This window comes from Flavobacterium sp. DSR3-2 (genome assembly GCF_049896525.1).
Classification (GTDB): domain Bacteria; phylum Bacteroidota; class Bacteroidia; order Flavobacteriales; family Flavobacteriaceae; genus Flavobacterium.
Window position 1 is genome coordinate 1 of record NZ_JAFCUM010000009.1, and the last position, 57671, is coordinate 57671.

General features: G+C 34.9%; 47 protein-coding genes and 1 other RNA gene (1 of these 48 running past the window's edge). 25 read left to right on the forward strand and 23 right to left on the reverse strand.

Annotated features, from left to right (window positions below; translation table 11 throughout):
- The 3 genes from ACP7AV_RS11285 to ACP7AV_RS11295 form a co-directional block, all read left to right on the forward strand.
- Positions 1–5361, forward strand: a 5361-nt coding sequence (locus ACP7AV_RS11285; protein WP_426092033.1) for an HYR domain-containing protein, incomplete at its 5' end; no start/stop codon positions are given.
- A 155-nt stretch (positions 5362–5516) separates the two neighbouring features.
- Positions 5517–6434: a PorP/SprF family type IX secretion system membrane protein gene (locus ACP7AV_RS11290; RefSeq protein WP_426092034.1), complete on the forward strand. Its 918-nt coding sequence runs from the start codon at positions 5517–5519 to the stop codon at positions 6432–6434.
- Positions 6435–6444: 10 nt separating this feature from the next.
- Positions 6445–8385 (forward strand): OmpA family protein, encoded by a 1941-nt coding sequence (locus tag ACP7AV_RS11295; protein WP_426092035.1) that lies wholly within the window; start codon positions 6445–6447, stop codon positions 8383–8385.
- Between the two features lie 345 nt (positions 8386–8730).
- On the opposite strand, the gene ACP7AV_RS11300 is transcribed toward ACP7AV_RS11295, so the two are convergent.
- The 6 genes from ACP7AV_RS11300 to pyrR all read right to left on the reverse strand — a co-directional run bounded on the left by ACP7AV_RS11300 (position 8731) and on the right by pyrR (position 13040).
- Entirely contained in the window at positions 8731–9234 is a 504-nt protein-coding gene (locus tag ACP7AV_RS11300) for a CAP domain-containing protein (protein ID WP_426092036.1), read from the reverse strand.
- A gap of 164 nt (positions 9235–9398) precedes the next feature.
- Positions 9399–10043, reverse strand: a complete 645-nt coding sequence (pdxH, locus tag ACP7AV_RS11305; RefSeq protein WP_426064877.1) for a pyridoxamine 5'-phosphate oxidase — start codon at positions 10041–10043, stop codon at positions 9399–9401.
- Positions 10044–10142: 99 nt separating this feature from the next.
- The gene (locus tag ACP7AV_RS11310; protein ID WP_426064875.1) at positions 10143–11048 is read right to left on the reverse strand and encodes a ribonuclease Z; all 906 of its coding nucleotides are present in this window, start codon (positions 11046–11048) and stop codon (positions 10143–10145) included.
- A 73-nt stretch (positions 11049–11121) separates the two neighbouring features.
- Positions 11122–11454, reverse strand: coding sequence for a ribonuclease Z (locus ACP7AV_RS11315; protein ID WP_426064874.1), 333 nt, complete (start codon positions 11452–11454; stop codon positions 11122–11124).
- A gap of 73 nt (positions 11455–11527) precedes the next feature.
- Positions 11528–12454 carry an aspartate carbamoyltransferase catalytic subunit gene (locus tag ACP7AV_RS11320; protein ID WP_426064872.1) on the reverse strand — a complete coding sequence of 309 codons (927 nt, stop codon included), beginning with the start codon at positions 12452–12454 and terminating at the stop codon, positions 11528–11530.
- Positions 12455–12500: 46 nt separating this feature from the next.
- On the reverse strand, positions 12501–13040 hold the full coding sequence (pyrR, locus tag ACP7AV_RS11325) for a bifunctional pyr operon transcriptional regulator/uracil phosphoribosyltransferase PyrR (RefSeq protein ID WP_091206609.1): 540 nt from the start codon (positions 13038–13040) through the stop codon (positions 12501–12503).
- 210 nt (positions 13041–13250) lie between these two features.
- Between pyrR and ACP7AV_RS11330 the strand changes: the two genes are divergently transcribed.
- Complete coding sequence (locus ACP7AV_RS11330) at positions 13251–13424, forward strand: hypothetical protein (protein WP_167547457.1); 174 nt, start codon at positions 13251–13253, stop codon at positions 13422–13424.
- A gap of 94 nt (positions 13425–13518) precedes the next feature.
- Here the strand turns inward: ACP7AV_RS11330 and ACP7AV_RS11335 are convergent, their stop codons facing one another.
- From ACP7AV_RS11335 to nagB, 3 genes are all read right to left on the reverse strand, one after another.
- Positions 13519–15138 (reverse strand): ABC-F family ATP-binding cassette domain-containing protein, encoded by a 1620-nt coding sequence (locus tag ACP7AV_RS11335; protein ID WP_426092037.1) that lies wholly within the window; start codon positions 15136–15138, stop codon positions 13519–13521.
- Positions 15139–15322: 184 nt separating this feature from the next.
- Positions 15323–17350, reverse strand: coding sequence for a beta-N-acetylhexosaminidase (locus tag ACP7AV_RS11340; RefSeq protein WP_426092038.1), 2028 nt, complete (start codon positions 17348–17350; stop codon positions 15323–15325).
- Positions 17351–17374: 24 nt separating this feature from the next.
- The gene (gene nagB, locus ACP7AV_RS11345; RefSeq protein WP_426092039.1) at positions 17375–19312 is read right to left on the reverse strand and encodes a glucosamine-6-phosphate deaminase; all 1938 of its coding nucleotides are present in this window, start codon (positions 19310–19312) and stop codon (positions 17375–17377) included.
- Positions 19313–19662: 350 nt separating this feature from the next.
- Between nagB and ACP7AV_RS11350 the strand changes: the two genes are divergently transcribed.
- A complete protein-coding gene (locus ACP7AV_RS11350) occupies positions 19663–21324 on the forward strand; it encodes an MFS transporter (RefSeq protein ID WP_426092040.1) in 1662 nt (553 codons plus the stop codon).
- 121 nt (positions 21325–21445) lie between these two features.
- Here ACP7AV_RS11350 and fsa read toward each other — a convergent pair whose 3' ends face one another.
- The 3 genes from fsa to ffs all read right to left on the reverse strand — a co-directional run bounded on the left by fsa (position 21446) and on the right by ffs (position 23224).
- Positions 21446–22102: a fructose-6-phosphate aldolase gene (gene fsa, locus ACP7AV_RS11355; RefSeq protein WP_091206595.1), complete on the reverse strand. Its 657-nt coding sequence runs from the start codon at positions 22100–22102 to the stop codon at positions 21446–21448.
- Between the two features lie 139 nt (positions 22103–22241).
- Positions 22242–23045: an SDR family oxidoreductase gene (locus ACP7AV_RS11360; protein ID WP_426092041.1), complete on the reverse strand. Its 804-nt coding sequence runs from the start codon at positions 23043–23045 to the stop codon at positions 22242–22244.
- An 81-nt stretch (positions 23046–23126) separates the two neighbouring features.
- Positions 23127–23224, reverse strand: an RNA gene (gene ffs / locus ACP7AV_RS11365) — signal recognition particle sRNA small type.
- Positions 23225–23311: 87 nt separating this feature from the next.
- Here ffs and ACP7AV_RS11370 point away from each other — a divergent pair.
- Together ACP7AV_RS11370 and hutI are read left to right on the forward strand one after the other, a co-directional pair.
- Positions 23312–24385 (forward strand): glutaminyl-peptide cyclotransferase, encoded by a 1074-nt coding sequence (locus tag ACP7AV_RS11370; RefSeq protein ID WP_426092042.1) that lies wholly within the window; start codon positions 23312–23314, stop codon positions 24383–24385.
- Positions 24386–24397: 12 nt separating this feature from the next.
- Entirely contained in the window at positions 24398–25636 is a 1239-nt protein-coding gene (hutI, locus tag ACP7AV_RS11375; protein ID WP_426092043.1) for an imidazolonepropionase, read from the forward strand.
- 193 nt (positions 25637–25829) lie between these two features.
- Here hutI and ACP7AV_RS11380 read toward each other — a convergent pair whose 3' ends face one another.
- Positions 25830–25979: a hypothetical protein gene (locus ACP7AV_RS11380; RefSeq protein ID WP_426092044.1), complete on the reverse strand. Its 150-nt coding sequence runs from the start codon at positions 25977–25979 to the stop codon at positions 25830–25832.
- Positions 25980–26444: 465 nt separating this feature from the next.
- On the opposite strand from ACP7AV_RS11380, the gene ACP7AV_RS11385 reads away from it, so the two are divergent.
- The 3 genes from ACP7AV_RS11385 to ACP7AV_RS11395 all read left to right on the forward strand — a co-directional run bounded on the left by ACP7AV_RS11385 (position 26445) and on the right by ACP7AV_RS11395 (position 32178).
- Positions 26445–26984: an IS1096 element passenger TnpR family protein gene (locus ACP7AV_RS11385; protein ID WP_426092045.1), complete on the forward strand. Its 540-nt coding sequence runs from the start codon at positions 26445–26447 to the stop codon at positions 26982–26984.
- A gap of 89 nt (positions 26985–27073) precedes the next feature.
- Positions 27074–28132 (forward strand): nucleoid-associated protein, encoded by a 1059-nt coding sequence (locus tag ACP7AV_RS11390; protein ID WP_426092046.1) that lies wholly within the window; start codon positions 27074–27076, stop codon positions 28130–28132.
- 311 nt (positions 28133–28443) lie between these two features.
- Complete coding sequence (locus ACP7AV_RS11395) at positions 28444–32178, forward strand: metallophosphoesterase (protein ID WP_426092047.1); 3735 nt, start codon at positions 28444–28446, stop codon at positions 32176–32178.
- On the opposite strand, the gene ACP7AV_RS11400 is transcribed toward ACP7AV_RS11395, so the two are convergent.
- Positions 32161–33036: a hypothetical protein gene (locus tag ACP7AV_RS11400; RefSeq protein ID WP_426092048.1), complete on the reverse strand. Its 876-nt coding sequence runs from the start codon at positions 33034–33036 to the stop codon at positions 32161–32163. The genes ACP7AV_RS11395 and ACP7AV_RS11400 overlap by 18 nt on opposite strands.
- 54 nt (positions 33037–33090) lie before the next feature.
- Positions 33091–34155, reverse strand: coding sequence for a hypothetical protein (locus ACP7AV_RS11405; protein WP_426064852.1), 1065 nt, complete (start codon positions 34153–34155; stop codon positions 33091–33093).
- Between the two features lie 456 nt (positions 34156–34611).
- Between ACP7AV_RS11405 and ACP7AV_RS11410 the strand changes: the two genes are divergently transcribed.
- The 8 genes from ACP7AV_RS11410 (at position 34612) to ACP7AV_RS11445 (ending at position 43644) form a co-directional block, all read left to right on the forward strand.
- Positions 34612–36441 (forward strand): PAS domain S-box protein, encoded by a 1830-nt coding sequence (locus tag ACP7AV_RS11410; RefSeq protein WP_426092049.1) that lies wholly within the window; start codon positions 34612–34614, stop codon positions 36439–36441.
- Positions 36431–36832, forward strand: coding sequence for a response regulator (locus ACP7AV_RS11415; RefSeq protein ID WP_426064850.1), 402 nt, complete (start codon positions 36431–36433; stop codon positions 36830–36832). Before ACP7AV_RS11410 ends, ACP7AV_RS11415 begins: the two co-directional genes overlap by 11 nt.
- 66 nt (positions 36833–36898) lie before the next feature.
- Positions 36899–37795 (forward strand): ABC transporter ATP-binding protein, encoded by an 897-nt coding sequence (locus tag ACP7AV_RS11420; RefSeq protein ID WP_426092137.1) that lies wholly within the window; start codon positions 36899–36901, stop codon positions 37793–37795.
- 49 nt (positions 37796–37844) lie between these two features.
- Positions 37845–38681 (forward strand): ABC transporter permease, encoded by an 837-nt coding sequence (locus tag ACP7AV_RS11425; protein ID WP_426092050.1) that lies wholly within the window; start codon positions 37845–37847, stop codon positions 38679–38681.
- 651 nt (positions 38682–39332) lie between these two features.
- The gene (locus ACP7AV_RS11430) at positions 39333–40640 is read left to right on the forward strand and encodes a CPBP family intramembrane glutamic endopeptidase (RefSeq protein ID WP_426092051.1); all 1308 of its coding nucleotides are present in this window, start codon (positions 39333–39335) and stop codon (positions 40638–40640) included.
- Between the two features lie 206 nt (positions 40641–40846).
- Positions 40847–42262, forward strand: coding sequence for a 23S rRNA (uracil(1939)-C(5))-methyltransferase RlmD (gene rlmD / locus ACP7AV_RS11435; protein WP_426092052.1), 1416 nt, complete (start codon positions 40847–40849; stop codon positions 42260–42262).
- Positions 42263–42329: 67 nt separating this feature from the next.
- Entirely contained in the window at positions 42330–42851 is a 522-nt protein-coding gene (locus ACP7AV_RS11440) for a DUF6452 family protein (protein ID WP_426092053.1), read from the forward strand.
- Positions 42823–43644 carry a DUF6048 family protein gene (locus ACP7AV_RS11445; RefSeq protein WP_426092054.1) on the forward strand — a complete coding sequence of 274 codons (822 nt, stop codon included), beginning with the start codon at positions 42823–42825 and terminating at the stop codon, positions 43642–43644. The genes ACP7AV_RS11440 and ACP7AV_RS11445 overlap by 29 nt, the downstream gene beginning before the upstream one ends.
- 87 nt (positions 43645–43731) lie before the next feature.
- Here the strand turns inward: ACP7AV_RS11445 and ACP7AV_RS11450 are convergent, their stop codons facing one another.
- The gene (locus ACP7AV_RS11450) at positions 43732–43968 is read right to left on the reverse strand and encodes a hypothetical protein (protein WP_426092055.1); all 237 of its coding nucleotides are present in this window, start codon (positions 43966–43968) and stop codon (positions 43732–43734) included.
- A 45-nt stretch (positions 43969–44013) separates the two neighbouring features.
- Positions 44014–45219, reverse strand: coding sequence for a THUMP domain-containing class I SAM-dependent RNA methyltransferase (locus ACP7AV_RS11455; protein WP_426092056.1), 1206 nt, complete (start codon positions 45217–45219; stop codon positions 44014–44016).
- A gap of 95 nt (positions 45220–45314) precedes the next feature.
- Here ACP7AV_RS11455 and ACP7AV_RS11460 point away from each other — a divergent pair, with 95 nt between their 5' ends.
- From ACP7AV_RS11460 to ACP7AV_RS11490, 7 genes are all read left to right on the forward strand, one after another.
- Complete coding sequence (locus ACP7AV_RS11460; protein ID WP_426092057.1) at positions 45315–46079, forward strand: class I SAM-dependent methyltransferase; 765 nt, start codon at positions 45315–45317, stop codon at positions 46077–46079.
- The gene (locus tag ACP7AV_RS11465; RefSeq protein WP_426092058.1) at positions 46080–46748 is read left to right on the forward strand and encodes a ZIP family metal transporter; all 669 of its coding nucleotides are present in this window, start codon (positions 46080–46082) and stop codon (positions 46746–46748) included. It abuts the gene before it with no gap.
- Between the two features lie 208 nt (positions 46749–46956).
- Entirely contained in the window at positions 46957–47772 is an 816-nt protein-coding gene (gene murQ / locus ACP7AV_RS11470; protein ID WP_426092059.1) for an N-acetylmuramic acid 6-phosphate etherase, read from the forward strand.
- Between the two features lie 59 nt (positions 47773–47831).
- Positions 47832–48053 carry a DUF6095 family protein gene (locus ACP7AV_RS11475; protein ID WP_426092060.1) on the forward strand — a complete coding sequence of 74 codons (222 nt, stop codon included), beginning with the start codon at positions 47832–47834 and terminating at the stop codon, positions 48051–48053.
- A complete protein-coding gene (locus ACP7AV_RS11480) occupies positions 48053–48625 on the forward strand; it encodes a pentapeptide repeat-containing protein (RefSeq protein WP_426092061.1) in 573 nt (190 codons plus the stop codon). The genes ACP7AV_RS11475 and ACP7AV_RS11480 overlap by 1 nt, the downstream gene beginning before the upstream one ends.
- A 169-nt stretch (positions 48626–48794) precedes the next feature.
- A complete protein-coding gene (locus ACP7AV_RS11485) occupies positions 48795–49169 on the forward strand; it encodes a DNA topoisomerase IV (RefSeq protein WP_426092062.1) in 375 nt (124 codons plus the stop codon).
- Positions 49170–49195: 26 nt separating this feature from the next.
- On the forward strand, positions 49196–49966 hold the full coding sequence (locus ACP7AV_RS11490; protein ID WP_426064830.1) for a TerC family protein: 771 nt from the start codon (positions 49196–49198) through the stop codon (positions 49964–49966).
- A gap of 46 nt (positions 49967–50012) precedes the next feature.
- Here the strand turns inward: ACP7AV_RS11490 and ACP7AV_RS11495 are convergent, their stop codons facing one another.
- The 6 genes from ACP7AV_RS11495 to ychF all read right to left on the reverse strand — a co-directional run.
- Entirely contained in the window at positions 50013–52706 is a 2694-nt protein-coding gene (locus tag ACP7AV_RS11495; RefSeq protein WP_426092063.1) for a DNA gyrase/topoisomerase IV subunit A, read from the reverse strand.
- The gene (locus ACP7AV_RS11500) at positions 52706–53833 is read right to left on the reverse strand and encodes a PDDEXK nuclease domain-containing protein (RefSeq protein WP_426092064.1); all 1128 of its coding nucleotides are present in this window, start codon (positions 53831–53833) and stop codon (positions 52706–52708) included. Before ACP7AV_RS11500 ends, ACP7AV_RS11495 begins: the two co-directional genes overlap by 1 nt.
- Before the next feature lie 49 nt (positions 53834–53882).
- Entirely contained in the window at positions 53883–54068 is a 186-nt protein-coding gene (locus ACP7AV_RS11505; RefSeq protein WP_426092065.1) for a hypothetical protein, read from the reverse strand.
- A gap of 11 nt (positions 54069–54079) precedes the next feature.
- The gene (locus ACP7AV_RS11510; protein WP_426092066.1) at positions 54080–55942 is read right to left on the reverse strand and encodes a DNA topoisomerase IV subunit B; all 1863 of its coding nucleotides are present in this window, start codon (positions 55940–55942) and stop codon (positions 54080–54082) included.
- A gap of 148 nt (positions 55943–56090) precedes the next feature.
- On the reverse strand, positions 56091–56618 hold the full coding sequence (locus ACP7AV_RS11515; RefSeq protein ID WP_426092067.1) for an NADPH-dependent FMN reductase: 528 nt from the start codon (positions 56616–56618) through the stop codon (positions 56091–56093).
- Positions 56619–56995: 377 nt separating this feature from the next.
- Positions 56996–57671, reverse strand: the 3' portion of a protein-coding gene (ychF, locus tag ACP7AV_RS11520) for a redox-regulated ATPase YchF (RefSeq protein WP_426064822.1). The gene runs 419 nt beyond the window's last position; only the last 676 of its 1095 coding nucleotides appear in the window; its start codon lies beyond the right edge, outside the window — the gene reads right to left on this strand; its stop codon occupies positions 56996–56998.

Sequence of the window (57671 nt, forward strand, 5' to 3'; positions counted from 1 at the left end):
ACAACCGTAACTTGGACTGTAACAGACCATGCAGGAAATACCGCTACTTGTACTCAAATTGTAACGGTGGTAGACAATATCAATCCAACTATAACCTGTGCAGCGCCGGTAACGGTGCCGGTGGATGTGGCTTCCTGTACTGCGGCTAAAGCCAATGTAACTCTTGGAAATCCGACTACTGCTGATAACTGTGAGGTAAAATCTGTAACCAACGATGCGCCTACCGTTTTCCCTATCGGAAACACAACCGTAACTTGGACTGTAACAGACCATGCAGGAAATACCGCTACTTGTACCCAAATTGTAACGGTGGTAGACAATATCAATCCAACCATCACCTGTGCACCGCCGGTAACGGTGCCTTTGGATGTGGCTTCCTGTACCGCGGCTAAAGCCAATGTAACTCTTGGAAATCCAACTACTGCTGATAACTGTGAGGTGAAATCTGTAACCAACGATGCGCCTACCGTTTTTCCTATCGGAAACACAACCGTAACTTGGACTGTAACAGACCATGCAGGAAATACTGCTACTTGTACTCAAATTGTAACGGTGATAGACAATATCAATCCAACTATAACCTGCGCAGCGCCGGTAACGGTGCCTGTGGACGTGGCTTCCTGTACTGCGGCTAAAGCCAATGTAACTCTCGGAAATCCAACTACTACTGATAACTGTGAGGTAAAATCTGTAACCAACGATGCGCCTACCGTTTTCCCTATCGGAAACACAACCGTAACTTGGACTGTAACAGACCATGCAGGAAATACCGCTACTTGTACTCAAATTGTAACGGTGGTAGACAATATCAATCCAACCATCACCTGTGCACCGCCGGTAACGGTGCCTGTGGACGTGGCTTCTTGTACTGCGGCTAAAGCCAATGTAACTCTTGGAAATCCAACTACTGCTGATAATTGTGAGGTGAAATCTGTAACCAACGATGCGCCTACCGTTTTTCCTATCGGAAACACAACCGTAACTTGGACTGTAACAGACCATTCAGGAAATACCGCTACTTGTACTCAAATTGTAACGGTGGTAGACAATATTAATCCAACTATCACTTGTGCAGCGCCGGTAACGGTGACTGTGGATGTGGCTTCCTGTACGGCGGCTAAAGCCAATGTAACTCTCGGAAATCCAACTACTGCTGATAACTGTGGGGTGAAATCTGTAACCAACGATGCGCCTACCGTTTTCCCTATCGGAAACACAACCGTAACTTGGACTGTAACAGACCATGCAGGAAATACCGCTACTTGTACTCAAATTGTAACGGTGGTAGACAATATCAATCCAACCATCACCTGTGCACCGCCGGTAACGGTGCCTTTGGATGTGGCTTCCTGTACCGCGGCTAAAGCCAATGTAACTCTCGGAAATCCAACTACTGCTGATAACTGTGAGGTGAAATCTGTAACCAACGATGCGCCTACCGTTTTCCCTATCGGAAACACAACCGTAACTTGGACTGTAACAGACCATGCAGGGAATACCGCTACTTGTACTCAAATTGTAACGGTGGTAGACAATATCAATCCAACCATCACCTGTGCAGCGCCGGTAACGGTGCCTGTGGATGTGGCTTCCTGTACTGCGGCTAAAGCCAATGTAACTCTTGGAAATCCAACTACTGCTGATAACTGTGAGGTAAAATCTGTAACCAACGATGCGCCTGCCGTTTTTCCTATCGGAAACACAACCGTAACTTGGACTGTAACAGACCATGCAGGAAATACCGCTACTTGTACTCAAATTGTAACGGTGATAGACAATATCAATCCAACTATCACTTGTGCAGCGCCGGTAACGGTGACTGTGGATGTGGCTTCCTGTACTGCGGCTAAAGCCAATGTAACTCTTGGAAATCCAACTACTGCTGATAACTGTGGGGTGAAATCTGTAACCAACGATGCGCCTACCGTTTTCCCTATCGGAAACACAACCGTAACTTGGACTGTAACAGACCATGCAGGAAATACCGCTACTTGTACTCAAATCGTAACGGTGGTAGACAATATCAATCCAACTATCACCTGTGCAGCGCCGGTAACGGTGCCTGTGGACGTGGCTTCCTGTACTGCGGCTAAAGCCAATGTAACTCTTGGAAATCCAACTACTGCTGATAATTGTGGGGTGAAATCTGTAACCAACGATGCGCCTACCGTTTTCCCTATCGGAAACACAACCGTAACTTGGACTGTAACAGACCATGCAGGAAATACTGCTACTTGTACTCAAATTGTAACGGTGGTCGGAGAAATTATAGCTAATGATGACACAGGAATACAAATAAATGGAGAAGCAGGTGGAATATCAGTAAGTAATGTTTTAATAAATGATTTACTAAATTGTAAAGAAGCTAAAACAGAGGATCTAATAACCACTTTTGTTTCTTCTTCGAATGCTGGAATCACGCTTTCTGGTACTAATGTTCTTGTTGCTCCGGGTACGCCTGCCGGTACCTATACATTAGTATATCAAATCTGTGAAATACTTAATCCAACCAATTGTGATACTGCTACGGTTACTGTTACAGTTTCAGCTCCTGCTATTGTCGCTAATGATGATATCGGAACTGCTGTAAATGGCTCAAACGGCGGAACGGCTTTCACCAATGTTTTGGTTAATGATACCTTAAACGGAGTTTCTGTTTTGGCTTCGCAAGTGAACACAACTTTTGTTTCTTCTTCGAATGCTGGAATCACGCTTTCTGGTACTAATGTTCTTGTTGCTCCGGGTACGCCTGCTGGTACCTATACATTAGTATATCAAATCTGTGAAATACTTAATCCAACCAATTGTGATACTGCTACGGTTAGTGTTACAGTTTCAGCTCCTGCTATTGTCGCTAATGATGATACCGGAACTGCTATAAATGGCTCAAACGGCGGAACGGCTTTCACAAATGTCTTGGTTAATGATACCCTAAACGGACTTCCTGTTTTGGCTTCGCAAGTGAACACAACTTTTGTTTCTTCTTCGAATGCTGGAATCACGCTTTCTGGTACTAATGTTCTTGTTGCTCCGGGTACGCCTGCCGGTAACTATACATTAGTATATCAAATCTGTGAAATACTTAATCCAACCAATTGTGATACTGCTACGGTTACTGTTACAGTTTCAGCTCCTGCTATTGTCGCTAATGATGATACCGGAACTGCTGTAAATGGCTCAAACGGCGGAACGGCTTTCACCAATGTTTTGGTTAATGATACCCTAAACGGAATTCCTGTTTTGGCTTCGCAAGTGAATACAACTTTTGTTTCTTCTTCGAATCCTGGAATCACGCTTTCTGGTACTAATGTTCTTGTTGCTCCGGGTACGCCTGCCGGTAACTATACATTAGTATATCAAATCTGTGAAATACTTAATCCAACCAACTGTGATACTGCTTCGGTTAGCGTAACCGTTTCAGCTCCTGCTATTGTCGCTAATGATGATATCGGAACTGCTGTAAATGGCTCAAACGGCGGAACGGCTTTCACCAATGTTTTGGTTAATGATACCCTAAACGGAATTCCTGTTTTGGCTTCGCAAGTGAATACAACTTTTGTTTCTTCTTCGAATCCTGGAATCACGCTTTCTGGTACTAATGTTCTTGTTGCTCCGGGTACGCCTGCTGGTACCTATACATTAGTATATCAAATCTGTGAAATACTTAATCCAACCAATTGTGATACTGCTACGGTTACTGTTACAGTTTCAGCTCCTGCTATTGTCGCTAATGATGATACCGGAACTGCTATAAATGGCTCAAACGGCGGAACGGCTTTCACAAATGTCTTGGTTAATGATACCCTAAACGGACTTCCTGTTTTGGCTTCGCAAGTGAACACAACTTTTGTTTCTTCTTCGAATGCTGGAATCACGCTTTCTGGTACTAATGTTCTTGTTGCTCCGGGTACGCCTGCCGGTAACTATACATTAGTATATCAAATCTGTGAAATACTTAATCCAACCAATTGTGATACTGCTACGGTTACTGTTACAGTTTCAGCTCCTGCTATTGTCGCTAATGATGATGTTTTTTCAATCGAAAATTGTACATCGTCTGGATTGTTAGGAAATGTATTAGTAAACGATTTAAGTAATGGAAACCTCGTAGTAGCTTCAGCGGTAAATATCACTTTGGTTTCTGGACAAAATCCAAACATTCAATTGGATAACCTTGGAGATATCAAAACATTAAACGGAACAATTCCCGGAACTTACGTTTTAATATACCAAATATGTGAAAAATTAAACCCTAAAAACTGTGATACTGCTACAATAACAATAATTATTAAAGATAGTACCGCACCCGTCTTTACATCATTACCAGTGCCATCAACGATAAGTTGTAGTGCTACTCCTAATTTTGCTCAAGCAACAGCAATTGATACCTGTAGTTCCGTGACATTTACATTCATTGACACAACTGTTCAAGGAAGTTGTGTTGGTTCTTACACTGTAACAAGAACTTGGACAGCTACAGATTCAGCAGGAAATTCGACTACTGCCTCTCAAATCATCAGAGTACAAGATACTAATGGTCCAACAACTGCAACAGAGTTTGCTGCTACTGTCAATGTGAATTGCGATGCTATCCCTTTAAAACCAGAACTTATTTTTGCAGATAATTGTTCAACAGCTTCTCCGGCAATATATACGGAGACAATCACTAATAGTTCTCAGAACTCTTATTCAATTGTAAGAAAATGGTCTGTTTCAGATTCTTGTGGAAACATTTCTACATTTACTCAAACGGTTAATGTCTCTGTGGCAAATAGCGGAATATCTATTGCAAGCTCTGCTTGTAGTGGAGACTCTTCAACAATCAATATCTTTAATTTATTACCTGCCGGAACACCAACAAACGGAACTTGGGTAGATGTTGATAATACAGGAGCATTACAAGGAAACATCCTATCCCCTTTTGGATTAAGTTTGGGCAACAAAGTTTTTGAATATCGAATCAACAACGAAGATTGTCCAAGAAAAATAGTACTGACTGTAAACATAAACGATGATTGTATTGTTTTAGGATGTGGTGACATAAAAGTACATAATGCTTTTTCACCTAATGGAGATGGTATAAATGAAATGTTTGTTATCGATAATATTGATGATACTGCTTGTTATCCGGAAAACACAGTTGAAATTTATAACCGTTGGGGTGTATTAGTTTTTGAAACTAAAAATTACAACAATCAAACTAATAATTTTGAAGGAATCTCTCGCGGAAGAACAACTGTTAATCAGTCTTCTGGTTTACCTACCGGAACCTATTTTTACATCCTAAATTACAGTTCTATTGATGGAAATGGTAAAGTGGAAATCAAAAAATTAGATGGGTATTTATACCTTACTAAATAATTTTGAATTAATTTAAATCCTGAGGACAGTTAAAAGTCCTCAGGTTAAAAAATAAATTAGCCCTATTCTTTAATATAAATAGTATTGACATTTTTCGAAACAGATCTTTTGAATCTAAAAAAAGAAGTAGTTCAATCACAATAAAAAAATCTACTATGAGAGCAAAAATATTTTTAATCTTGTTAATGTTTACAGCATTTACTGGTTTTGCACAACAAGATGCACAATATACGCAGTACATGTACAATACCATTAACATCAATCCCGCTTATGCAGGATCTAGAGGAGCAATGAGTATTTTCGCTATGCATCGTACCCAATGGGTAGGGTTGGATGGTGCCCCTGTTACAAATGTTGCCTCAATCAACACCCCACTAAATGATAATAATCTTGGTTTAGGAGTTTCTTTTATTAGTGATAAAATTGGACCTACAAATGAAAGTACAATTTCTGCTGATTTCTCCTATACCATTCCCACATCGGAAAATTATAAACTATCATTTGGTTTAAAGGCAACGGCAAATTTATTCAATTTAGATATTTCAAAATTAAATCCTGTTGATTCCTATCCACTTGATCCCATGATGCAAAATATCGAAAATAAATTTTCGCCTAACATTGGAGCAGGTTTATATCTTCATTCTGATAAAGCATACGTTGGTATTTCCATTCCAAATTTTATTGAATCAGACCGTTATGATGATAATGAAATTGCAATCTTTAGAGAAAAAATAAATTATTATTTAATAGGCGGTTATGTTTTCGATATCAATAGTTCATTAAAATTTAAACCTGCATTACTAACTAAAATGGTTTTAGGGGCGCCACTACAAGTTGATGTTTCTGGTAACTTTATGTTTAATGAAAAATTTGTAGTGGGAGTTGCTTACAGATGGAGTGCAGCGCTCAGTGCCATGGTTGGTTTTCAAGTTTCTGATGGAATGTACATAGGGTATGGATATGACAGGGAGACAACCCGATTAAGAAATTATAATTCTGGTTCTCATGAAATATTCTTGCGCTATGAAATATTTAAAAATAATGGTAAAATTACAACTCCAAGATTCTTCTAAAACAATTAATATGAAAAATAATATACTCTTTTGTATAACATTAATTATTGCGTTTTCATTTAATGTATACCCGCAAAAAGAAAAGGTAAAAATTGCAGACAAAAAATACGACAACTATGCCTACATTGACGCTATAAAAACCTACGAAAAAGTAGCCGAAAAAGGATATAAATCGGCAGATATGTTTAAAAAATTAGGCAATTCCTATTACTTCAATGCTGAGTTAGAACAAGCGGCCAAGTGGTATGGTGAATTATTTGCTGTATATACTACCGACTTGGAACCTGAATATTATTTCCGTTATGCGCAATCGTTAAGATCCATTGGTCAAAATGATAAAGCTAACGAACTATTGGAATTGTTTAATCAAAAATCGGGAAACGATAGCCGCGGACGTCTTTTCATGAAAAATGTGAATTATCTTGACGCTATAAAAGCCAACTCTGGAAGATATAAAATTGAGGATGCCGGAATAAACTCTATTTATTCCGATTATGGGACGGCATTCTTTTCAAATGAAATCGTGTTCGCATCAGCAAGGGACACGGGAAGTTTAGGACAAAGAAAACACAAATGGACAAATCAATATTTCACTAATTTATATGCCGCCAATTTAGGGGAAAATATGATCCCTGAAAAACCACAAAAGTTTGACAAAAAAATAAATTCTAAATTTCATGAGTCTACCCCTGCTTTTACAAAAGACGGGAAAACAATGTACTTTACCCGAAACAATTATCTCGATGGCAAAAAAGGAAAAGATGCTAATAAAATTACTTTAATAAAAATATATAAAGCCATTTTAGAAAATGATTCTTGGTCAAATATAACTGAACTTCCTTTTAATAGCGATAATTACAGTGTTGCACATCCTGCGTTAAGTCCCGATGGTAAAACATTATATTTTGCATCTGACATGCCGGGAACAGTTGGTCTATCCGATTTATTTAAAGTACAAATAAACGATAATGGAACCTTCGGTATTCCGGTGAATTTAGGAAATACAATCAACACTGAAGGAAGAGAAACTTTTCCATTTGTAAATGATGAAAACGAAATTTACTTTGCATCAGACGGACATCCCGGCTTAGGAGGTTTAGATGTTTTTGTTTCGACTATTAATCCCAATGGAACTTTTGAAGAGGTACAAAATGTAGGTGCTGATATTAATTCTCCAAAAGATGATTTCGCTTATTTAATAGATACAAAATCAAGAAGAGGTTTTTTCACCTCAAACAGGGATGGTGGTCTGGGATACGATGATATTTATAAATTTTTAGAGCAAAAAAAAATCACATGTCAACAATTATTATATGGTGAGATTACTGATCTTGCTACAGCAGAATTACTTCCTGATGCTAAAGTAACTTTATTTGACAATCAATTTAATATCCTTAACACAACTATTTCTGATGATAAGGGTAATTATTCTTTTACTGTTGAATGCGGCAAAACATATTATGTAAGAGCTCAAAAACCTGAATATACAACTAAGGAACAGATGATTGTAATAGCGAATGAAAATGGAAAAACATACTTGCCAATAGCATTAGAAAACGCGAAATGCAAAGTAACAATTGGTGATGATTTAGGTAAATGTTTTAATATAAAAATGATTTATTTTGATTTAGATAAATCAAACATCCGACAAGAAGCAGCGTTTGATTTAGAAAAAATATTAGATGTTTTAAACCAAAATCCAACAATGAAACTTGATATTCGTTCCCATACGGATAGCAGGCAAACATTTAAATATAATGAAGCATTATCTGATAGAAGAGCTGTATCTACTATTAATTGGTTAATCAAAAATGGCGTAAATGCAAACCGATTGACTGGAAAAGGATATGGTGAAACACAACTGGTAAATAAATGTGCTGATGATGTAGAATGTACTGAGGACGAACACCAATTGAACCGAAGAAGTGAATTTATTATTACTGCTTTGTAAAAAACGATCATGGTTAAACCTAGCAGGCTGCCTGATAAAGGCAGCCTATTTTTTTAGTTATTTCATAAATCAGGATTTGATTTAATACCACTGTCATGTTAATCAAGTAATGCAAAATCTAAAGCTTTAAAGGGATTAACAACTATATAAGAGCATATTTGGTTAATCTTTGACATAAATAACAATATTAAAAAAGTCCAATGAAAAAGAATTCATTGGACTTAAAAAAAAATACAAATACAATTTTTTAAATATTTCAAATAAGGTTAAATATGTGAGATATTTTAAAATATAAAAGACTGTCTTTTGGGGATAAGACAGCCTTTTAATTATAAAAAACTCAACTTATATTTTTGCAAAAATATTTGTGTAATACTTTTTACCAGTTGCGGGATTCTCCTTAATAGCGATTCCAAAATGTGTAAAATTACCTTCAATATTTTCTTTGTGACCAGGACTGGCTAACCATGCGTTTAAAACGGCTTCCGGCGTGTTGTAATTGTAAGCTATATTTTCACTCACAGACGTAGCACCCAAGGTTTGCATTATATTCTCTGAACGGGCTGAAAAACCATTGTGGTTTACAACATTATTAGCAATCATATAATTACTATGTTCTTCAGATTTGTACGACATGTGATTAATATTTTGCAAAGGATTTAAACCTTTGCTAACTCTGTATGTATTGATCAATTCCATTGTCTTCAATTCAATAGAGTTGTAAGAGTAATTAGCTACTTTTTGGAGACTTACACTAGTAGCTGCAACTTCGGAATCTTCCGAAGAACAGGAATTCATAGTACATATTACAGTAGCGAGCAATAATGCACGAAGTAATTTTAGCTTCATAATTTTAGCAGGTTAGGTTTAAAGTAGATTGTGGGGCAAACAACTTTAATATATAATACTATGTTTTTTGTTTCTTACTCAAACATAAGCATTTTACCGTTTAAATACCAAAAAAAATCGATGAACTACATTATAAAAATAATTAAATATATATATTTCTTACACTATGGAGCCAAACGGTCAATTTTCCAAGAATAATCTTGTTGACTTGTATAACGAATTCTGTCATGTAATCGATTGGGTCTCCCTTGCCAAAACTCTACTTCTAAAGGAGTTACTAAAAATCCGCCCCAGTGTTTGGGTCTCGGAATTACGACACTCTCAAAATCTTTTTCTAACTGCTTCAGGTTTTCCTCTAAATATTCTCTGGACGGAACTACTTCACTTTGAGTAGATACAATTGCTCCCAATTTACTTCCGTTTGGTCTGGATTCAAAATAACTGTCAGAATTTATTTCCGATGTCCTTTTTGCTATTCCTTTTATGATAACCTGACGCTCCATGGTATGCCAAAAAAAAGACAGGCAAACGTTATGATTTTCAGCAATAGCCTTACCCTTTTCTGAATTATAATTGGTATAAAAAATAAAACCTTCTTCATTAAACTTTTTCAATAAGACAACTCGGGACTTCGGAAAGCCATCTAATCCAATTGTTGCCACTGTCATCGCATTTACTTCGCTGTCGCCACCAAGATCTTCTACTTCATGAAACCAGCGATTAAACAAGTTAATTGGATCCTCCGGAATATTGGATTCTAACAATTCACTCTTCTCGTATGATTTTCTGTAATTACTTAAGTCATTCATAATTTTGTTTTTTAAAAATGTTAGATCATTTGATGATTCAATTCAATTAAAATAAAAAATCCTATTGGCAATTTTTACAATCTAAATTAATTTCTGTATTTAAAACTCGAAGCTTTTTCCGTCATCACCCAATAGCACTTCAGGAAAAATAGTTTCGGCTTCTTCTTTAAACAATTGGATACTTTCATATCGAGTAGAATAATGTCCTAAAATTAATTGTTTGGCATTTGCTTTCAAAGCAATGGTTGCCGCTTCCTTTGCTGTAGAATGTAATGTTTTTTTGGCCAGATTTTCCTCAGATTGCAGGAAAGTAGATTCATGGTACAGTACATCTATATTTTCTATAATTGGAATTATTGCTTCATTATAAACTGTATCCGAACAAAAAGCGTAATTCTTTGCCGGTATAGGATCAAATGTTAAGTTGTCGTTTGCTATAATTCTTCCGTCTTCTAACGTGATATCTTTTCCGTTTTTTATTTTTTGGTAATAACAACTTTCTATTTCATAATTTTGAACGGCATCCAAGTTTAGTTTTCGATCACCTATTTTTTCTTGGAACAAAAAACCGTTGGTGTACACGCGATGTTTCAATGGAATGGTTTTCACCAAAACCTTGTCGTCTTCAAAAATAATCTCGCTTTCAAGAGATTCCAATTCATGAAAAAATAAACCGTAATTGGTCCAGGAATTAGACAATCGCAATTGCAGCTTGATAATTTCTTTGATGCCCTTTGGACCATAAATATGCAAATCCGTAGTTCGGTTCAGCAAAGTAAATGTTGATACTAAACCCACTAATCCAAAAAAGTGGTCCCCATGCAAATGGGAAATAAAAATATGGTTTATTTTAGAAAATCGGATTTTATTCTTCCGCAATTGTACTTGCGTTCCTTCCCCGCAATCAATCAGAAAAAGTCTGTTTTTTATTTCTAAAATCTGAGAAGTAGGATTGGTAAACGTTCGGGGTGTTGCGGCATAGCAACCAAGGATTGTTAGTTTCAAGTTTTTGCTTATTCGGTTATTTCTTATTTTTCTTAAATCAATTAAACGGTTAAACATAACCGAATAAACCAATTTAAAAACCTAAATCTCTTTCAATCTCTTCCATTTCTATGATGTCATGCGCTTCTAATAGTGAAGGTACAACTGTTAATTTAGAAGGTACAGCGTTGTAATCAAAATCTGAAGTGACGATAACAAATGACTTTTTAGCTTTTTTATGTTGTTTTGATAACGGCAGAAATAACTTAATATCATTCGATGACAAATCTTTATGCAGCAAAAGATCAATTATTATGTTGTGTTTTTCGAATGTTTTATATTGGTGGGTAACCTTCATTAAAAAAGAAGTAAAATCGCCCTGAGTATCTCTAATTGTTATCGTATGTCCTTTTTGATCTACTTTCATTATATTAAATTTCAGAGACTGCTTAAAGGCAGCGTAGTTTATAAATAGCTAATTTACAAAGTATTATGTTTATTTATTGAATTTTTGAAGCCAAAAGATAAATAACTGCCATTCTTATTGCCACACCATTTTCTACTTGGTTTAAAATCACGGATTGGTTTGAATCAGCCACTTCACTTGTAATTTCAACACCACGGTTAATAGGTCCAGGATGCATGATTATAATTTCTTTATTAAGAGAATCCAAAAGCGGTTTATCAACTCCATATTGCTGCGCATATTCCCTTGTGGATGGGAAATAATTGACATCCATACGCTCATTTTGGACGCGCAACATATTCGCAACATCACACCATTCTAATGCTTTTCGTAAATTAGGTTCCACGGTAACGCCAAGTGATTCAATATATCTTGGAATAAGCGTTTTAGGCCCGCAAACTTTCACCTCAGCCCCTTGCATTTGCAAAGCATAAATATTGGACAATGCAACTCTGGAATGCAAAACATCGCCTACAATAACTACTTTTTTTCCGGCTACTTCACCTAGTTTTTCCCGAATGGAATAGCTGTCTAATAATGCTTGTGTAGGATGTTCATGTGCGCCATCTCCCGCATTTACGATACTGGCTTTTACGTTTTTGGACAAGAAATAAGCGGCCCCGGGATTAGCGTGTCGCATCACTACCATGTCTACTTTCATCGAAAGGATATTATTTACGGTATCTATTAATGTTTCTCCTTTTTTGACAGATGATTGCGCTGCCGAAAAGCTAATAACATCTGCTGATAAACGTTTTTGCGCTAATTCAAAAGAGAGTTTTGTTCTGGTACTGTTTTCGAAGAAAATATTGGCGATGGTAATATCTCGTAACGAAGGCACTTTCTTAATGGGTCGATTGATGACTTCTTTAAAATGATCGGCAGTTTCAAAAATCAGGTCAATATCATTCTTGTTGATGTATTTTATGCCTAATAAATGATTTACGCTTAATTCTTTCATTTTTGTTTACGATTATAGTTTCTAATAGTTAGCGTTTGTTTTCAATCTAACTTGTAATTAAATACACGCCATCTTCACCTTCATTTTCTTTCCAGCTCACTTTTACTTTTTCATTATTTATCGCATCAACCTGTCTTCCTCTATAATCCGGTTGAATGGGTAAATTGCGACTGAAACGTCTGTCTATCAAAACCAAAAGTTCAATTTCTGATGGTCGGCCAAAAGATTGAATAGCAGTCAACGCAGATCGAATGCTTCGTCCAGTGAACAAAACATCATCTATGAAAATGACTTTTTTATTTTCGACGATGAAATTAATTTTGGTTTTATTGGCTTCTAATGGCTTTTCGGTTCTTCTAAAATCATCCCTAAAAAAAGTGATGTCCAGATAACCCAACTGAATTTCAGGAGTTTGGTATTCTTTTTCTAAAATTTCTTTTAAACGCTCCGCCAAAAAAACACCTCTTGGTTGAATTCCAACTAATATTGTATCTGAAAAATCTAGATGTTTTTCAATTAATTGACAGGCCAAACGATGTAATATGATAGTAACTTCTTTTGCAGTAAGTAATACTTTTTGACTCATAGTAATTTTATTGTTTGGTTGGACAAATATACAAATTCCAATTTATGATTTTATAATTAAAAAGAGAGAAAATGCTAATTCCAATAATTCTATAAAAACAGTATATTCATATTAAATAATTTTACAACAATCAATAAAAATTCTATAACAGAGACCCGCAGTGATACCCTAATTTTACTTTTTAACATTTAACATAAAAAACATAAAATCATGCAAAAAAGACTCACCAGATTATTGATGCTTTTTATAGTATTAATATCATTTTCAAGTTGTTCAATAATAGAGGGGATATTCAAAGCTGGAGTAGGTGTTGGTATATTTATAGTTGTTGTCGTTATCGCTATTATCATTTTTATCATTAGTAAAATTTTCGGTAAGAAATAATGATCGTTTAATTAAACTCGAAAATCAAAAACTTCTTTTAATAAAAATATCCCGCAATTGCGGGATATTTTTAGTCTTAAATATAAATTACTCTTTACACTACATACATTTTAGCTCTCAATTCCTGAACTTTTTCATCATCAAGGTAATCATCAAAAGTCATGTAACGGTCAATCGCTCCATTAGGTGTTAATTCAATTACTCTATTGGCAACCGTTTGAGAAAATTCATGATCATGAGTGGTGAAAATTACAGATCCCTTAAAGTTTTTCAAGGAATTATTAAATGCTGTAATCGACTCTAGGTCCAAGTGATTGGTAGGTTCATCCAGCATTAAAACATTTGCTCTTTCCATCATCATTCGAGACAACATGCAACGCACTTTTTCTCCTCCAGATAAAACTCTACAGGTTTTCAACGCCTCTTCACCTGAGAAAATCATTTTCCCAAGGAAACTACGAATATTTACCTCATCACGTTCTTCTTCCGTTTTTACCCATTGACGCAACCAGTCTACAAGCGTGTAATCGCTCTCAAAAAATGAATGGTTTTCTACTGGCAAATACGCTTGGTTTGTTGTAACTCCCCAGTCAAAAGTTCCGGAATCCGCTTTTTTATTTCCGTTCAAAATTTCATAGAAAGCTGTTGTAGCACGTGAATCTTTGGAGAAAAGAACGATTTTATCGCCTTTGGCCATATTCAAATCTACGCCTTTAAACAAAACATCTCCTTCAATAGAAGCGCTTAAATTCTGCACATTCAAAATTTGATCTCCTGCTTCACGCTCTTGGTCAAAAATAATAGCCGGATAACGACGACTTGATGGTTTTATCTCGGAAATATTCAATTTACTAATCATTTTTTTACGCGAAGTAGCTTGTTTTGATTTGGCTACATTCGCACTAAAACGACGAATAAATTCTTCTAATTCCTGCTTCTTTTCTTCTGCTTTTTTGTTTTGTTGCGCGCGTTGTTTTGCTGCTAATTGACTTGATTCATACCAGAATGTATAGTTTCCGGAATAATGATTTATTTTACTGAAATCGATATCAGAAATATGCGTACAAACGGAATCCAAAAAGTGTCTGTCGTGAGAAACGACAATTACGGTATTTTCATAGTTAGCTAAGAAATTCTCTAACCAAGCAATCGTTTCAAAATCCAGATCATTGGTAGGTTCATCCATAATAAGTAAATCCGGATTTCCAAAAAGCGCTTGTGCCAAAAGGACACGAACTTTAATTTTTCCCTCAAGATCTCCCATTAAAGTATAATGATATTCCTCTGAAATTCCGAGATTTGATAACATCGATGCCGCATCGGAATCAGCATTCCATCCATTCATTTCTTCAAATTGCACTTGTAACTCGCCTATCCTGTCCGCATTTGAATCATTGTAATCTAAATACAAAGCATCCATTTCTTTTTTGATCGCATAAAGGGTTTTATTTCCCATTATAACGGTTTCCAATACGGTGCTTTCGTCAAACATATTGTGGTTTTGGTTCAAAACCGACATACGTTTTCCAGGTTCTAAGTGAATATGTCCCGAGGTTGGGTCCATTTCACCGGCAATTATTTTAAGAAAAGTAGATTTTCCAGCACCATTGGCTCCGATAACTCCGTAGATATTACCGTGAGTGAAGGTAGTATTTACTTCGTCAAACAAAATTCGTTTGCCAAACTGAACTGATAAATTATTTACTGTTAACATGAATATTTATTTTATAAAATTTTTGCAAAAATACGAAAAAAATACTGATTTACTGAATTCCCAAAAAATCGATTTTTAACGGTTTTAATTTGTGTATTAAGATAATAGTTCAAAAAAAAATCCTGACGCAGTTGTCAGGATTTCAAAATTCTTACTTCGTAAAAACAATATTACATTTTCTTGTTTACAACAACTTTTTCAAACTGCCGTAAACTGCTAATTCTACATCAGCAAGACTTCTGGTATTGCATTTTTCTAATAAATCATTTAAGAGCGTTGAATTTATAGTTTGTTTTTTATCCATTACAAGTAATAGTTGCTGAGACAAATCACTCAAACTTTTAGACAAAGGCAATAGCGGTTGCACAAGCGGTGCATTTGCACCTAAAGCAATTAAATCGGAATTTAAGGTAATCCATTTCTTAAAAAAGTCAGTTACAATCCCTTTATTCTCCTTGCTTTTATCCGATAAATAATTTTTTACAGCAGCATTAAAATCTAGTGCTTCCGAAGCATCAGCATTACAAGCATCCGCAAATAAGGTTAGTGGAGAATGCATGCGGTATTTCTTTCCGCCACCATTGCGTTTGTAATTTTTCAGTGGTTCACAAAGATTCGAAAAATCATTCAATGCACGCGTATCTTGATTGTTGCTGATGTTTCTTAAAATCACTTCTTTGTCTCTAATGTGCGTAATTCCGAGTTCTTCTAATCTAAAAGAAATTGTTTTCAACCTTTTGCGTAAGCTGTTCATATTTGTAACGGATTCATCAGACCATAATCGCTCGGCTATCGCGGCGGTTCGTGGCCAAATTCTGGAATCTATATTTAATGGCGTTACGAGTTCGCTCCACATTGCGGCTTCTCCTCCTAAAACCCTTGCTTTTTCCTCTGGACTAAGAATAATCTTTTTGGGTATGGGATCATTCAAATAATGACTTTCTAAACCAAGCATCAAATCAATATAATACCCATTGGACAACACAGTATTGTAACCGCTCTTTGCGGCTTTGATCAATGCTCCGCCGGCTTCTTGACCTTCATTAGTTCCTCGCCAAGCATGAATTATGGCGTCTTTTGACATGTTTTCAGTCATTATTTCTTCCCAACCCATTAATTTTTTGTTGTATTCTTTCAAGATTGGAATCAACTTCATATTAAAATAAGTTTGCAAATCATGGTTGTTGACAAAATTATTATCTTTCTTAAATTGCTGAATAGCAGGATTTGCATTCCATTCTTTTCCATTATTTTCGTCACCGCCAATATGAAAATAACTACTCGGAAATAATGTACACACTTCGTCAAAAATCGAACTTATAACTTCGTATGTTTTTGGATTTGTAGGGTCTAAAGTCGCATTAAAAATTCCTGAATTTCTTTGCACTTCATACGTAATTTCCCCCTCGCCTACTTTACTTCCTATTTCCGGATAAGCAGTCAGCAACGCCGATGCGTGTCCCGGAACATCTATTTCAGGAATAACCAGAATCCCTCTTTCATCAGCATATTTTACAATATTTTTGATTTCTTCCTGAGTGTAAAAATTTCCATCTGAAGCTAATTCTGTCAATTTAGGATGATTTTTCAATTCAATTCTCCAACCTTGATCATCCGCCAAATGCCAATGAAAAACATTCATTTTCATCGAAGCCATAGCGTCCAGATTTCTTTTGATAACATCTACCGGTTGAAAATGTCGGGCCGCATCAATCATCAAGCCTCTCCAGGTAAAACGCGGCGAATCCGAGATTTCAACAACCGGAAAGTAATATGATGTACTATTATTTTGAAGCAATTGTAATAACGTCTCCAAACCATGCAAAGCCCCTAAATCGCTAGTAGCATTAATGGTTATTTGATTAGAAGAAATTTTCAATTCGTAACTTTCATCTTCATTTATTTCTATTTTTCCGTTGCGAACACAATTTATTTGCAATTCCGCTTCCGGACTTTCGTTAACTTTTGTCAAAAAACTTTGCTCCAAAAACAATCCCGTTCTGCCATCCAATCGTCGTACAAAGTTGGTTGCGCCTATAAAAATTCTGGGATTAGGATTCCCGGTAATATTCACTTTAAAATTTTTGCTTAAAGCAAAAGTGCCAGTGGTCAACTTTATATTTTGTGGCCAAGGCATTAGGTTTAATTGCTCGGTGGTGATTTGAGCATTCGAAACAAAAGTTACAAATAATAGGATTAAAAAGTATTTCATAGTTTGCAGGTCTTCAATATATTCTTAATAGTCAAAACGTTTAAAAGCTTCGATGGCTTCATACTCTGCCAATCCTAAATCATCATACAATTTTGCAGTTTGTTTATTGCGGTCTTCGGCACGCACCCAAAATTCTCTGGAATCATTACCTTGAAACATCACGCGGTCTTTTTGCGATTGATGGTACAAAATAGCGTGTCGTTTTAACATTACTTCCTCCGGACTTAACGGAACGGCCATGTCTATTTCATGTATTCCCCACTCATGCCATGCGCCGCGGTATAACCAAAGCCAACAATCATTCATAAACGGTTGTGGTTTTAAATCGGCCATTGCCGCAAAAATAGCGTTAAGGCAAACTTCATGCGTTCCGTGCGGATCCGCAAGATCACCGGCCGCAAAAACCTGATGCGGTTTTATTTTTTCTATAATCGCTTTTATAATAGCAATATCTTCCGCATGGATTGGGTTTTTCTTTATTAGCCCCGTCTCATAAAAAGGCATATCCAGAAAATGGATATTCGATTCATTCAATCCAATGTACCGTACTGCTGCGTACGATTCTCTGCGTCTGATAAGTCCTTTTAGCTTTCTAACTTCTGGGGAATCCATTTGATTTTCTGACTTATTATTCAAAAAATTAATAACCGATTGAAAATCAATTTTTGTCGCTTCATTGTCAACAAAATCATTACAAACTTCCGCAAATTTCAGAGCTTCCTCATCTGTAACCGCAATATTACCTGAGGTTTGATAAACGACATGAATATCATGTCCTTGTCGTATCAATTTAGAAAAAGTTCCTCCCATGGAAATCACATCATCATCCGGATGCGGACTAAAAAGGATAATTCGCTTCTTTGCGGGATTTGCTCTTTCAGGTCTATTGGAGTCATCCGTATTGGGCTTTCCTCCCGGCCATCCCGTTATGGTGTGTTGCAATACATTGAACATATTAATATTCAAATCGTATGCAGAACCTTCTAAAGCCAGCAAATCAGACATGCCGTTATTGTTATAATCCCTGTCGGTCAATTTTAGTATGGAGCGATTTGTCTTTAAACACAGCCAAACAATCGCTTTACATTTTAGTTCCAATGTCCAATTGCAATCTTGAACGAGCCATGGTGTTTTGAACCGCGTTAGTTCCGAAGCTGCCGATTGATCTAAAACAAAAGTGGTATTGTCATGATTTTGCAAGAAGGTTGCCGGAATATCAGGACTGCTATTGCCCTGAATAGTTCTCTTTATTATCTCAGCTTTATTTTGGCCCCAAGCCATCAAAACAATTCTTTTGGATTTAAGAATTGTTGAAACACCCATGGTAAGTGCTCTTTTTGGTACACTTTCGATTCCATTAAAATCAGAAGAAGCATCGACTCTTGTAATGTAATCCAAAGTAATTATTCGGGTTCCGGAATTGATGTGAGAACCCGGTTCATTAAAACCTACGTGACCTGTACGACCAATTCCCAGCAATTGAAAATCAAGGCCACCAGCAATTTTTATTTTATTTTCATAATCGATACAATATTGTTTGAGCGCATCAGCTTGCACTGTTCCATCAGGAATATTTATATTTTCCGGTTTAATATCAATGTGATTGAACAAATGCTCGTGCATGAAGTGATGATAACTATGGTGGTTCTCTTTCTTCATGGGATAATACTCATCCAAATTAAAAGCGACTACATTGCTAAAACTAAGGCCGTCTTCTTGATGCATTCGAACCAATTCTTCATATACCTTAATCGGAGAAGAACCAGTTGCCAAACCAAGAATACAAGCTTTGTTTTCGGTTTGTTTGGATTTAATCAATTGAGCAATTTCGTGAGCAACTATTAAAGATGCTTCCGAAGCGTTTTTGAAAATTTTATTATGAATTTTTTCAAATCGTGTTTCCTCAAATTTTCCGGCACTTTCATAACTGATATCCGTTTTTCTTTCTAGATCACTTTTCATATTGCGTTTTTTATACTGATTTATAAAGATAGGTTTTTTTAAAAGAGCAGAGAAAAATCAACACCCTACAATTAAATAATTACTTTTGGATCCCAAAATTTATTGAATCACGGAAATCATAGCCCGTTTTTACCAATTTAGAAAATATCAAACCGCATTTCTTATTTCTACTTGTTTTAGAAATAGCAAAATGTTTGAAAAAAAAGCAGGCAAATTCAACAAAAAATGGTTATTCAATAATTATAACAATATTTAGTCTAAATTATTTTTTTTTAATTTACTTAACAAATATATTTACGGTCTTACAGTTATAAAAGTATTTTACAATCATCACTAACCAATTTATACTTATGAATTCAGAACAAACAAAGTCTAACAATTCCGCGCTTTACACGCTCATAACCGTATTTTTCTTTTGGGGTTTTATTGGAGCATCAAACGGGATTTTCATTCCATTTTGCAAAGCTAAATTTGGCTTAGATCAATTTCAAAGTCAACTTATCGATTTTGCTTTTTATGGTGCTTATTACATCGGTGCTTTATTGCTTTTTATTTTTAGCAGCATAGCCAAAAAAGATATTCTAAACGGTTGGGGATTCAAAAAAGGAATTATTTACGGATTATTGATAAGTACTTTTGGGGCTCTGCTTATGATTTTAGCGGTAACACAAGGAAGTTATTTGTTTATTCTTGGTGCATTATTCATTGTAGCACTTGGTTTTTCATTACAACAAACATCGGCACAGCCGTTTGCCGCTTCACTGGGTGAACCACATTCAGCATCAAGCAGGCTGAATCTTGCCGGAGGAATTAATTCATTGGGCACCACAATAGGACCGATAGTGGTTTCTATCGCCTTGTTTGGTGTTATTGCTGGTGTAAATATTGAAGAATATGCTAAAAAACCAGATTCATTGGATTCAATGAGAATCCTGTATGTATTTGTTGGAGGGCTATTTTTATTGGCAGCGGCTTTATTCCATTTTTCTAAAAAGTTACCGGCTGGAAAAAGTGATTCTACTTTTGAAACCGCGAACAAAGCAATGAAAACCCTAATTGCCATCACTGTAATTTTGGTTGCTATTTTTGCCTATATCTTTTCCCGTTATGAAGAACCTGAATTTATTACTCGTTTTATTGAGAATAAAGAGAAAGATTACTTAGGATTAGCCTTAACAGTTTCCACACTTTTAGTGGTTGTTATCGGATTATTCTTTGCAAATACCACGGCTCAAAAAAATCCTGAAGGATGGGGAGCCATGAAATACCCACAATTAGTTTTGGGAATGTTAGCCCTTTTCGCTTACGTAGGTGTCGAAGTAACTATAGGGAGTAACCTTGGTGAATTATTGGTCACCGCTGATTTTGGTTCTATTTCTGGACCAGCTTTAGCACCTTACATGTCTATGTACTGGGGAAGTTTAATGATCGGACGTTGGGCGGGAGCCATTACAGTTTTCAACCCATCATCACAACTAAAGAAAATTTTACTTATTGTAGTTCCTTATGTAGCTTTTGGAGTGGTATTAGCTGCTAATGCTATTTCCGGACAAGATGTAACGCCTTTATATGCTTATGCATTTGTAATTTTATTTCAAATCGCTGGTTTCTTTTTAGGAAAAGACCAACCGTCTAGAACCTTAATGATTTTTGGTTTAATGGGAATGACAGCAATGCTTATTGGTTTATTTACTACTGGAACAATAGCTATTTTTGCTTTTATGAGCGGTGGATTATTCTTAAGTATTATGTGGCCTTCTATTTTCTCATTGGCAATCGCCGGATTAGGAAAATACACGTCTCAGGGTTCTGCCTTTTTGGTAATGATGATTTTGGGTGGTGGAATTATCCCACCGTTACAAGGAAAACTAGCGGATATCATCGGAATTCATGCTTCTTACTTTATTCCAGTTTTATGTTTTGCATTCATAGCATTCTACGGATGGAAAGTAATTGGAATTCTAGAAAAACAAGGAATCGGAAAAGAAATAGAAGTTGGTGGAGCACACTAATTTCAACATAAACTAATCAAAACCAAACCAACAAAAAAACTCCCATTTTGCTAAGCATAATGGGAGTTTTTGTTTATTTCGAGATCTTCAAATCAAAAATCGGTGATCTGCAATCTTAAATCTATTTATTTCCTTTCTCAAAATCAGCCACAAATTGCGCCAATCCGATATCAGTCAATGGGTGTTTTAATAAGCCGTAAATGGCAGAAAGTGGTCCGGTGATCACATCAGCACCAATTTTCGCACAGTTTACAATGTGCATAGTGTGACGCACTGAAGCAGCAAGAATCTGAGTTTCGTAACCGTAGTTATCATAAATTAATCTTATTTCTTCAATCAAAGCCAAACCGTCTGTAGAAATATCATCTAAACGACCAATAAACGGAGAAACATAAGTAGCTCCCGCTTTAGCAGCCAATAAAGCCTGACCAGCCGAGAATACTAAAGTTACATTTGTTTTTATACCTTTCTCCGAAAAGTATTTAGCAGCCATCACTCCCTCTTTAGTCATCGGCAATTTTACCACGATTTGCTCGTGTAAATCCGCCAACTCTTCACCTTCTTTTATCATTCCGTCGTAATCCAAAGCATTTACTTCGGCACTAACATCACCATCAACAAGATTACAAATGTCAACATAATGTTTCAAAATGTTGTTTTTTCCTGTGATTCCTTCTTTTGCCATTAATGTTGGATTAGTTGTAACACCATCCAAAACGCCCAACGCCTGTGCTTCCTTAATCTGAGCTAAATTAGCCGTGTCAATAAAAAATTTCATATTATCTAATTTAATTGTGTGTTTCTAATTCTTTGGGCGTGACCCAAGGGTCGGGCTTTCCGCTTCAATCTTTTATTTTTAAAGAAAAAATAAAAGGATTTTCACTGCAATCCCTCACGCTCACAAATTTCGTGCAAAATTACAACTTATAATGGTTCATCAGCATTTTTTCATATACTTTATCAGGAAGTATTCGTTTCAAAACAATCGAAAACTTTTGCATAAAAACGCCCACTTTATAATGAATTTTAGGTTCCGGAGTTTGGATTATTTGATACACCGCTTCGGCCATTTTATTCGGATTACTGCCACTGTCCACATGTTCATCCATTGTTTTCAATGTATTTCCGTACGGAGTTTCGTAAGCCGATCCTTTTAGAACCGGAGCATGAAAACGTCCCGACGCAATATTTGTCGCAAAATCACCCGGAGCCACATTGGTAATACGAACACCAAAAGACTTCACTTCCATACGCATCGCTTCTGTTATGAGTTCTAATGCGCCTTTTGAAGCGGAATAAACACTTCGATACGGCAAACCCATATAGCCCGCAATGGAAGTCACATTGATAATTAATCCTGATTTTTGCACTCGCATTTGTGGCAACACTGCTCTCATCACTTCAATTGGGCCAAAAAGATTAGTCTCAAAATTATTCTTTATTTCATGCATCGGAATTTCTTCCAATGGTCCCGTAATCCCAACTCCAGCATTATTAATAACAACATCAAGTTTTCCGGAAGTCGCAATCACTTTGGCAACAGCCGCATGAATCGAATCCGCATCCCGAACATCCAAAGCCACTAAAGGAAAAACCGAATTTAAAATTCGTTCCGGATTTCTGCTGGTTCCATACACAACAAAACCTTTATGATGCAAAAATTCGCCAATAGATTTTCCTATTCCCGAAGAACCTCCTGTAATTAAAACTACTTTTTTCATGATTGTTGATGTTTGCGGTACGAAAGGTCCAAAAATAAAAAAATCCTCCCGAAGGAAGACTACTTTTGTAATAAATAAAAAAAATGGCAAGCGACCTACATCGCACCGCTCAACCACGTACCCTTGCTATGTTCCCATCCTGGGGGAGTCTGCAGGAGCTGGTCGTGTAGGACTTGCCGGTGCAAATATACAATCTTTTTATATTTTTACAAGAGCTTTAATCATTAAAAATAACGTTGTATATTGGGGTATCCAAAATTAAAACTATGAAAAATTATAACTTCCTATCTATCATTTTATTAGGAATCACTTTAGCAAGTTGCAACGAAACAAAAAAAGGTGCTAATACTTTATTCTCCTTTGATAATTCCAAATTTAAAGAACAATATAAACCACAGGAAGCTCTTTCTTTGGAAATTCTGAATTCTAATAGCAAAACTATAGATAGCGTTGTCTATTATGTAAATGACAAAAAAATTGGTTCAAAAAAAGGAGTTGACAAATTAACTTTTGAATTGAAAGAGCAAAAATTGGGCTATCAAAACCTAAAAGCTTTAGTTTTTTATGAAGGGCAAAACGCAGAAGCTACTACAAGAGTAGAATTAGTTTCTAATATTCAGCCAAAATTATTAAATTACACCATCGTAAATACGTATCCGCACGATATTCAAGCGTACACGCAAGGATTAGAATTTTACAGAGATACACTGTATGAAGGAACAGGGAACGGTTCAGGTCCATCAGGAAACAGAGGAATCTCCAGCTTAAGAAAAACAAATTATAAAACGGGAGAAGTTTATAAGAAAGTCGAACTAGCTGACAAATATTTTGGTGAAGGAATTACGATTTTAAACAACAAAGTATACCAACTGACTTGGCAAAATAATGAAGGGTACGTTTACAACGCAGATACTTTCAAAAAAGAAAAAACGTTTAGCTATTTCAAGCCTATTGAAGGTTGGGGATTGACTAATGACGGAAAATATTTATACCAATCCGATGGAACCGAAAAAATTTGGATTATTGACCCGACCACATTTAAAGAAGTAGGTTACTTAAACGTATATTCTTTTGAAACAAAAATAAAAGCAGTCAATGAGCTCGAATGGATTGACGGGAAAATTTATGGAAATGTGTACCAAAAAGATGCTATCGCTGTCATCAATCCGAAAAATGGAGCTGTAGAAGGAATAATCAATCTTGCTGATTTGACTACTAAAATTGTAAAATTAGAGGATACTGACGTTTTAAACGGAATTGCCTACAACCCAAAAACAAAAACCATTTTTGTCACCGGGAAAAATTGGGACAAAATGTTTGAAATCAAAGTTTCTGAATAATTATCAGGTAACATGACTACACTAATCATCAATATTAAAGAGTTGCTTCAGGTCCGGGATTCTTCAATTTTGAAAGTATCAGGTGCTGAAATGGCGGTTCTACCAACAATCAAAAACGCCTATTTGATACTTAAAAATGGAGTTGTTTCTGATTTTGGTTCTATGGAGGATTTGCCCAACGTAAATCCAGAAAAGTGCATTGACGCAGACGGAAAAATGGTTTTACCGTCTTGGTGTGACAGTCATACTCATATTGTTTATGCCGGCAATCGGGAACAGGAATTTGTAGATCGAATCACTGGTTTTACTTATGAAGAAATCGCCAATCGTGGCGGTGGAATTCTAAATTCAGCTAAAAAACTGAACGAAACTTCTGAAGAAGAAATTTACCAACAATCCAAAGTGCGACTAGAGGAAGTCATGCGTTTGGGAACTGGAGCAGTTGAAATCAAATCGGGATACGGATTAACCGTTGACGGTGAATTGAAAATGCTTCGAGTGATTCAGCGATTAGCTCAAAATTATCCAATCACCATAAAAGCAACTTTTCTGGGTGCTCACGCTTTCCCATCGGAATACGCAAAAAACCATCAAGGTTATATCGATTTAATCATCAACAAAATGCTTCCTGAAATTGCTGAAAATAAACTGGCGGATTTTATAGACGTATTTTGTGAAACGGGTTATTTTACTGTTGAAGAAACCCGAGAAATTATGGAAGCCGGAATTAAATTTGGCTTAAAGCCAAAGATTCATGTCAATCAGTTCAACTCCATTGGCGGAATTCAAGCTGGAGTAAAATACAATGCGCTTTCCGTAGATCATCTTGAAATTATGAAGCCGAAAGATATTGAAGCGTTGAAAAATACTGAAACAATGCCTGTTGCATTACCTTCTTGTTCTTATTTTTTGAGTATTCCTTACACTCCAGCACGAGAAATGATCACGGCTGGACTTCCAATTGCGCTCGCAAGCGATTATAATCCTGGTTCTACTCCATCCGGAAACATGAATTTTGTAGTGGCAACTGCATGTATCAAAATGAAAATGACTCCCGAAGAAGCCATAAATGCTGCCACGATAAATGGAGCTTACGCCATGGGAATTTCTGAAACCCACGGAAGTATCACCTTAGGTAAAAAAGCAAATCTAATTATTACGAAACCCATTGATTCTTATTATCAATTACCTTATGCTTTTGGCAGTAATCTGATTGATACCGTAATCATAAAAGGAGAAATTATTTTATAAAAAAATAGGATAAAAGCCTATTCTCTGTGCACATCTCAAAAGAACATACCGCCTTGAATAATTGTGTAAAATTGTTGACGAACAATCCAAAAGTTGTTACGCCGGGTTTTCTTTCAAATAGTTGAAATTTACGCCCAAGCAACCTAGAAATTTGGTATTTACACCATTTTAAGTAAACATTTAAAATGGATTTTCAATTTTGGGTTTCACCTTCTGACTGTTTTATTTGTAATTCTAAGCCTTCTATTTCTTTTGCTGAAAAGCAAATCATTAGTTTTATTTCTTTTTTCGTTGCGTAGCCTATTTGCATGATAAATAACTCGATGCTAATCTCTAAAATCATTAAACATCATTTGTGTACTGCTTTGCCTTGAAATATTCACTTTTTTGTAAACGAAGTAGTTTTTTTATGATTGTGAGAATTTCTTCTAAAATCTGACAGCACTTTTCTATTTAATACAATATAGCAGACTGTAATCTTCCGCTTTTTTAGCGAGGAGTCATTTCTGGTAAATTTTAATTTCCAATCTTTCCTTCTTTCTTCGGCCGTAATAGCATATATTTAATACTACCTAAACGATTCTTGTTTGTAGATTGATTGTCAACTTATGACTATTTTTTCAAAACGAAACCTTATTTTGACAGTTTGCTGACGCATGTCATTCTTCGAAATATGATTCTTAAAAAACTTTCCTATTGTCCTATTGACTATTAATAGATACGCAAAAATCTTATCAACAAATCGAAAATCTGAAATCTAAATCTAAAATTATATTTTACCTTTGAGCTTTCAATAAAAACAAAGATTATGGTATATAAATTTAGAGTGATTCTAGACGCGGAAGAAGATGTTTTTAGAGACATCACAATACTTGAAGACGATACTTTAGAAGATTTACACAATGCTATTTTCAATTCCTTTGGTTTTGACGGAATGGAAGTGGCGTCTTTTTATACTTGTGATGAAACTTGGAACCAAGAAGAGGAAATTTCACTTTTTGATGCCGGAGATGTTCCAGGCGAGCAAAAAATCATGAGCGATTATCAATTATCAGATATTTTAGATAAGGAAAACACTAAAATCTTATACGTTTATGATTTCATCAATATGTGGACTTTCCTTGTAGAACTTGCTGCTATTGAAGATCAGGTGATTGGAAATTTATATCCTGAAACTATTTTTTCTCACGGAGAAATGCCGGACGAAGCGATGGAAAAAAACTTTGAAGCGGATAATGCCGATGATTACCACAGTGGTTTTGAAGATGATTTAGACCAAGATGATTTGGATATGTTTGAAGGCGATGACAGTTTTGAGGACTACGGATTTGAGGAGAATTGGAATTAAAAAACGAGACGATAAAGAATCAAAAGTCACGATAAAAGATCTTTTTTCTATCTTTCATCTTGGTTCTTTTATCTTAAAAAATATAAAACATGATCAACTTATATAATACGCACATCGAGAACTTATCCATACACAGAGTGGGTAATAAAAGTAGAAATGAAGCTATTTTTCTATCGGAACAACCTTTTAGTTTGAACGATGAGATTGTGCCTTTGATGAAAGAATTTTTCTTTAAACCTTTTAGAGAAAAAGAAGAAAATTATTTTCAATTTGCTCATGAAATTGATTTGGATTACAACGACATGTTCAAGTTTGCAACAGAAGTTTTTGATAATCCGGGTGCTATTCATGACGTTTCTAAAAAAATCACGACGCACTTATTTGAGCAGTCCAATCACCCGCATATCAAGAATGGTGAAGTTTATGTTACTTATTTGACAAACGTCAGTATTGATAATAATGTAGTGGACGCGATTGGAATTTTCAAAAGTGAAATTCAAGCTGACTTTTTGCAGTTTGAAGAAAAAGCAACGCACTTGGAAATGATTTTGCAGCAAGGTGTTAGTCTGACTAAGCTGGACAAAGGTTGTATCATCTTTAATTATAAAAAAGAGGAAGGATATAAGATCCTGACTGTTGACAGCAACCGCTACGATGCCAGATATTGGCTGGAACATTTCTTATCAGTAGATGCTTTTGAAGATGAAAACTTCATTACAAAGAAATATTTGAAATTTTGTCAGAATTTCGCTAAAGATGTCGTTTTTCCTGCAGAAGACAAGAAAGAGGAAGTGATGTTCATGAACCGTTCGGTAAACTATTTTGCCAAAAATGATCAATTTGAAGAAACTAATTTCCTAAATGAAGTTTTAGACAACCCAGACTTAATTCCTGAGTTCAAAAATTACAAAATTGACAAAGGCGAAAAATACAGCATTGAAGATGTAACTTCTTTTCCTATTGCAAATGCAGCAGTTTCTGATGCCAGAAAATCAATCAAAAACGTCATAAATTTAGACACACACATCCAAATTAAAATGGATTTCATCAATCCTGAAAGCGCTGAAAAATATGTGGAAAAAGGTTGGGATGAGGAAAAACAAATGTACTATTACTTAGTTTATTTTAATAAAGAGGAAAAAAGTTAAATATCAGTGTTCAGGCGCAGGTTATACATCTATAAATATTTTAATCTCCAATTACGAAAGTAGCTGGAGATTTTTTTTGAATTACAGTTATCGTGTAGTCCCATTTACTCATCAACAAAGATGTAATCTACTGTTTATGAAATATTTATATCATAAAGATATTGTATTGTTTCAAAGGAAGACAAGTAGTGTCTTTTGAGATTAAAATTATAATAACTATGCAAGAAAGAAAGTTTATCTTTGAACAATTTTTCAAAAAAGTTTTTGGCCTGTTCTACTAAATTTATGGACCTATTTTATACAACTAAATTATGAAATTATTTTCGGATAATTGTTTTATTACTTTCAATAAAGCAGGTTTAATAGTACTCTTGTCGGGATTAATGTTGCAGTCATGCGCCACTCATCATGCACAATTTGGACAAAACATCAAAAAACCAACTGCTCTAAAAGCAACAGACAGTTCGCAAATTGCACACACCTTTTATTTAATTGGCGATGCTGGAAATACCAATGAAAAAACGGCACAGCAGATGCTTGGTTCTTTGGGAGACCGATTAAAAAAGGCTTCAAAAAATGCTACTCTTTTATTCCTGGGTGATAATATTTATCCGAAAGGATTGCCCAATACTGAACTTACGAACGAACGAATTATTGCCGAAAGTAAACTGACAAACCAACTGAAATTGTCTAAAAATTTCAAAGGGCAAACTATTTTCATTCCTGGAAATCATGACTGGTACAGCGGAATTGAAGGATTGGGACGTCAGGCTAAATTTGTATCCGAATACCTCAACGATAAAAAGTCGTTCCTTCCCAGAAAAAGTTGTGGTATTGATGATTTAGAAATAAATAAAAATGTAGTGCTAATCACCATTGACAGCCAATGGTTTCTGGAAGATTGGGATGACAGTCCCACTATTAACGATGATTGCACCATCAAAACTCGTGCAGCTTTTTTTGTCGAGCTGGAAAATCTTTTGATTAAAAACCAAGAAAAAATAGTCGTTTTAGCACTGCATCATCCATTAATGAGCAATGGCTCTCACGGAGGACAATTTTCAGTGGAGAAACAACTTTTCCCTTTAGAACAAAAAATTCCACTTCCAGTTTTAGGTTCGTTAGCTAATTTTTTCCGAAAAACAACTGGAGCAAGTCCTCAAGATATTCAAAATAAACAATACACCATTTTTATTAAAAGAGTAAAAACCATATTGCAAAATCAAGATAATGTTATTGTTGTTTCAGGTCATGACCACAATTTACAATACATTGAAAAAGATAATATCAAACAAATTATCAGTGGTGCTGGTTCTAAATCAGAGGCTGCAAAAGCAATTTACCCTAATGATTTTTCTTATGGCCGCAATGGATATGCCACATTAGCTGTTTATGAAAATGGTTCTGCAAAAGTTTCTTTTTACGGCAAGGAAAATGACAAAGAAAAACTGATTTATGAGCAATTGGTATTGGATCAAAAAGACGATTACATAACCAAAGTATTCCCAACCACATTTCCTAAAACGACCACTGCCAGCATTTATACAACGAAACAAACCCAAAAATCGGTATTTTATAAATTCTTTTTTGGAAATCATTTTCGAAAATATTACAGCCTCCCGATAGCGGCAAAAACAACTACCATAGATACCCTTTTTGGAGGACTGCAACCCAAACGTTCTGGAGGCGGTAATCAGTCAAATTCATTACAACTTATTGACAAAAAAGGGAAGGAATATGTGATGCATGCCATGAAAAAAAGCACTACGCGTTTCCTGCAAACAGTAGCTTTCAAAAATCAGTTTATCCAAGACGAATTTGAAGATACCTACGCTGAAGATCTTTTATCTGATTTTTACACCACTGCACACCCTTACACTCCGTTTGCTGTTGGGAATTTAGCAGCAAAAATTGGCGTAGCGCATACTAACCCAGCACTGTATTATATTCCAAAACATAGAGCACTAAAAAATTTTAATGCAAATTTTGGAGATGAATTGTACCTTGTTGAAGAACGACCAACGGACAGCCAAATTAGCGTGAAAAGTTTTGGAAATCCAATTGCCATTATCAGCACGGAAGACGTTATCAAAAATCTTCACAAAGACGAAAAATATTCGGTTGATGAAAGTGCCTATATCAAAGCTCGACTGTTCGACATGCTTGTAGGAGATTGGGACAGACATGAAGATCAATGGAGCTGGGGCGAATATAAGGTAGGTGAAAAAGTAATTTACAAACCTATTCCGCAAGACCGAGATCAGGCGTTTCCGAAGTATGACGGTGCGTTGCTGTTTGTTTTAATGAAAAAGGCACAATTGCGTCACATGCAACCTTTTAAAGAAAAAATGTCAAATGTCAAATTGATGAACCGGGAACCTTATCCCCTAGATCTCGCTTTTATAAAAATTGCCGATGAAAACGAGTGGATTAAACAAGCAAAATATATTCAGGAAAACTTATCGGATGCAGCTATTGATGGTGCGTTTACTAATTTGCCAAAAGAAGTTCAGGACGAGACAATCAGTGATATCAAACGCAAACTGAAACTAAGACGAAATGAATTGCATCGTTCTGCCGCAACGTATTATTCCGTGTTGCAACACACTGTTTTGCTTGTTGGAACGGATAAAAAAGACAAATTTGTCATTCAAAACAACGAAAAAAATAAGCTTAAAATTCAAGTGTATCGTATAAAAAGCAGTGGTGAAGAATTGCAATACATTAAGAATTTCACCGCGAAAAAAACAAAAAAAATATGGATTTACGGCCTGGATGATGATGATATTTTTGAAGTAATAGGAGCTACAAAATCAGGAATTAAAGTGCGATTAATTGGAGGTCAAAATGAAGATTCGTATGTTGTTGAAAATGGCAGAAAAATAAAAATCCATGATTTTAAATCAAAAAACAACACGTACACATTAGATTCTAAAACCAAACTTTTATTATCTGATGATTATGAAACGAATTTGTACGATTATAAAAAACCAAAATACAATTCCTTTTCAGCGCTGCCTAATATTGGTTTTAATCCTGATGACGGTATCAAATTAGGAATTGTCAGTGGTTATGTTGTTAATGACTTTAAACAAAATCCTTACACCCAAAAACACAGTTTGAAAGCCAATTATTTTTTTGCCACAAAAGGGTATGAACTTATTTACACTGGTAATTTTCCTAAATTATTTGGCAAATGGGATTTAGATTTTGAAAGCCGATTCACGAGTCCGAATTTTACCATTAATTATTTTGGATACGGAAATGAGACTATAAATCATGATGATACTTTTGGAATGGATTTCAATCGCGTTCGCATCAAAATGCTGAAAGTTATGCCATCCATAAAAAAAGTTGGAAAGTACGGAAGTGCAATTCATTTTCAAACTAGTTTTGAAAGAATCACCGTCGAAGAAACGATGAATCGATTTGTAGACATTTCTGCCAATATAAATCCTGCTGTTTTTGAAAACCAACAATTTGCAGGAGCAACCTTAAAATACAGTTTTGAAAATTACGATGTTCCCTCCTTCCCGACTATGGGTATGGGTTTTTCTATTGCTGGTACGTGGAAAATGAATTTAGAAGATACTAGAAGAAATTTTCCGGCAATAGAAAGTAAAATTAATTTCAACCATAAAATTGATGCCAACGGAAAACTAGTTTTAGCCACTATCCTGAGAGGAAAAATGGTATTGAACAACAATTTTGATTTTTACCAAGGTGCCAACTTAGGTGGTGACTATGATTTGAGAGGTTTTAGAAATGAACGCTTTTTAGGGAATCAATCTTTTTACCAGAGTAGTGATGTACGCTGGAATTTGGGCAAAATTAAGCGAAGCATCATACCCATGTCATACGGAATCTTAGGTGGTTTTGATTACGGTAGGGTTTGGTTAAAAGGCGAAAATTCCGAAAAATGGCATCAGTCTATTGGTGGAGGAGTATGGCTCAACGGACTAAATGCGCTAACGGCACGACTGACTTATTTTAAAAGTGCCGGTGAAGACGCGAGAATTGCTTTTGGTTTAGGATTTGGATTTTAACATTTTTATAGTGACTTCATAGACATTTCCTCCGACACTTTTGGTTCTTTCATCGGCAATCAACAAACGCTCATTATCGATGAAGCAAGCCGCTTCTTTTTGGGAAAAATGATTCAATTCTAACACTGTTTTTGTTCCATTTAAAAATTGATCTTTTTGAAAGTTTTCAAATAAAATGAGATTATCATGCGTTAACAAAGCAACTTTTGTTTCATTGGGGCTTATCGTTGCACTTGTAATAGCGCAATGATTGTACGCGCTACAGGTTTTGAATTCCTCCATTAAAACGGCTTGATGAAAACCGGGCGTATTGGGAATTTTATACAAAAATGCGGTTCCGTCAAACCCTTTACTACGGTTTTTAGTAAAAAGATAAAAATTGTTTTTAAACTCAAAAAAACCTTCCACGTCATAAAACATTTTGGTTTTTTTGGGAGGAAAATTTTTTTGCTCCGGATAGGCAAATGAGACTTTGTAAACCGGATTTGTACTTTCAGCAGTTAATGCGTTTTTATCGATTTTATAAATAGTCAAATCCGTTCGTTCATTATCATTGTTGCCAAAATCTCCAATATACAGATTTCCTTCGACGTCTTTTGTAATGTCCTCCCAATCGATATTCGCCGTGTTTTCAATGGTAATCGTTTTCTCGATTTGGCCATTCGAATCTATCCCATAAATTGCATTGGTATTCCCATGGTCTTCCAAAGTCCAAAGTAAATTAGTATTTGGAGTATATACTATTCCGGAAACTTCCTTTAGTTTATTGGGCAGCGCATAAAGTGTTGTTAAAGAATCTGATTCTTGCTGACAAGCAAAAAGTATAAAAACAACTAAAAAGGAGGAATATTTACTCATGTTATTTATAGTACAATTTATTTCTGAAGAGGTATCATTCAAATGTAAGGTCTTTTAAATTTTTCTTTTGAATAAGGTACTGCTTTTAAAATTTCGGGTAATAAATTCAAAGGCTGCACTCATGATATTTCCCATTGATTTTGCCTTTTTAAAATTCAAATCATTAGTATAACGGTAAAGTTCCATCTGTAATTGTTTCAAATGAGATTCTGGCGAAAGTTCATCTTCACCCATAATTTCCAATAATCTATTGATTCTGTTTTCAGCCGACAGAATTCTTTTGGCCAGCACTGATCGTTCCTCATCTTTGTATTGTTCGATAGAACTGTTTTGAAGTTTATCTTTGACCAATTTAACCATCGGATAATTTTCTTTAAAAAACTGAGGACGATACACTTTGAAATTCCCTTCGTAACACTGTTGATCAAAATCGATGGCGCGTATTTTATAAACGACATGATCAAAATCATGTGTAGGAACGATCACATAATTATAGGAACGCATATCGCCCAATAATCGAATCATACAGCGCTCATTGAACTTTACAAATTCTTTGGCTATTTGCGATTTTTCCGTTTCGGTACAATCCGCCAGCAAGGTTTTTATGAAAACGTCTCCCGGAATTCCCATGATATGTTCTTCTATCAAAGTGTCTTGGTACACTAAAAAATTTATTTTATCGGGTGAAAGTATGTGTTCCAGCTCTAACCCATAAACGCGGGAAGCATCCGCTTTCTTGATGTAAAAATGGGTGTAATTGTCATTAAGAATATTTCTGACTTTTATTCGGAAAGGCTTGGAATTTCCAAAAGTGCAGTAATCAATAGCATCTACATTTAGGAATTTAATAATTCCCAAATTTCCATCAGAATGCAACAGCGAGTAGATTTTTTTTAGATTTAAATCTATCTCTTCCCTTTCATACTCATTATAATAGACTCTAATCCACAAGGTGTCCTCATCGTTTTTATCATACACCGTTACAGAGCCTGCAAAGCGTAATAAATCATCGTAAAAAACAGAAACTTTAGATAATCGATCAAATCGTTCTAAGTACTCCAAAAGGGAATCATTTATAGGATAGGATGGTTTTTTGAAAAGCATTATTGGCTCACTCATTTGGCAAAATTTAATACAAAATTACAATAAATTAAGCTTTTGGATTGGAATAGTTTAGAAATATAAAGTTCCATATACCGGAACAATTCTTAGAGGAAAATATTTAAAATTTATGCATAACAAGGTTAATGAGCTAATTTAAAAAGTAATAAACTCAGTAAATTTACTTTTCTCTAAAAATGTTAAATGAAATAGAAAACTTACTATTGCAAAACGGAAAATCCTTCCCATCGCGTTTGTTAATATTTAATTAATGGATACGATTTAATCTTTTTAATCTTTGTTTAACAATAATAAAATCAATAAAAACACACAAACAGTTAATTTTAAGAAAGTTCTCATAAATAATTATAAAAATATAGGGAAAATATCTATATTTTTGTTAAAAAAATAAATTCCTTGATATAAACTTTATATTTGAAAGCCTCGCTATTTTTAAATATTTAAAATCTACAAATGACAGATAAACTTGACCTCTATTTCAAGGCTGCACAATCAGCTAAGATTGGTATTTGGAAAATGAATTTACTGACTAATCATATTTTTTGGGATGCAGTTACAAAATGTATTCTTGAAGTTTCTAATGATTTTGAACCTGTAAACGGTAGCGGAATAAATTTTTACACGGAAGGTGAAAATAGAGATAGAATTAAAAGTCGTATGGAAAGTGCTATGCACGAAGGAATTTCTTTTGAAGATAAATTTCAAATTACCACAGCTAAAAATAATATCAGATTCATCGAATGTATTTGCCAGGTAGAAATCATTGATGGAAAACCTGTAAATTTATTAGGCACTTTTCAGGATATTACAAATGAGCAAAATTTAATTAATGAACTGCGATTAAATGTAGAAAAATTTTCGTCTATTTTTTCTAGTGCCAACGACGCCATTTTTATCATTGACACTTCAAATGGAGTTATAACAGATTGTAATCCACGATCATCCGACCTTACCGGATATGATCTTTTTGAATTAAAGGGTTTACACAATTCTAAACTTTTCCCGGAAGAATTTAGAAAACAAGTCCGTTTTATTTTAAATTATAATTTATACAGGAATGAATATACCGTAGACGAAACTTATATAAAAACAAAAGGCGGAAAATCAATACCTGTAGAAATAGCTTCGGGTAAAAAATTTCAGGTAGATAACATCACCTATTTAGTTTGTTTTATTAGAGATATAAGCGAAAGAAAAAACGTCGAAAATAAATTAAATTTACTTTCGCTCGCTGCCTCCGAAACAACAGATACTATAGTAATTGCAAATTTAAACGGAGATGCGGTTTGGGCAAATCAGGCTTATTTAGATCTTACAGGTCTGAATATGGACGAAGTAATAGGCCGAAAACCAGGTTCTTTATCCACAGGACCTGAAACTGACTTGAAGACAACCTTGTTAATGCAAAAAGCAATCAAGAATAAAGAAAGCATAAAAACCACGATACTCAATTATAATAAAAATAAAGAAAAATATTGGTTTGAGTTGAATATTACCACAGTATTCGACAGTGATAATAATTTCATAAACTTTGTAGGAGTAGGCCGCAATGTGACTTTAAGAATTGAAAAAGAATTAGAACTCAAAAGATTGTTAGAAATCACTAGTTGTCAAAACAATAAATTATTTAACTTTACACATATTGTTTCCCATAATATTCGGTCACACACTAGTAACCTCTCTATGATTGTCGATGTTATAGAAAATACTGACAACATTGAGGATAAACTTTCTTATTTTGATTTATTCAAAGAAGGAACTGATAAACTGTCTGAATCAATAGAATATTTGAATGAGATTATATGCATTCAGCAAAATACAAATATTGAAAAAAAAGGGATTCGCTTAAAACACGAAATCGAAAAAACAAAAATGGCATTAAGCTTGGCCATAAAAGAGAGCAAAATAATCATTACTGATACTATTCCCGAAGATTTAGTTGTTACTGCCATTCCCGCTTATTTAGACAGTATTTTAATAAATTTGTTTACAAATGCCATAAAATACAAGTCACCTGAGCGAACTGCAACCCTTTCAATAGGATTCGAAATTATTGAGGATTGTATTGTTATACATTTTAAAGACAATGGGTTAGGATTAAATTTAGAAAAAAACGGCCATAAACTCTTTGGAATGTACAAAACTTTCCACGGTAACGAAGATGCGAAAGGAATTGGATTATTTATTACTAAAAACCAACTGGAAGCTATGGACGGCAGAATTGAAGTTGAGAGTGCAGTGGGTCAAGGTTCTAATTTTAAAATTTATTTAAATGAAAAATAAATTAACATACATCATAGATGACGACAAATTAACCGTAAAACTAATGAGTATCCTCATTTCTAAAAATGATTTTTGTGAAGAAATAGAATCGTTTTACAACGCTCAAGATGCTATTACTAAATTAAAACAAAATGCAGAAAATAACGCAATTCTGCCGGATGCAATTTTACTGGATCTAAATATGCCGGTCATGGATGGATGGCAGTTTTTAGATGAATTTATTTCATTACCATTAAAGAAAGATATTCATATTTTCATAATGACTTCCTCCATTGACCCAGTTGATATTGAAATGGCCGCGAAATACAGAGTGGTTAGAGAATATATTATGAAACCTATAACTACCCAAAAATTAGATGTTTTATGCAAATTAATCGGTGATTTAAACTAAATCTGATTAATTAGTAACAAAACGCTTCCTTGATCGTCCAATATAAAAAAGTAAAAGATGAACTCATTGGAAACGATACTTTCTATCAAAAATCTCAACAAACGATATGGTGCTCTTCAAGCGCTAAAAAATGTTTCTTTCAATATCCACAAAGGCAATGTATACGGAATTCTAGGTCCTAATGGTAGCGGAAAATCAACTACTTTAGGGATCGTACTAAATGTTGTCAATAAAACTTCCGGAGAATACAGCTGGTTTGGTGGTGCAATGAAAACCCATGAAGCACTAAAAAAAGTGGGCGCAATTATCGAAAGACCCAATTTCTATCCGTACATGACGGCGAAGGAAAACTTAGAATTGGTCTGTAAAATTAAAGGAATTAGCTACACTAAAGTCACCGAAAAGTTAGAGTTAGTGGGATTAACAGATCGACAACACAGCAAATTCAGCACGTTTTCTTTAGGAATGAAACAGCGATTAGCCATAGCTTCTGCATTGCTGAACGATCCTGAAATTTTGATTCTTGATGAGCCCACAAATGGTTTAGATCCCCAAGGAATTCATCAAATTAGAGACATTATCAAACAAATTGCCGCGAAAGGAACGACTATACTACTTGCGTCTCATTTATTGGACGAGGTAGAAAAAGTGTGTACGCATGTTTTAGTTTTAAGAAAGGGAGAGATTTTATACACGGGATTAGTTGATGGTATGTCAGCAAATGAGGGATTCTTTGAATTACAGGCTGATGACAATACGAATTTAATTGAAGTTGTTAAAATGCATCCGGCAGTTAAAAATGTTGCGAACGAGGATGGAAAAGTTTTAGTGTATTTGAAAGATAATTTAGAGGCTAAAGAATTGAATCGATTTCTTTTTGAAAAAAACATACTTTTAAATCATTTGGTTAAACGAAAAAACAGTCTGGAAGAACAATTTTTAGAATTGACGAAAAATAAATAACTCCGTCTTGTTTTCTCACAACCTTAAAATCATAAATATCAATCTAAAAATGAAAAGACTCCTTTCTATAGAACTTCAAAAAATCTGGAAAAATAAAGCAAGTCGGATTTTGACTTTAACATATTTTATTCTCTTAACCTTCATTGCATTAATAGCCTCAATAAAATTTGACTTGGGTATTTTTAAGTTTCATTTGGCAGAGATGGGAATATTTAACTTCCCTTTTATTTGGCATTTTAACACTTATATCGCAGCGATATTAAAATTATTTTTGGCTATCGTAATCGTGTCCATGATGGCAAACGAATATAGTTATGGAACTTTGAAACAAAATTTAATTGACGGAATGAGTAAAAGAGAATTTATTCAGTCTAAATTTCTAACCGTCATTTTATTTGCAACAGTTTCTACGCTTTTTATCTTCATAATGTCACTTCTTTTAGGGTTAAGTTTTTCTTCTTATACTGAATTCAGCATTGTTTTTTCAAATTTAGAATACCTGTTGGCTTATTTCCTTAAATTAGTTGGTTTTTTCTCCTTCTGTTTATTTTTAGGAATACTAGTGAAACGTTCCGCATTTGCTTTGGGATTTCTTTTAGTTTGGAATATTATTGAAGGAATTATCAAAGGAATTTTGACTTTCAAAATATTCCCAAATAGCAAAATTGCGGCTTCAATTATGCAGTTTTTTCCTTTAGAATCCATCTCCAATTTAATAGTTGAACCGTTTTCTCGATTGTCTGTGGTAAAAAACTTGGGAACACAAATTGGTTTAGACAACATAAAAGATTATGGTGTACATTATTCCTCCGTTGGTATTGTTTTGTGCTGGACCGTAATTTTCATTTTCCTTTCTTACCGATTATTAAAAAATAGAGATTTGTAGTATTTTATATCTACACGAGCGGTGCGAGAACAATACTGTTTTGTCTTTTCATTTTTTGCATTTCTATTAATGCAGCCGCAGAAGCTATTACAGTAACCAACTCGTAAAGAGCAACTCAATTAGTTGAAAATATTTTGGTAAAATGTTACTATGCAGCCATTTCTTGCGCTGTAGTTATTAGAGATGAATATTCCGGCAGGCAAAAAAGTTATTTTTATTCTAAGATGTCAATAATTTTCCTTTTAAAGAAGAAGCTCTTTTATATACTTAAAGCAACCTGAATTCCCTATCATTGGAAAGGTGTCAATTTTATAAAAGAAAAAAAAAATATTTTTTTATAAAAAGAGATTCTAACTCATGTAGCTTCTTATTTTTTTGCGTTTGAAGATCATTTTAATATGGATAGTATGGATTTGAAAACCTGTAAATTTAATGTCGAAACTGGATCTAAAGCCACAAAAATGTATTTACAACTGATTCATCAGTAAGATTTAGTCCATCACAAAACAATTGTTTTTTTCTTTATCAACTCCACGTAGTTTGTTACGAAAGATTATAAATGCATAAAGCACACAACCTACTCAAAAATGCACACCAATTGCGCAATGATTAAAATATTTTTTACGAAAAACTAAAATACTAAAATTAAATATGAGCAATAATAATATGCTGGACAACTTAAAAGAAACCTTTATTGATTTAATCTCTTTTCTAAAAAATCCTATAGACGAAGCGGGTCCCGAATTATCAGTAAATAAAAAACTTAAGACACTAATTTCTTTATTAATTATTGAAATTCCTTTAATGGCAGTTTTGATACTTCTGATAAGTGGTTTGGAAACATTGGAACTTGTTGATCCAGATAACCACAAAATTCTGGACATGATCAATTCGTATCCAGTTGTATTGTTATTAGTGTTAACCGTTGTAATTGGTCCTTTAATTGAAGAATTAATTTTCAGGCTATATCTGCGTTATAAAAATAATTATGCGCTGCATTTTTTAATTTCAATAGTTTCCATAACGGGCGTTCGGAATGAACAAAAGGCAGAAACGTTTTTGATTTCTCTTTGGAAAAAAAGATACAAGTTCATATTCTATTTTTCTGCTGTAATTTTCGGGTTGATCCACATCAGTAATTTTGAATTTTCGTACACGATTTTACTTTTATCACCAATATTGGTGGCACCACAAATAATTTTAGGTCTCATTATCGGCTATGTAAGAGTTCGCAATGGATTTGTTTCAGGACTACTGATGCATTCACTTCACAATGCTTTCTTTATCGGCATCCCGTTATTTTTCATGTTTAACGATACGGAAAAACTAAACGCCGAAACCAGTTTATATTCGATAAAAATCGAAGAAACCAATGATATTGCTATTCCAAGTACCCAAAAAAACTATTCTGACAGCATTGTTTATAAAAATGTAAGTCTGAAAACTACCTTAACCTATTTATTGAATACAAATGAAATATTGCTGAAAACCAATGATAAAGAAATGTTAGACAATACGCTGAACTTAAACTTCAAAAACAAATCGAAAGACAGTTCTCGAACCAAAAGTATTGCCTTGAATCAATTGGCTACAAGCTATGATTTTAAAATTAAAAAAAGTACCAAAGCAACTGAAGTCTGGAATCTAGAAGTTATAAATCCAGCGCTATTACTGAAATATAAATCAAACAAAAACGCTTATGGAAACATGATTACTATAAATCCAGAGGAAATCATCATCAAAAAATCCAAAATTAATGCGCTTATCAATGCTCTGATGCCAAAAAGCAATAAAATGATTTTGGATAAAACAAGTAGCAAAGACAATTATAACTTTACACTTAAAACGAAGGATTTTATAAGTATAAAAAAACAATTAAAAGAAAAATATGGACTTTCCTTAGTCAAACAAAAAATAAATTTAGAGCACATGATGATTGAGTTTCAAAAACCAGAATAAATTCAATTCTTAAGTACAACTCCTTCTCCAATTGCAGCGAAAAAACAAGAGTTACCAAAGCTCTGCAACGCTTTGCATTAAATAATCACTCCAAAAACTTCGTGCTTACAGCATAAAGCGTTAATGGACTCAAATAAAAACACCTAAAAGTAAAAATATTTCCCAATTTGAATTTTTAAAACCATTCAAACACTTATTTTTGCGCTATGGCAAAGAAAAATACAGACAAAGTTGTCTTTCATCAAATAAAAGTCCTTGATGCTGGTGCAAAAGGCGTTTCGGTAGCAAAGGCTCCCGATGGAAAAATAGTTTTTATCCCGAATGTGGTTCCGGGTGATGTGGTTGATGTGCAAACTTTCAAGAAGCGCAAAGCCTATTACGAAGGTAAAGCGGTTCATTTTCATGAATTTTCCGAGCATCGTATAGAACCTATTTGCGAGCATTTTGGTGTTTGCGGTGGTTGTAAATGGCAGAATATGAAATACAGTCAACAGTTGTATTACAAGCAAAATGAGGTGAAAAATCATTTGCAACGCATTGGGAAAATAGAACTTCCTGAATTTGAACCGATTCTTGGTTCAGAAAAACAGTTTTTTTACAGAAACAAAATGGAGTTTTCTTTTTCGAACAGCCGTTGGTTGACTGAAAAAGAAATTGACAGCACCGAAGATTTAGGAAACAGGAATGCGCTTGGTTTCCATATTCCGAAAATGTGGGACAAAATTCTCGATATTAATAAATGTCATTTGCAGGAAGATCCATCGAATGCAATTAGAAACGAAGTGAGAGATTTTGCTAATGCAAATGGACTGACTTTCTTTAATCCAAGAGCTCATGAAGGTTTATTGAGAACTTTGATGTTGCGTACATCTTCGACTGGTGAAATCATGGTTTTGATTCAGTTTTTTGAAAACGACAAAGCCAATAGAGAATTAATCTTAGATCATCTTTACGAGAAATTCCCTCAAATTACTTCGCTGCAATACGTAGTGAACAACAAAGCGAACGATACTTTATACGACACTGATATTAAATTATACAAAGGAAGAGATTACATTTTGGAAGAAATGGAAGGGTTGAAATTTAGCATTAATGCAAAATCTTTTTACCAAACCAATTCTGATCAAGCCTACGAATTGTATAAAATAACGCGTGATTTCGCCGGTCTTACCGGAAATGAAATTGTTTATGATTTATATACAGGAACGGGAACTATTGCACAGTTTGTTTCTAAAAAAGCAAAAAAAGTAATTGGTGTAGAAAGTGTTCCTGAAGCGATTAAAGATGCTAAACTGAATGCAGAACGCAATGAAATCAAGAATTGTGAGTTTTTTGTCGGCGATATGAAAGTGGTTTTCAACGATGATTTCATCGCACAACACGGTCATCCTGATGTGATTATTACCGATCCGCCAAGAGATGGAATGCACAAAGATGTAATTGAACAAATAATGAAAATTGCTCCTGAAAAGGTGGTTTATGTAAGTTGTAATTCGGCTACACAAGCGCGTGATTTGGCTTTAATGGACGAAAAATACAAAGTGACTCGTGTACGTCCTGTGGATATGTTTCCGCAAACGCATCACGTAGAAAATGTTGTACTTTTGGAAAGAAGAAAATAGTAGTCCGTTTGAAGTTTTAAGATTCCAGAAAGTGTAATCCACAACACTAAACACTGAATATTATTGTATGAAAAAGATATTTTTATTGTTATTGTTTTTTGCTTTCACTTTCTCCAGTTGTGAGAAAGACGACATTTGCGATGCAAATACTCCCACAACGCCACGATTGGTGATTAGTTTTTATGATTTTTTGAATCCTTCAGTTTTAAAAAACGTATCTAATCTGAAAGTTGTTGGTGAAGGAATGACCGATGGAATTCTTTTTAACGGCAGCCAAACAACCAGCGGAAATACCATTTCAATTCCGTTAAAAACTGTTGGAACAAGCACAACCTATAGTTTCACATTAAATTCAGGAAATCCTAATCGTGCATTGGTTGATGAAGACATTATAAAATTTAATTATACCACACAGGAACTTTTTGTTTCCAGAGCGTGTGGTTACAAAACAATTTTCACATTAGATCCAACAAATCCATATACGCATACCGATGCAACAGCAGCAAATCAAAAATGGATAAAATTTATATCGGTTGAAAAAAGTAACATCGAAAATGAAAATGAAACACACATTAAGATCTTTTTTTAGTATTTGTCTCCTATTGTCGTTGACTTTGGTGCAGGGGCAAGAGACTACTCCTATCAAAAGCGATCCAAAAACCACCAAAACAGACCAGATTATTCCTGAAGCACCTATACCATTAGTAGAAATTAAACCAGCTTTGAAAAAGAACGATTCAATTCCTGTAAAGACCGATCGTTATGGCGTACGTGTGGGTGTTGATTTATATAAATTGACACGCGCTCTTTATGACAAAAATTATAAAGGAATTGAATTAGTGGGAGATTATCGATTGACTAAAAAATATTTTTTGGCTGCAGAATTAGGGAATGAAAATAAAACTACGGATGATGATCGCGTCAATTTCACTACTAAAGGTTCATACATAAAAGCGGGTTTTGATTATAATGCTCACGAAAATTGGCTGGATATGGAAAATATCATTTCTATAGGTATGCGTTACGGTTTTAGCACATTTAATCAGCAATTGAACAGTTACAGAATTTACAATGCGAATCCATATTTTGGAGAAGTCCCTGTAATTCCTTCTGGTAAAAAGTTTGATGGATTGTCCGCTAGTTGGATTGAAGTCGTAGCAGGAGTAAAAGCCAAAGTATTTAATAATGTGTTTGTGGGTTTTAGTCTTCGATTGAACCGATTAGTAACCAATAAAGAACCTGAAAATTTCTCCAACTTATATATTCCAGGATTCAACAGAACCTACGATGGTAGTTTTGGAGTAGGATTCAATTATACAGTAACTTATTTTGTTCCTATTTACAAGAAGAAAGTTGCTCCAAAAAAAGTAGAGAAAAAATAACCGCCAATTCGCTAATTTTTATTTTTGGTGAAAATTAGCACATTAGCGGTCAATATTTTGAAAACAGAACATCTTGGGATTTCTAATCTACCCTATTTCCTTAATTCCTTTCATGAAAATCCATTTCATGTATAATTTCTCTCCATCTTTGGTTTTTATCGCATGAAATTTTGGCGACAAGAGTGTTCCAATGAAAAATGCGGTTAACGGAATCCAAAATCCGGTTAAATTAGTATAATGTTCCACTAAATACCTGGCGGAAATAAATAATATAGCAAAACATCCGAGTTGATATATAAATGCTCGTATTTGTAATTTGGTCATGATAAATTAGAAATTGTGAGTTATGAATTATAAATTTTTAGTTAATTACTCCTGACCATCTTCTAAAATCTGATTCGTAGAATCTGAATCCTGAACAGCCTGAAACTTCGTTCTTTTACTTCCTTCATACATTTCATATTTTACCAAACGTGCTTCTAAACCAGCATTAAAAAGTTTAATTTTTCTCGAAGGTTTCAGTCCTACATATTTCAGTGCTTCCAAGTTCGCTGTAATCATCCAGGCATTCGTTCCAGGGTAATTTTTCTTTAAGGTATCACCGATATTTTTGTAGAATTCTTCCATGTGAATATCCAGACGCTCATCATACGGCGGATTGAAAACAATGTGCAGTTTTCCTTCCGAAGTTTTTTCAGTGTCAAAAAAGTTCTTTTCTTCAATAGAAATATACTCGTCAAGATTGGCGTTTTTGATGTTGTCTTTGGCCTTTTGAACCGCACTTGGTGCTTTATCGTAGCCTTTTATGGTGTAATGAAACTCACGAACGCGTTTTAATAAACTGTCGGAAATACTATCAAACAAATCATTGTCCCAATCGTTCCATTTTTCAAAAGCAAATTCTTTACGGTTGATGTTTGCAGGAATGTTGCAGGCAATCATGGCGGCTTCAGCTAAGAACGTTCCCGAACCACACATTGGATCCAAGAAATCTGTTTGACCGTCCCAACCGGAAAGCAATAGAATTCCTGCTGCCAAAACCTCGTTTATAGGAGCAATATTCGTTGCGGTTCTGTACCCACGTTGGTTCAATGCATTTCCTGAAGTATCCAATGCAACTGAAACCTGGTCTTTATCGATATGGATGTTGATTCTTAAATCAGGATGTACTTTATCAATACTTGGACGTTGTCCGGTTCTTTCTCTGAACTGATCGACAATCGCGTCTTTACATTTTTGGGAAACAAATTCCGAGTGATTAAAATATTCCGAATGTACTGTGGTATCAATCACAAAAGTCTGATTGGCAGTCAGTAATTTAGACCAATTCACCCCAGAAATACCTTTGTATAAAGCCTGTTCGTTATTTGCCTTGAAAAAATAAATAGGTTTCAGGATTTTCAAAGCGGTACGCAAAGACAAATTTGCTTTGTACATAAACCCTTTATCTCCTTTAAAACTCACCATTCTCACACCTTGCTCTACGCTTTGCGCGCCAAGGTTTTGCAGTTCTTTTGCTAATATTTCTTCAAAACCAAAAAAGGTTTTGGCAACCATTTTATAATTATTTTCCATTTGCCCCCTCTGTCCCCTAAAGGGGAAATTGTTATCGTTATATTCGGCAAAAATACACTAAATTTGCATTAATCGAATTAATTGAAAAAGAATAAATGTCTGCAACACAAAATCCACCGACTGAAAATCAACTGAAATCAACTGGAAACTGGTACACTTCCTGGTTTGACACTCCATATTATCACATCCTTTACAAAGATAGAAACTATGGAGAAGCTCAGGTTTTTATGGATAATATTACCCATTACTTAAATCTTCCTGAAAACGCAAAAGTACTGGATTTAGCATGTGGTAAAGGCCGCCATTCTATTTATTTGAACCAATTAGGTTTTACGGTACTTGGAGCTGACCTATCTGAAAACAGTATTGCCGAAGCCACTAAAAATACGAATGAGACCCTTCATTTCAAAGTACACGACATGCGTGAACCTTTTGAAGAAAAATTCGATGCCATTTTCAATTTATTTACCAGCTTTGGTTATTTCGAAAATGACGAAGACAATCTCACTACATTAAAGGCCATCAAAGAAAGCCTGACGGAATATGGTTTTGCCGTGATTGACTTTATGAATGTTGCTCAGGTCATCGAAACGCTTATTCCGGAAGAGACAAAAACGGTTGAAGGCATCGATTTTCATATCAAACGTTATTTAAAAGAAGGTCATATTTACAAAGAAATTGACTTTGAAGATAAAGGCCAAAAATTTCATTTTACTGAAAAAGTAAAAGCTTTAACATTAAAAGATTTTGAGGAATTAATGGAAGAAGCCGGAATTTATCTATTGGATATTTTTGGTGATTATAAATTAAAAAAATTCCATAAAACAGATAGTGAACGCCTAATCATGATTTTCAAGTAAATGAATTACCTTTTACCATTACTTTCCGTAATCATCGGATATATTGTCGCCTTGAGTATCCGACCAAAGAACAAAATCAACCTAAAATTGCTGTTGGCTTTCAGTGGTTCTTTCTTACTTTCATTGACGGTAATGCACTTATTACCTGAAATTTATGAAAGTGCGAACCCAAACATCGGACTCTTTATCATGCTGGGAATATTGTTCCAGATTATATTGGAATTTTTCTCAAAAGGCGCTGAACATGGCCACGTTCACGGACAGGAAACAATGACGCAAATCCCTTGGTTATTATTCATCAGTCTCTGCATACATGCGTTTCTGGAAGGATTTCCCGTAAGCCATCATCATGATTTAGCAATAGGAATCGCCATTCATCACTTGCCTATTGCCATCATTCTGACTACCTTTTTTACCAATGCCAGTTTGAATAAAAAAGCCATTTTTTTCTTCATGATCACCTTTGCAGTGATGACGCCGCTGGGAACCATTTTATCTGACTATCTGCCAATATTAAACGTTTATTACACTGAAATCACAGCCATAGTAATAGGAATTTTATTTCATATTTCATCCACCATTATTTTCGAAAGCAGCGAAGGACACAAGTTCAATATCGCAAAGGTTTCGATGATTGTAATAGGAATTGCGTTGGCGTATTTTATATAATTTTATAATTTGGGCGTGACCGCAAGAGTCGGGCTATTCGCTGTAAATGAAATTGACCGAATTCCGACTAAAATAAAAGTAAAATGAGGTAATCTTTTTTCATTTCGCTAAAGCTACATGATAAAAAGGATTTCCGCTATTATCCCTCACCGAAGAAAAATAAATGCACGGACAACTCGCAAGTTTTCCCTCCAAAAAAAACATGAATATGCAATTCACAAAAACCACCGAACAATCCTCGAAATACGAACATTTAGAAAAAATGTCGGTTCAAGAATTGTTATCTAATATCAATCAGGAAGACAAAACCGTTCCGTTTGCCGTAGAAAAAGCTTTGCCAGAAATAGAACGTTTAGTCACTGAAATCGTTGCCAAAATGAAATTGGGCGGACGATTATTCTACATTGGGGCAGGAACATCGGGGCGTTTAGGAATTCTTGATGCTTCTGAATGTCCGCCAACCTTTGGCGTTCCTTTCGATTTAGTAATTGGGATCATTGCCGGCGGTGACGCCGCCATTCGTAAAGCCGTAGAAAATGCCGAAGACAACGCAACACAAGCCTGGATTGACTTGAAAGCTTTCAATATAAATGAAAATGATATTGTTGTTGGAATTGCCGCTTCAGGGACAACTCCTTATGTTATTGGAGGATTACAAGCTTGCAATGAAAATAATATTACTACAGGAAGTATTTCTTGCAATGCCGAAAGTCCACTTTCGAAAACGGCAAAATTCCCTATTGAAGTGGTTGTAGGACCCGAATTTATAACCGGAAGCTCCCGAATGAAAGCAGGAACGGCACAAAAAATGGTACTAAATATGATTACAACCGCCACCATGATTCAACTGGGGAAAGTGAAAGGCAACAAAATGGTCGATATGCAACTCAGCAACAGCAAACTCGTGGATCGCGGCGTAAAAATGATTATGGGTGAAATTCCCGTTTCCTACGAACAAGCCGCTGACTTATTAAAAAAACATGGTAGTGTGCGAAAAGCAGTCGATTATTTTACAGCTCAATAAACAGATTACAGGCAAACATTTTTGAGTACATCAAAAAACTTTAAACCTTAAATTAAACAATGGCAACCAACAAAGAACTATTAGCTAAAGGAATCAAATATTTATCAGGAGCTTTACCGTTGATCTTTATTGGTCCGACCTTAATATATAATGCCTTTATGAACAAACAAAATGTATGGCATTATGCGATTTTAGCAATAGGAATAATTGCTTGTCTGGGGGCGATGTATTTGATGTTTTTGGGTTTAAAAACAATTATGAAAAGCTTATTTAACGACTAATGGAAAACTTAATTCACGTTCATAAAACATTTGAAAAAATCGTTTACGTCGATAAAAAAGTAAACAATAGAGAATTTGAGGATTGCATTTTTAAAAACTGTGATTTATCAAATAGCGATTTCTCTTACAGCACATTTATGGATTGTGAGTTCATTGATTGTAATTTGGCAATGATTAAATTATCCGGAACTAGCTTAAAAGGTGTACAATTCAACAACTGTAAATTGCTGGGAATTCAGTTTGAGGAATGCGATGACTTCTTGTTCAATGTAAGTTTTCAGGAATGCGTTTTGGATTATTCTTCGTTTGCCAACAAAAAAATGCCAAAAATAAAATTCAATTCCTGTTCGTTGCGAGAGGTCAGTTTTGTTGGAACCAATCTTACGAGTGCTGTTTTTGACAACAGTAATTTAGATGGTGCTATTTTTAACAATACACAATTAGCCGGCGCCGATTTTTCGAAAGCAACTAATTTTAAAATTGATCCTGAATTCAATCCGATGAAAAAAGCAAAATTTTCGACAGAAGGAATTATTGGTCTTCTGGACAAATACGATATTAAAATACAATAATGCATTACCCCAGATGGAAGTGAAAACCCGCAAGGCTTAAAGCTATTTTTTCTTGACTAAAAAGAGCGACCAAAGGAAGCTCCTTTTTTGTCAATAGAAAAAAAGATTTTAGACATGGGAGTTGCAACGTACAGCTGGATTAGTTCGTAAAAAAATAAATAATTTAAAAATGAAAAAAATAACATTCCTCCTCCCACTACTGCTACTGTTGTCATGCTATGATGCGGAGCGCAATTGCAAAGATTTCAAAACCGGTAAATTCAAATTTGAATATGAAGTTGACGGTATCAAGAAAACAACTGTTTTTGAAAGAAACGACAGTATAGAAATAGAAACTTTTGAGGGAAAGACTGACACCGCTTCGATACGATGGGTAAACGATTGCGAGTATGTTTTACTGAAATTACACCCAAAAAACATGGCAGAAGAAAAAGCCATTGGTATGAAAATCTTGACAACCACAAAAAATTCATATATCTTTGAATTTGGTATGGTGGGTTCTGACGCTAAACAAAGAGGAACGGTTACAAAGATTGCTGACTAAATAGTATAAACTATAATTAAATAATCATGGAAGTATTTTTAAATCCGGATGCGTGGATTGCCCTTTTAACATTAACATTTCTGGAGATTGTGTTAGGAATCGACAATATCATTTTCATATCAATTGCCACCGGCAAATTACCTGTCGAACAACGTAAAAGAGCCACAAAAATCGGAATGTTTCTTGCCATGTTCATGAGAATCGCGCTTTTGTTTGGTATTAATTTATTAATTCAAATGAAAGAACCTTGGTTTCATATTGATTTCAGTTGGTTTTCAGCGGGAATAACAGGTCAAAGCCTTATTTTACTGGCGGGTGGATTATTCTTAATTTACAAGAGTACGAATGAAATTAGAGAAAAAGTAGACGAAAAAGGGCATGAAGAAAAAGAGTTAGGAAAATCGGCCACAAAATCGTTTCAAAATGTACTTTTTCAAATTATAATGATTGATTTAGTTTTCTCTTTTGATAGTATTCTTACCGCGGTAGGTATGACTAACGGCGTTGAAGGTGCTTTGTATATTATGATTACCGCTGTGGTTATTTCTGTATTAATTATGATGCAATTTGCTGTTCCTGTTGGAAACTTTGTCAACAAGCATCCTTCAATTCAAATACTTGGTTTATCGTTTTTGATTCTTATTGGAATGATGCTGCTTACTGAAAGTGCTCATTTATCGAATGCTTTAATCTTTGGAAGTCACGTTTCACCAGTACCAAAAGGGTACTTGTACTTTGCGATATCATTCTCATTATTAGTTGAAGTACTAAACATGAAAATGAAGAAAAATAAATAATAAAATTTTTTTATTTAATAAAAAAGCTCCCTTGCGGGAGCTTCTTTTATTCTAAAGATAAAGTAATCTGACCGTCATCGTCTAATTGAATATCCGCATCATCAGCATCCGTTTCTCCTTTTACTTCTAAATCCTCACGGATAATCTCAATAGGGATTTCATATGGTAAAGATTCAAGCAGGTTTACTTGTTTTAGCTTATCGGTTGTCAATTGATTTCCTAAAGCTCTAAATCCTTTTACGGAAATAAATGATTCTATGTCTACCGTCATAGTCTCTTTTTGAACTCCTTTTATTTTTGTAAAAATTAATTCTGCTACCGGACGATAATCTGTTGATACAATCTCTAATTGTGAATTAGGATGCTCCGTGATAAAACTTTCTTCTTTATTTTCGGTTTCCACCAAAAAACGTTTGATGTAATACCGCTCTTTTTCGCCATCATAATAAATAGCTGAAATTGGTTTCTTCGGAACCCATTTTTCCAAAACTACCATATCTTCATCAAAATGAGTAGATAGTTCCGGTGTAATTACTTTTATTTTCCCGGATTGCGATATGACTAAAATTTTATCATTTGGTCTGAACTCTCCTAATAACTCCCCTCTTGCATCTACGTTTAAACGCTGTACAGTGTCATCAAACCAGACTTTTCTTGGCAATAAAGTAGAAATTCCTTTCTCCTTCAGTTCTATTTTTTTAATTGGATATTTAGTTACCAAATTTCCTTTGGAAGCCCTCCCTTTTATCGTTAAACTGGCAAAATCAATATCGAATTTCAATTTTTTAACACTTCCTACCTGACGCAATAATATCGTAATAACTTCCGCTTCTCCATTTGGATTACAAGAAAAATACACTACTTGAGAACCTGCCGTTTCATTGGTTAAATCATACGCTTTGTCTCGGGTCACTCCCGAAACATTGAATCGTTTTATATATGAAGGCCCAGATTTTCCATCACGGTAAATCATGTTATAAATGGTACGCTTGTCGCTTTTGTCAAAAATAGCAATGTGTATAATATCTTTTCCTACAAAGGTCTTCGCATCTACTTTGGTAATCATCATTTTTCCGTCACGCAGAAAAACAATTACATCATCAATATCAGAACAATCTGTGACGTATTCGTCTTTCTTCAAGCTAGTACCCACAAAACCTTCTTCTTTATTGACGTATAATTTAGTGTTTCGTAAAACTACTTTGGTCGCTTCGATATCATCAAAAATACGGAGCTCCGTTTGACGTTCCCGCCCTTTGCCGTACTTCTCTTTTAATCTAGTGAAATAGGCAATCGCAAAATCAATCAGATTTTCTAAATTGTGTTTTACTTGTTCAATATCCCCTTCCAACGATTCGATTTTATCCTGCGCTTTATTACTGTCAAATTTGGAAATACGCATAATTCGGATATCCAATAAACGCAAGATATCTTCTTCGGTAACAGCTCGTTTTAAGTGTTTTGTATGCGGTTTCAAACCATCATCAACCGCTTTGAGTACGCCTTCTCTAGTCGTTTGTTCTTCAATGTCACGGTAGATTTTATTTTCGATAAAAATACGTTCCAACGAAAGAAAATGCCATTGTTCTTCCAATTCACTCAATTGAATTTCGAGTTCGCTTTTCAGTAATTGAACTGTTCTGTTCGTTGAAATTTTCAACATTTCCGAAACCCCAATAAACAACGGTTTATTATCCTCAATCACACAACCTAATGGTGCTACCGAAGTTTCACACGCCGTAAAAGCAAACAATGCATCGATCGTTTTATCTGGAGAAACTCCCGGAAAAAGGTGAATTAATATCTCAACCTCAGCCGCGGTATTATCCTCAATTTTCTTGATTTTGATTTTCCCTTTCTCATTTGCCTTCAAAATACTGTCAATCAAAGTGGTCGTATTTGTTGAGAACGGAATTTGGGTAATCACCAAGGTATTTTTATCCAGCTGACCAATTTTGGCACGTACACGTACACGTCCGCCGCGCAATCCATCATTATAATTGGACACATCAGCAATACCTTGTGTCAAGAAATCCGGATATAAGGTAAATGGTTTTCCTTTTAATATTTTTATTGACGAATCAATTAATTCATTAAAATTATGAGGTAACACTTTCGTGGAAAGACCAACAGCAATTCCTTCTGCTCCAGAAGCTAATAATAATGGAAATTTTACAGGCAGATTATTGGGTTCTGCACGACGACCATCGTAAGAAACACCCCAATCTGTAATTTTTGGACTGTAAATAACTTCCAAAGCAAATTTAGACAAACGCGCTTCAATGTATCGGGAAGCCGCAGCGCCATCTCCCGTTAGTATATTTCCCCAGTTTCCCTGACAGTCTATCAATAATTCTTTTTGTCCAATTTGTACCATCGCATCACCAATACTTTGATCTCCGTGAGGATGATATTGCATGGTGTGTCCAACAACATTGGCAACTTTATTATAACGGCCGTCATCTAATTCCTTTAAAGAGTGCATGATGCGACGTTGAACCGGTTTAAAACCATCTTCAATCGCCGGAACTGCACGTTCCAGAATCACATACGAAGCGTAATCCAGAAACCAGTCCTTGTACATTCCCGTAACTTTGGTAATGGTATCGTTTCCGTCTTCTTGATTATCGTAAAAATGTTGTCCTCCTGTAGAAATTATATCTTCAAAAGCATCTTCTCCAACTGTATTTTCTTCTTCTTGACCTTCCGGTAATATGTTATCGTCTTCTTCGTCTTTCATTATCTTGATTCCGAAATTAATTGTATTAAATCTTCTCTGCTTGGCAGAATTGTTTTGTATTTACTAGCAAAAATTTGCTCATTATTTTCTGGTAAAGTATATTCTACAACCAAATCACTTTTGTTTTGGCATAAAACAATTCCTATTGTTTTATTTTCGTCTTCCAAACGCATTTCTCTGTCGTAATAATTGACATACATTTGCATTTGTCCTAAATCTTGGTGTTTTAATTCGCCTATTTTTAAGTCAATCAGCACAAAACATCTAAGAATTCTGTTGTAAAAAACCAAATCGATTCGAAAATGTTTATCGTCAAAAGTAATTCTGTTCTGTCTTGCGACAAAAGTAAAACCATGACCTAATTCTAATAAAAAATGTTCTAGTTTACTGACAATTTCTTCCTCTAATTCCGATTCAGAATACTGATGCAATTCTGGTAAACCCAAAAATTCTAAAATATAAGGATCTTTGATAAGGTCTTTTGGTTTCTCTATAATCTGACCTTGTTCCGAAAGTTTCAAAACTCCTTCTTTGTCCCGACTTAAAGCCAATCGTGTATAAAGAGCTGAATCATATTGTCGTTTTAATTCTCGAACACTCCAATTGTATTTTTCGGATTCTATTTCGTAAAAACGTCTTTCTTTTTCATCGTCAATTCGCATTAAGAAAACATAATGTGTCCAAGTCAATTTAAAAAACGAAGATAATGTTTCATAATCAAATTTATTTAAATCCGCAGTCACTGTCTGCGCTTTTTGAGATTTAAATTCCCCGGTCAGTGACTGGGATTTTTGAATTTGTAAAATCCGAGTCAGTGACTCGGAAATTGAGTAAGCTAAATAAAACTTCCTCATATTTTCTAAATTATCAGTAGAAAACCCTTTTCCAAATTCAATAGTCAACTGTTCAGAAAGTCCTTTTAGTAGTTGCTTTCCATATTCAGCTCGTTCTTTTCCGCTTTGCTCTTCTTCAACAATCATTCTTCCTATTTCAAAATAGGTATATACCATTGTTGAATTTACGGTACGCAAAACCTGTTGACGGGCATTTTGCAATAGCGCGACTACTTGAGAAAATAAAATTTTATTTTGTGGATTATCTGAAACTGTATTTTCTTCGTCTTTCATTAAATATATTCTATTGAATACTAATTAATTTAATTTTGTTCTAAAAATGCTAAAAAGAATATTTTTCATTACAAACATGATCTTCTTTTACAGCCTCAATTCCATTTTTATCCAACTCTTTATTTACGACTTGATCACATTCTTTGTGATCATTACTAATTTTAATAAAAAAAACAGTTGACAAACTAATCACAAGTAATATAGCGATAAAATTCAGTGTTTTTTTTGTAGGCATTTTTTAACGATTTAAACTTTCTCAATTACATCTAATTCTACTTTCAAATTCTTGATGATAAATTCTTGCCTGTCTGGAGTATTTTTACCCATATAGAAAGACAATAATTGTTCAATAGAAGTATTTTTATCCATCATAATAGGATCTAAACGAATGGTTTCTCCTATGAAATTTTTGAACTCATCTGGAGAAATCTCTCCCAATCCCTTAAATCGGGTGATTTCTGGTTTAGGTTTTAATTTTTCGATAGCATTTCTACGTTCTTCTTCAGAGTAGCAATAAATGGTTTCTTTCTTGTTTCGAACTCTAAAAAGTGGGGTTTGCAAAATATACAAATGACCTTCCTTAATCAACTCGGGAAAAAACTGAAGAAAGAACGTAATTAATAACAATCGAATGTGCATTCCATCGACATCAGCATCGGTTGCAATCACGATATTATTGTATCGTAATTTTTCCAATCCGTCTTCAATATCCAAAGCCGCTTGCAATAAATTGAACTCTTCATTTTCATAAACAATTTTCTTGCTCATTCCATACGAATTCAATGGCTTACCACGTAAACTAAAAACGGCCTGTGTATTTACGTCACGTGATTTGGTGATAGATCCGGAAGCCGAATCTCCCTCAGTAATGAAAAGCGTGCTTTCCAAATTTTTAGGGTTTTTAGTATCCGGAAGGTGCGCGCGGCAATCTCTTAATTTCTTGTTGTGTAAATTCGCTTTTTTAGCGCGATCTGTTGCCAATTTCCGAATCCCAGACAGTTCTTTACGCTCTCTTTCGGCTTGAATAATTTTTCGCAATAAGGCTTCCGCAGTTGGAGGATTCTTATGTAAATAATTATCCAATTTCGTTTTTACAAAATCGTTTACAAAAGTTCTTACCGAAGGCATTCCCGGTTCAGAACCCATATCAGTTGAACCTAATTTGGTTTTAGTCTGCGATTCAAAAACGGGTTCCATCACTTTGATGCTAATCGCAGTAACAATCGATTTTCGAACATCTGATGCTTCAAAACTTTTATTGTAAAATTCCCGAATAGTTTTTACTATGGCTTCGCGATACGCCGCTAAGTGCGTTCCTCCTTGGGTGGTATTCTGTCCGTTTACGAATGAATGATATTCTTCGCTATACTGTGTTTTACTGTGTGTTAAAGCCATCTCGATATCATCCCCTTTCAAGTGAATGATCGGATATTCCAAATCTTCGGCGTGAATGGTTTCTTCTAATAAATCTTTCAGACCATTCTCAGAAAAATATTTTTCTCCGTTAAAAATAATAGTCAAACCGTTGTTTAGGTAACAATAGTTTTTGAGCATTTTGATAATATACTCAAATCTAAATTTATAGTTTTTGAAAATCGATTCATCCGGAATAAAAGTTACTTTGGTTCCTTTTCGCTTCGTTGTCTCAATAATACCTTCTTCGAGAACAAGATTTCCAGCAGAGAATTCGGCTGCTTTCTGTTTTTCATCACGAACAGATTCTACACGGAAATAATTCGACAACGCATTCACGGCTTTTGTCCCTACTCCATTCAAACCAACTGATTTCTTAAATGCCAACGAATCGTATTTTCCTCCGGTATTCATTTTAGAAACTACATCAATCACTTTTCCCAGTGGAATTCCACGTCCATAATCCCGTACCGTAACCGTTTTATCTTTTATAGATACCTCGATCGTTTTACCGGCGCCCATGACAAATTCATCGATACAGTTATCAAGAACTTCTTTTAAAAGAATATAAATACCATCATCCGGCGAAGATCCATCACCCAGTTTCCCGATGTACATTCCGGGCCGCATGCGAATATGTTCTTTCCAGTCGAGTGACCGAATATTATCTTCGGTATATTGATTTTGTTCGGACATTGTAAAATTTGTGGATTTTGTGCTAATGTAGTGTAATTCGATACATTTTAAAATACCAAAGCACCAAAGTTATCAAGAATGATGTTGACAAACGATTCGTGATTTAGGAGTAACGATTTTAGATTGCAGATTTCAAATTGCTATAAATTCAGCTATTAAAATTATTAATAATTTCTTTCAATTGATTATCCAACTCGGCATCGGTAATTTTACCATTTTCGACATCAAAATTAGCTTCGAAACTAGGCAATGAAAACGTTGTTTTAATATTTCCACCGTAAAATGGAAAGGCATTTTTTGCAATTCCCAAAACATTTGCTCCACCTTTAGCTCCCGGCGAAGTTGCCATCAGCAACATTGGTTTTTCCTGAAAAACTTTAGCTTTTATTCTGGTGCACCAGTCAAAAATATTCTTGAAAGCAGCAGAATAATTTCCGTTATTTTCTGCCATTGAAACCACTAAAACATCGGCGGTGGCAATTTTAGCCAGAAAAGCTTTGGCTAATTCGTGCTGACCAATTTCTTCTTCAATGTCAACGGTATATATTGGCATTTGGAAATCGTTTAAATCCAAAACCTCAACTTCTGCATTTGCGAAAAGATTTGCTGCGTAAGTCGCTAATTTTTTATTGATAGAGTTTTTGCTGGGGCTTGCGCCAAAAGCGATTATTTTCATGAGAATCAGTTTTTTTTAAAAGTACTAAAAATCGGCTCTGCCACAAAAAAATTACCTACTGATTCACAGATTATGAAAATAAAAAACCAAACGTCATTTTTCACAGATTAATTTTACCCCAGAGTGAAACGGAAAGCATTTTGCAGAACAATCTTATTTTTTCTTGATAAAAAAGAGCGACCAAAGGAAGCTCCTTTTTGTCTTAGAAAAAAGAGATTGCCAGAAAAATATTACTTCACTAAACTTATATTTTAATTGGAGTTCAGTGAACTTCGTTTGAAGTGGAAAGCTGGATCAGGTACAAAAAAAAAACCTGCAAAATTACTCTTGCAGGTTTCTAAATTTATTTAATGTGATTGCTTCGATCCTCGCAATGACTACACGTTAAATCTAAAATGCATTACATCTCCGTCTTTTACGACATATTCTTTTCCCTCTACTTTAAATTTCCCGGCTTCTTTACATTTAGCTTCTGAACCATATTGAACGAAATCTTCATACGCAATAACTTCGGCACGAATAAATCCTTTTTCGAAATCAGTGTGAATCACTCCTGCGGCTTGTGGAGCAGTGGATCCAATATCAATAGTCCAAGCACGAACTTCTTTCACACCTGCTGTAAAATAGGTTTGTTGCTTCAATAATTTATAGGCTGCACGAATAAGAACTGACGCTCCAGGCTCCGTCAAACCCATGTCTTCTAAGAAAACCTGACGCTCTTCGTAACTTTCTAATTCGGTAATATCAGCTTCAGCACCAACCGAAAGGATAATCACTTCGGCATCTTCATCTTTTACCAACTCCCGAACTTGGTCCACATATTTATTTCCGCTAACAGCTGAGTTTTCATCCACATTACAAACATATAATACTGGTTTTGCCGTAATCAATTGAAACCCTTCCATCAAAATTTCCTCATCATTATTTTGAGGAGTTACCGTTCTGGCAGATTTTGCCTGAAGTAACGTCTCTCTGATTCGGTCTAAAAGTGCTTTTTCGGTTTGCGCTTCTTTGTTGCCTGTTTTTGCGGCACGATTTACTTTTTCCAGACGT

Bases quoted from the DNA above. Each gene is read 5' to 3' on its own strand.
- ACP7AV_RS11290 (WP_426092034.1), top strand. From the start codon at position 5,517: ATGAGAGCAAAAATATTTTTAATCTTGTTAATGTTTACAGCATTTACT.
- ACP7AV_RS11295 (WP_426092035.1), top strand. From the start codon at position 6,445: ATGAAAAATAATATACTCTTTTGTATAACATTAATTATTGCGTTTTCA.
- ACP7AV_RS11300 (WP_426092036.1), bottom strand. From the start codon at position 9,234: ATGAAGCTAAAATTACTTCGTGCATTATTGCTCGCTACTGTAATATGT.
- pdxH (WP_426064877.1), bottom strand. From the start codon at position 10,043: ATGAATGACTTAAGTAATTACAGAAAATCATACGAGAAGAGTGAATTG.
- ACP7AV_RS11315 (WP_426064874.1), bottom strand. From the start codon at position 11,454: ATGAAAGTAGATCAAAAAGGACATACGATAACAATTAGAGATACTCAG.
- ACP7AV_RS11320 (WP_426064872.1), bottom strand. From the start codon at position 12,454: ATGAAAGAATTAAGCGTAAATCATTTATTAGGCATAAAATACATCAAC.
- pyrR (WP_091206609.1), bottom strand. From the start codon at position 13,040: ATGAGTCAAAAAGTATTACTTACTGCAAAAGAAGTTACTATCATATTA.
- ACP7AV_RS11330 (WP_167547457.1), top strand. From the start codon at position 13,251: ATGCAAAAAAGACTCACCAGATTATTGATGCTTTTTATAGTATTAATA.
- ACP7AV_RS11335 (WP_426092037.1), bottom strand. From the start codon at position 15,138: ATGTTAACAGTAAATAATTTATCAGTTCAGTTTGGCAAACGAATTTTG.
- ACP7AV_RS11340 (WP_426092038.1), bottom strand. From the start codon at position 17,350: ATGAAATACTTTTTAATCCTATTATTTGTAACTTTTGTTTCGAATGCT.
- nagB (WP_426092039.1), bottom strand. From the start codon at position 19,312: ATGAAAAGTGATCTAGAAAGAAAAACGGATATCAGTTATGAAAGTGCC.
- ACP7AV_RS11350 (WP_426092040.1), top strand. From the start codon at position 19,663: ATGAATTCAGAACAAACAAAGTCTAACAATTCCGCGCTTTACACGCTC.
- fsa (WP_091206595.1), bottom strand. From the start codon at position 22,102: ATGAAATTTTTTATTGACACGGCTAATTTAGCTCAGATTAAGGAAGCA.
- ACP7AV_RS11360 (WP_426092041.1), bottom strand. From the start codon at position 23,045: ATGAAAAAAGTAGTTTTAATTACAGGAGGTTCTTCGGGAATAGGAAAA.
- ACP7AV_RS11370 (WP_426092042.1), top strand. From the start codon at position 23,312: ATGAAAAATTATAACTTCCTATCTATCATTTTATTAGGAATCACTTTA.
- hutI (WP_426092043.1), top strand. From the start codon at position 24,398: ATGACTACACTAATCATCAATATTAAAGAGTTGCTTCAGGTCCGGGAT.
- ACP7AV_RS11380 (WP_426092044.1), bottom strand. From the start codon at position 25,979: ATGATTTTAGAGATTAGCATCGAGTTATTTATCATGCAAATAGGCTAC.
- ACP7AV_RS11385 (WP_426092045.1), top strand. From the start codon at position 26,445: ATGGTATATAAATTTAGAGTGATTCTAGACGCGGAAGAAGATGTTTTT.
- ACP7AV_RS11390 (WP_426092046.1), top strand. From the start codon at position 27,074: ATGATCAACTTATATAATACGCACATCGAGAACTTATCCATACACAGA.
- ACP7AV_RS11395 (WP_426092047.1), top strand. From the start codon at position 28,444: ATGAAATTATTTTCGGATAATTGTTTTATTACTTTCAATAAAGCAGGT.
- ACP7AV_RS11400 (WP_426092048.1), bottom strand. From the start codon at position 33,036: ATGAGTAAATATTCCTCCTTTTTAGTTGTTTTTATACTTTTTGCTTGT.
- ACP7AV_RS11405 (WP_426064852.1), bottom strand. From the start codon at position 34,155: ATGAGTGAGCCAATAATGCTTTTCAAAAAACCATCCTATCCTATAAAT.
- ACP7AV_RS11410 (WP_426092049.1), top strand. From the start codon at position 34,612: ATGACAGATAAACTTGACCTCTATTTCAAGGCTGCACAATCAGCTAAG.
- ACP7AV_RS11415 (WP_426064850.1), top strand. From the start codon at position 36,431: ATGAAAAATAAATTAACATACATCATAGATGACGACAAATTAACCGTA.
- ACP7AV_RS11425 (WP_426092050.1), top strand. From the start codon at position 37,845: ATGAAAAGACTCCTTTCTATAGAACTTCAAAAAATCTGGAAAAATAAA.
- ACP7AV_RS11430 (WP_426092051.1), top strand. From the start codon at position 39,333: ATGAGCAATAATAATATGCTGGACAACTTAAAAGAAACCTTTATTGAT.
- rlmD (WP_426092052.1), top strand. From the start codon at position 40,847: ATGGCAAAGAAAAATACAGACAAAGTTGTCTTTCATCAAATAAAAGTC.
- ACP7AV_RS11440 (WP_426092053.1), top strand. From the start codon at position 42,330: ATGAAAAAGATATTTTTATTGTTATTGTTTTTTGCTTTCACTTTCTCC.
- ACP7AV_RS11445 (WP_426092054.1), top strand. From the start codon at position 42,823: ATGAAACACACATTAAGATCTTTTTTTAGTATTTGTCTCCTATTGTCG.
- ACP7AV_RS11450 (WP_426092055.1), bottom strand. From the start codon at position 43,968: ATGACCAAATTACAAATACGAGCATTTATATATCAACTCGGATGTTTT.
- ACP7AV_RS11455 (WP_426092056.1), bottom strand. From the start codon at position 45,219: ATGGAAAATAATTATAAAATGGTTGCCAAAACCTTTTTTGGTTTTGAA.
- ACP7AV_RS11460 (WP_426092057.1), top strand. From the start codon at position 45,315: ATGTCTGCAACACAAAATCCACCGACTGAAAATCAACTGAAATCAACT.
- ACP7AV_RS11465 (WP_426092058.1), top strand. From the start codon at position 46,080: ATGAATTACCTTTTACCATTACTTTCCGTAATCATCGGATATATTGTC.
- murQ (WP_426092059.1), top strand. From the start codon at position 46,957: ATGCAATTCACAAAAACCACCGAACAATCCTCGAAATACGAACATTTA.
- ACP7AV_RS11475 (WP_426092060.1), top strand. From the start codon at position 47,832: ATGGCAACCAACAAAGAACTATTAGCTAAAGGAATCAAATATTTATCA.
- ACP7AV_RS11480 (WP_426092061.1), top strand. From the start codon at position 48,053: ATGGAAAACTTAATTCACGTTCATAAAACATTTGAAAAAATCGTTTAC.
- ACP7AV_RS11485 (WP_426092062.1), top strand. From the start codon at position 48,795: ATGAAAAAAATAACATTCCTCCTCCCACTACTGCTACTGTTGTCATGC.
- ACP7AV_RS11490 (WP_426064830.1), top strand. From the start codon at position 49,196: ATGGAAGTATTTTTAAATCCGGATGCGTGGATTGCCCTTTTAACATTA.
- ACP7AV_RS11495 (WP_426092063.1), bottom strand. From the start codon at position 52,706: ATGAAAGACGAAGAAGACGATAACATATTACCGGAAGGTCAAGAAGAA.
- ACP7AV_RS11500 (WP_426092064.1), bottom strand. From the start codon at position 53,833: ATGAAAGACGAAGAAAATACAGTTTCAGATAATCCACAAAATAAAATT.
- ACP7AV_RS11505 (WP_426092065.1), bottom strand. From the start codon at position 54,068: ATGCCTACAAAAAAAACACTGAATTTTATCGCTATATTACTTGTGATT.
- ACP7AV_RS11510 (WP_426092066.1), bottom strand. From the start codon at position 55,942: ATGTCCGAACAAAATCAATATACCGAAGATAATATTCGGTCACTCGAC.
- ACP7AV_RS11515 (WP_426092067.1), bottom strand. From the start codon at position 56,618: ATGAAAATAATCGCTTTTGGCGCAAGCCCCAGCAAAAACTCTATCAAT.